This is a genomic window from Cellulomonas sp. P5_C6 (genome assembly GCF_054049635.1).
The window spans coordinates 1-49,496 of sequence record NZ_JBFULZ010000003.1; the positions used below are offsets into that span (position 1 = coordinate 1).

At 73.4% G+C, this 49,496-nt stretch carries 55 protein-coding genes and 1 riboswitch; of the genes, 16 read left to right on the forward strand and 39 right to left on the reverse strand.

Annotated features, from left to right (window positions below):
• The 3 genes from ACXJKG_RS00690 to hemL all read left to right on the forward strand — a co-directional run.
• The coding region (locus tag ACXJKG_RS00690; RefSeq protein WP_456843834.1) for a uroporphyrinogen-III synthase at positions 1-783 on the forward strand (783 nt) is incomplete at its 5' end.
• Entirely contained in the window at positions 783-1,769 is a 987-nt protein-coding gene (hemB, locus tag ACXJKG_RS00695; protein ID WP_456843835.1) for a porphobilinogen synthase, read from the forward strand. The genes ACXJKG_RS00690 and hemB, both read left to right, overlap by 1 nt.
• Positions 1,769-3,124, forward strand: a complete 1,356-nt coding sequence (hemL, locus tag ACXJKG_RS00700) for a glutamate-1-semialdehyde 2,1-aminomutase (protein WP_456843836.1) — start codon at positions 1,769-1,771, stop codon at positions 3,122-3,124. The genes hemB and hemL overlap by 1 nt, the downstream gene beginning before the upstream one ends.
• A gap of 10 nt (positions 3,125-3,134) precedes the next feature.
• On the opposite strand, the gene ACXJKG_RS00705 is transcribed toward hemL, so the two are convergent.
• Positions 3,135-3,593: an RrF2 family transcriptional regulator gene (locus ACXJKG_RS00705; RefSeq protein ID WP_456843837.1), complete on the reverse strand. Its 459-nt coding sequence runs from the start codon at positions 3,591-3,593 to the stop codon at positions 3,135-3,137.
• A gap of 92 nt (positions 3,594-3,685) precedes the next feature.
• Here ACXJKG_RS00705 and ACXJKG_RS00710 point away from each other — a divergent pair, with 92 nt between their 5' ends.
• From ACXJKG_RS00710 to ACXJKG_RS00720, 3 genes are read left to right on the forward strand one after another with little or no spacing between them, the layout of a single operon-like run.
• On the forward strand, positions 3,686-3,967 hold the full coding sequence (locus ACXJKG_RS00710) for a metal-sensitive transcriptional regulator (protein ID WP_146927746.1): 282 nt from the start codon (positions 3,686-3,688) through the stop codon (positions 3,965-3,967).
• Between the two features lie 12 nt (positions 3,968-3,979).
• Positions 3,980-4,216, forward strand: a complete 237-nt coding sequence (locus ACXJKG_RS00715) for a heavy-metal-associated domain-containing protein (RefSeq protein ID WP_456843838.1) — start codon at positions 3,980-3,982, stop codon at positions 4,214-4,216.
• Between the two features lie 32 nt (positions 4,217-4,248).
• Positions 4,249-6,606 carry a heavy metal translocating P-type ATPase gene (locus tag ACXJKG_RS00720; RefSeq protein WP_456843887.1) on the forward strand — a complete coding sequence of 786 codons (2,358 nt, stop codon included), beginning with the start codon at positions 4,249-4,251 and terminating at the stop codon, positions 6,604-6,606.
• A 30-nt stretch (positions 6,607-6,636) separates the two neighbouring features.
• Here the strand turns inward: ACXJKG_RS00720 and ACXJKG_RS00725 are convergent, their stop codons facing one another.
• The 4 genes from ACXJKG_RS00725 to ACXJKG_RS00740 are packed head-to-tail and all read right to left on the reverse strand — an operon-like array spanning position 6,637 to position 9,296.
• The gene (locus tag ACXJKG_RS00725; RefSeq protein WP_456843839.1) at positions 6,637-7,413 is read right to left on the reverse strand and encodes an ABC transporter permease; all 777 of its coding nucleotides are present in this window, start codon (positions 7,411-7,413) and stop codon (positions 6,637-6,639) included.
• Positions 7,410-8,318, reverse strand: a complete 909-nt coding sequence (locus ACXJKG_RS00730; protein WP_456843840.1) for an ABC transporter ATP-binding protein — start codon at positions 8,316-8,318, stop codon at positions 7,410-7,412. The genes ACXJKG_RS00725 and ACXJKG_RS00730 overlap by 4 nt, the downstream gene beginning before the upstream one ends.
• Positions 8,315-8,617, reverse strand: coding sequence for a transcriptional regulator (locus ACXJKG_RS00735; protein WP_456843841.1), 303 nt, complete (start codon positions 8,615-8,617; stop codon positions 8,315-8,317). The genes ACXJKG_RS00730 and ACXJKG_RS00735 overlap by 4 nt, the downstream gene beginning before the upstream one ends.
• On the reverse strand, positions 8,610-9,296 hold the full coding sequence (locus tag ACXJKG_RS00740; RefSeq protein WP_456843842.1) for a hypothetical protein: 687 nt from the start codon (positions 9,294-9,296) through the stop codon (positions 8,610-8,612). Before ACXJKG_RS00740 ends, ACXJKG_RS00735 begins: the two co-directional genes overlap by 8 nt.
• A gap of 308 nt (positions 9,297-9,604) precedes the next feature.
• On the opposite strand from ACXJKG_RS00740, the gene ACXJKG_RS00745 reads away from it, so the two are divergent.
• Positions 9,605-10,480 (forward strand): CPBP family intramembrane glutamic endopeptidase, encoded by an 876-nt coding sequence (locus ACXJKG_RS00745; protein WP_456843843.1) that lies wholly within the window; start codon positions 9,605-9,607, stop codon positions 10,478-10,480.
• Here the strand turns inward: ACXJKG_RS00745 and ACXJKG_RS00750 are convergent, their stop codons facing one another.
• Positions 10,481-11,071: an HdeD family acid-resistance protein gene (locus tag ACXJKG_RS00750; RefSeq protein WP_456843844.1), complete on the reverse strand. Its 591-nt coding sequence runs from the start codon at positions 11,069-11,071 to the stop codon at positions 10,481-10,483. It abuts the gene before it with no gap.
• Between the two features lie 188 nt (positions 11,072-11,259).
• Here ACXJKG_RS00750 and ACXJKG_RS00755 point away from each other — a divergent pair, with 188 nt between their 5' ends.
• A complete protein-coding gene (locus tag ACXJKG_RS00755; RefSeq protein WP_456843845.1) occupies positions 11,260-13,770 on the forward strand; it encodes a flippase-like domain-containing protein in 2,511 nt (836 codons plus the stop codon).
• Between the two features lie 55 nt (positions 13,771-13,825).
• Here ACXJKG_RS00755 and ACXJKG_RS00760 read toward each other — a convergent pair whose 3' ends face one another.
• The 3 genes from ACXJKG_RS00760 to ACXJKG_RS00770 all read right to left on the reverse strand — a co-directional run bounded on the left by ACXJKG_RS00760 (position 13,826) and on the right by ACXJKG_RS00770 (position 16,602).
• A complete protein-coding gene (locus ACXJKG_RS00760) occupies positions 13,826-14,206 on the reverse strand; it encodes a hypothetical protein (RefSeq protein WP_456843846.1) in 381 nt (126 codons plus the stop codon).
• Between the two features lie 162 nt (positions 14,207-14,368).
• The gene (locus ACXJKG_RS00765; RefSeq protein ID WP_456843847.1) at positions 14,369-14,524 is read right to left on the reverse strand and encodes a hypothetical protein; all 156 of its coding nucleotides are present in this window, start codon (positions 14,522-14,524) and stop codon (positions 14,369-14,371) included.
• Positions 14,525-14,540: 16 nt separating this feature from the next.
• Positions 14,541-14,615: riboswitch (cyclic di-GMP riboswitch) on the reverse strand.
• Positions 14,616-14,739: 124 nt separating this feature from the next.
• Entirely contained in the window at positions 14,740-16,602 is a 1,863-nt protein-coding gene (locus tag ACXJKG_RS00770; protein WP_456843848.1) for a cytochrome c biogenesis protein DipZ, read from the reverse strand.
• A 147-nt stretch (positions 16,603-16,749) separates the two neighbouring features.
• Between ACXJKG_RS00770 and ACXJKG_RS00775 the strand changes: the two genes are divergently transcribed.
• On the forward strand, positions 16,750-17,427 hold the full coding sequence (locus tag ACXJKG_RS00775) for a fasciclin domain-containing protein (RefSeq protein ID WP_456843849.1): 678 nt from the start codon (positions 16,750-16,752) through the stop codon (positions 17,425-17,427).
• Positions 17,428-17,719: 292 nt separating this feature from the next.
• Here ACXJKG_RS00775 and ACXJKG_RS00780 read toward each other — a convergent pair whose 3' ends face one another.
• The 21 genes from ACXJKG_RS00780 to ACXJKG_RS00880 form a co-directional block, all read right to left on the reverse strand.
• Positions 17,720-18,496 carry an anti-sigma factor gene (locus ACXJKG_RS00780; RefSeq protein ID WP_456843850.1) on the reverse strand — a complete coding sequence of 259 codons (777 nt, stop codon included), beginning with the start codon at positions 18,494-18,496 and terminating at the stop codon, positions 17,720-17,722.
• The gene (sigK, locus tag ACXJKG_RS00785) at positions 18,493-19,068 is read right to left on the reverse strand and encodes an ECF RNA polymerase sigma factor SigK (RefSeq protein ID WP_456843851.1); all 576 of its coding nucleotides are present in this window, start codon (positions 19,066-19,068) and stop codon (positions 18,493-18,495) included. Before sigK ends, ACXJKG_RS00780 begins: the two co-directional genes overlap by 4 nt.
• Positions 19,069-19,183: 115 nt before the next feature.
• On the reverse strand, positions 19,184-19,741 hold the full coding sequence (locus tag ACXJKG_RS00790; protein ID WP_456843852.1) for a GyrI-like domain-containing protein: 558 nt from the start codon (positions 19,739-19,741) through the stop codon (positions 19,184-19,186).
• A gap of 88 nt (positions 19,742-19,829) precedes the next feature.
• Complete coding sequence (locus ACXJKG_RS00795; RefSeq protein ID WP_456843853.1) at positions 19,830-20,018, reverse strand: hypothetical protein; 189 nt, start codon at positions 20,016-20,018, stop codon at positions 19,830-19,832.
• Positions 20,019-20,088: 70 nt separating this feature from the next.
• The gene (locus ACXJKG_RS00800) at positions 20,089-20,712 is read right to left on the reverse strand and encodes an ArsR/SmtB family transcription factor (protein ID WP_456843854.1); all 624 of its coding nucleotides are present in this window, start codon (positions 20,710-20,712) and stop codon (positions 20,089-20,091) included.
• A 134-nt stretch (positions 20,713-20,846) separates the two neighbouring features.
• Entirely contained in the window at positions 20,847-21,017 is a 171-nt protein-coding gene (locus ACXJKG_RS00805; protein ID WP_456843855.1) for a CsbD family protein, read from the reverse strand.
• A gap of 36 nt (positions 21,018-21,053) precedes the next feature.
• Positions 21,054-21,500: an SRPBCC family protein gene (locus ACXJKG_RS00810; RefSeq protein WP_456843856.1), complete on the reverse strand. Its 447-nt coding sequence runs from the start codon at positions 21,498-21,500 to the stop codon at positions 21,054-21,056.
• Positions 21,493-22,086 (reverse strand): DinB family protein, encoded by a 594-nt coding sequence (locus ACXJKG_RS00815; protein ID WP_456843857.1) that lies wholly within the window; start codon positions 22,084-22,086, stop codon positions 21,493-21,495. The genes ACXJKG_RS00810 and ACXJKG_RS00815 overlap by 8 nt, the downstream gene beginning before the upstream one ends.
• Positions 22,087-22,153: 67 nt before the next feature.
• Positions 22,154-22,747 (reverse strand): 1-acyl-sn-glycerol-3-phosphate acyltransferase, encoded by a 594-nt coding sequence (locus ACXJKG_RS00820; protein WP_456843858.1) that lies wholly within the window; start codon positions 22,745-22,747, stop codon positions 22,154-22,156.
• Complete coding sequence (locus ACXJKG_RS00825; RefSeq protein WP_456843859.1) at positions 22,744-25,035, reverse strand: SpoIIE family protein phosphatase; 2,292 nt, start codon at positions 25,033-25,035, stop codon at positions 22,744-22,746. Before ACXJKG_RS00825 ends, ACXJKG_RS00820 begins: the two co-directional genes overlap by 4 nt.
• A gap of 80 nt (positions 25,036-25,115) precedes the next feature.
• Complete coding sequence (locus ACXJKG_RS00830; RefSeq protein WP_456843860.1) at positions 25,116-26,285, reverse strand: NAD(P)/FAD-dependent oxidoreductase; 1,170 nt, start codon at positions 26,283-26,285, stop codon at positions 25,116-25,118.
• Positions 26,282-27,322 carry a semialdehyde dehydrogenase gene (locus tag ACXJKG_RS00835; protein ID WP_456843861.1) on the reverse strand — a complete coding sequence of 347 codons (1,041 nt, stop codon included), beginning with the start codon at positions 27,320-27,322 and terminating at the stop codon, positions 26,282-26,284. The genes ACXJKG_RS00830 and ACXJKG_RS00835 overlap by 4 nt, the downstream gene beginning before the upstream one ends.
• An 82-nt stretch (positions 27,323-27,404) precedes the next feature.
• On the reverse strand, positions 27,405-28,262 hold the full coding sequence (locus ACXJKG_RS00840; protein ID WP_456843862.1) for an NAD-dependent epimerase/dehydratase family protein: 858 nt from the start codon (positions 28,260-28,262) through the stop codon (positions 27,405-27,407).
• A gap of 10 nt (positions 28,263-28,272) precedes the next feature.
• Positions 28,273-29,244 (reverse strand): aldo/keto reductase, encoded by a 972-nt coding sequence (locus ACXJKG_RS00845; RefSeq protein ID WP_456843863.1) that lies wholly within the window; start codon positions 29,242-29,244, stop codon positions 28,273-28,275.
• 39 nt (positions 29,245-29,283) lie between these two features.
• Positions 29,284-30,789, reverse strand: a complete 1,506-nt coding sequence (locus ACXJKG_RS00850; protein ID WP_456843864.1) for an outer membrane protein assembly factor BamB family protein — start codon at positions 30,787-30,789, stop codon at positions 29,284-29,286.
• 38 nt (positions 30,790-30,827) lie between these two features.
• Positions 30,828-31,778: an LLM class flavin-dependent oxidoreductase gene (locus tag ACXJKG_RS00855; RefSeq protein ID WP_456843865.1), complete on the reverse strand. Its 951-nt coding sequence runs from the start codon at positions 31,776-31,778 to the stop codon at positions 30,828-30,830.
• On the reverse strand, positions 31,778-32,344 hold the full coding sequence (locus ACXJKG_RS00860; protein ID WP_456843866.1) for a sugar O-acetyltransferase: 567 nt from the start codon (positions 32,342-32,344) through the stop codon (positions 31,778-31,780). Before ACXJKG_RS00860 ends, ACXJKG_RS00855 begins: the two co-directional genes overlap by 1 nt.
• A 21-nt stretch (positions 32,345-32,365) precedes the next feature.
• On the reverse strand, positions 32,366-34,339 hold the full coding sequence (locus ACXJKG_RS00865; RefSeq protein ID WP_456843867.1) for a penicillin-binding transpeptidase domain-containing protein: 1,974 nt from the start codon (positions 34,337-34,339) through the stop codon (positions 32,366-32,368).
• A 125-nt stretch (positions 34,340-34,464) separates the two neighbouring features.
• Positions 34,465-35,781 (reverse strand): FAD-binding oxidoreductase, encoded by a 1,317-nt coding sequence (locus ACXJKG_RS00870; RefSeq protein WP_456843868.1) that lies wholly within the window; start codon positions 35,779-35,781, stop codon positions 34,465-34,467.
• 87 nt (positions 35,782-35,868) lie between these two features.
• Entirely contained in the window at positions 35,869-36,390 is a 522-nt protein-coding gene (locus ACXJKG_RS00875; protein WP_456843869.1) for a TetR/AcrR family transcriptional regulator, read from the reverse strand.
• Positions 36,387-37,304 carry an SDR family oxidoreductase gene (locus ACXJKG_RS00880; RefSeq protein WP_456843870.1) on the reverse strand — a complete coding sequence of 306 codons (918 nt, stop codon included), beginning with the start codon at positions 37,302-37,304 and terminating at the stop codon, positions 36,387-36,389. Before ACXJKG_RS00880 ends, ACXJKG_RS00875 begins: the two co-directional genes overlap by 4 nt.
• Before the next feature lie 106 nt (positions 37,305-37,410).
• Between ACXJKG_RS00880 and ACXJKG_RS00885 the strand changes: the two genes are divergently transcribed.
• The 3 genes from ACXJKG_RS00885 (at position 37,411) to ACXJKG_RS00895 (ending at position 39,907) form a co-directional block, all read left to right on the forward strand.
• On the forward strand, positions 37,411-38,250 hold the full coding sequence (locus ACXJKG_RS00885; RefSeq protein WP_456843871.1) for an aldo/keto reductase: 840 nt from the start codon (positions 37,411-37,413) through the stop codon (positions 38,248-38,250).
• 92 nt (positions 38,251-38,342) lie between these two features.
• Positions 38,343-38,687, forward strand: coding sequence for a YciI family protein (locus ACXJKG_RS00890; protein WP_456843872.1), 345 nt, complete (start codon positions 38,343-38,345; stop codon positions 38,685-38,687).
• Positions 38,684-39,907 carry an RNA polymerase sigma factor gene (locus ACXJKG_RS00895; RefSeq protein ID WP_456843873.1) on the forward strand — a complete coding sequence of 408 codons (1,224 nt, stop codon included), beginning with the start codon at positions 38,684-38,686 and terminating at the stop codon, positions 39,905-39,907. Before ACXJKG_RS00890 ends, ACXJKG_RS00895 begins: the two co-directional genes overlap by 4 nt.
• On the opposite strand, the gene ACXJKG_RS00900 is transcribed toward ACXJKG_RS00895, so the two are convergent.
• Positions 39,870-40,511 carry a GNAT family N-acetyltransferase gene (locus ACXJKG_RS00900; protein WP_456843874.1) on the reverse strand — a complete coding sequence of 214 codons (642 nt, stop codon included), beginning with the start codon at positions 40,509-40,511 and terminating at the stop codon, positions 39,870-39,872. The two genes, ACXJKG_RS00895 and ACXJKG_RS00900, sit on opposite strands and share 38 nt — an antisense overlap.
• Before the next feature lie 28 nt (positions 40,512-40,539).
• On the opposite strand from ACXJKG_RS00900, the gene ACXJKG_RS00905 reads away from it, so the two are divergent.
• The gene (locus ACXJKG_RS00905) at positions 40,540-40,914 is read left to right on the forward strand and encodes a DUF5655 domain-containing protein (protein ID WP_456843875.1); all 375 of its coding nucleotides are present in this window, start codon (positions 40,540-40,542) and stop codon (positions 40,912-40,914) included.
• Between the two features lie 2 nt (positions 40,915-40,916).
• On the opposite strand, the gene ACXJKG_RS00910 is transcribed toward ACXJKG_RS00905, so the two are convergent.
• Both ACXJKG_RS00910 and ACXJKG_RS00915 read right to left on the reverse strand, forming a co-directional pair.
• Positions 40,917-42,152, reverse strand: coding sequence for an RNA polymerase sigma factor (locus ACXJKG_RS00910; RefSeq protein ID WP_456843876.1), 1,236 nt, complete (start codon positions 42,150-42,152; stop codon positions 40,917-40,919).
• Between the two features lie 14 nt (positions 42,153-42,166).
• A complete protein-coding gene (locus ACXJKG_RS00915) occupies positions 42,167-42,592 on the reverse strand; it encodes a YciI family protein (protein ID WP_456843877.1) in 426 nt (141 codons plus the stop codon).
• A gap of 149 nt (positions 42,593-42,741) precedes the next feature.
• On the opposite strand from ACXJKG_RS00915, the gene ACXJKG_RS00920 reads away from it, so the two are divergent.
• Entirely contained in the window at positions 42,742-43,389 is a 648-nt protein-coding gene (locus ACXJKG_RS00920) for a class I SAM-dependent methyltransferase (protein WP_456843878.1), read from the forward strand.
• Between the two features lie 47 nt (positions 43,390-43,436).
• Here the strand turns inward: ACXJKG_RS00920 and ACXJKG_RS00925 are convergent, their stop codons facing one another.
• The 4 genes from ACXJKG_RS00925 to ACXJKG_RS00940 all read right to left on the reverse strand — a co-directional run bounded on the left by ACXJKG_RS00925 (position 43,437) and on the right by ACXJKG_RS00940 (position 46,996).
• Positions 43,437-45,254, reverse strand: coding sequence for an adenylyl cyclase (locus ACXJKG_RS00925; RefSeq protein WP_456843879.1), 1,818 nt, complete (start codon positions 45,252-45,254; stop codon positions 43,437-43,439).
• Positions 45,255-45,504: 250 nt separating this feature from the next.
• Positions 45,505-46,020 carry a hypothetical protein gene (locus ACXJKG_RS00930; protein WP_456843880.1) on the reverse strand — a complete coding sequence of 172 codons (516 nt, stop codon included), beginning with the start codon at positions 46,018-46,020 and terminating at the stop codon, positions 45,505-45,507.
• Between the two features lie 90 nt (positions 46,021-46,110).
• Positions 46,111-46,602, reverse strand: coding sequence for an SRPBCC family protein (locus tag ACXJKG_RS00935; protein WP_456843881.1), 492 nt, complete (start codon positions 46,600-46,602; stop codon positions 46,111-46,113).
• Positions 46,595-46,996: an ArsR/SmtB family transcription factor gene (locus ACXJKG_RS00940; protein ID WP_456843882.1), complete on the reverse strand. Its 402-nt coding sequence runs from the start codon at positions 46,994-46,996 to the stop codon at positions 46,595-46,597. The genes ACXJKG_RS00935 and ACXJKG_RS00940 overlap by 8 nt, the downstream gene beginning before the upstream one ends.
• A gap of 139 nt (positions 46,997-47,135) precedes the next feature.
• On the opposite strand from ACXJKG_RS00940, the gene ACXJKG_RS00945 reads away from it, so the two are divergent.
• Together ACXJKG_RS00945 and ACXJKG_RS00950 are read left to right on the forward strand one after the other, a co-directional pair.
• Complete coding sequence (locus tag ACXJKG_RS00945) at positions 47,136-47,546, forward strand: DUF6855 family protein (RefSeq protein WP_456843883.1); 411 nt, start codon at positions 47,136-47,138, stop codon at positions 47,544-47,546.
• Positions 47,547-47,617: 71 nt separating this feature from the next.
• Positions 47,618-48,175, forward strand: a complete 558-nt coding sequence (locus ACXJKG_RS00950; protein ID WP_456843884.1) for an SRPBCC family protein — start codon at positions 47,618-47,620, stop codon at positions 48,173-48,175.
• On the opposite strand, the gene ACXJKG_RS00955 is transcribed toward ACXJKG_RS00950, so the two are convergent.
• Both ACXJKG_RS00955 and ACXJKG_RS00960 read right to left on the reverse strand, forming a co-directional pair.
• Positions 48,172-48,579 (reverse strand): DUF3224 domain-containing protein, encoded by a 408-nt coding sequence (locus ACXJKG_RS00955; RefSeq protein ID WP_456843885.1) that lies wholly within the window; start codon positions 48,577-48,579, stop codon positions 48,172-48,174. The two genes, ACXJKG_RS00950 and ACXJKG_RS00955, sit on opposite strands and share 4 nt — an antisense overlap.
• 63 nt (positions 48,580-48,642) lie before the next feature.
• Positions 48,643-49,496 (reverse strand): DUF222 domain-containing protein (locus ACXJKG_RS00960; RefSeq protein ID WP_456843886.1); only part of this gene is annotated, 854 nt, incomplete at its 5' end.

Consider the following 49,496-nt stretch of genomic DNA (forward strand, 5'->3'; position numbering starts at 1 on the left):
GTCCCCCGACCGGTCGCCGGTCGCAGTCCCGCGGTCGTCGCGCTGGCCGCCGCGGGCGCCGAGGCCGTCGTCGTGCCCCTCATCGAGACCGTCCCGCCCGAGGACCCGACCGAGCTGGACGACGCGCTGCTGGCGCTGGAGTCCGGCTGGTACTCCTGGCTCGTCGTCACCAGCGCGGCGGCGGTCCCCGTGCTGGTCGACCGCGCGCAGGAGAGCGCCGGGAGCCTCACCCAGCTGATCGCCGACGGGCACGTGCGGGTCGCCGCCGTCGGCCCGGGCACCGCCCGCGCCCTGCGCGAGGCCGGGGTCGAGCCGGACCTGGTCCCCCGCGGCTCGTCGACCGCCCGGGCGCTGGTCGACTCGTGGCCCGAGCCGACCGAGCCGGCGCGGGTGCTGTTCCCCCGCGGCGACCTGGCCGCGGCCACGGTCACCGACGGCCTGCGGGCGCGCGGGTGGGAGGTCACCGACGTCGTCGCCTACCGCACGGTGCCCGCCGCGCCGCCGCCCGACGACGTCCGCGAGGCCTGGGCCGACGGCACCATCCGTGCGGCCCTGCTCACGTCGGCCAGCACGGTCCGCGAGCTCGCCGCCCGACTGGGCCCGCCGCCCACCAGCACCCTGATGATCGGCATCGGCCCGTCCACCGCCGCCGAGGCCGCCCGCCTGGGCCTCCCGCTCGCCGGCGTCGCGACCGAGCAGACGATGCTCGGCATGGTCGACGCCCTGACCCGCGCGGTCGTCACCGTCCTGCCGGGCCCGATCCCCAGCCCCGAGGAGCTCTGATGTCGGACGCACGCCGCATCCGCCCCCGCCGCCTGCGCGCCACCCCGGCGCTGCGCCGGCTGACCGCGGAGACCCGCCTGGACGCCGCGCAGCTGGTGCTGCCGGTGTTCGTCAAGGAGGGGCTCACCGAGCCGCGGGAGATCAGCTCGATGCCGGGCGTCCTCCAGCACACGCGCGACTCGCTGCGCAAGGCGGTCGCCGAGGCCGCCGGCGCGGGCCTCGGCGGCGTCATGCTCTTCGCCATCCCCACCGTGCGGGACGCGGTCGGCTCGCAGGCCACCGACCCCGACGGGATCCTCAATCTCGCGATCGCGGACACGATCGCCGAGGTGGGCGACGCGCTCGTGGTGCAGGCGGACCTCTGCCTCGACGAGTTCACCGACCACGGGCACTGCGGCGTGCTCAGCGCGTCGGGGGCCGTCGACAACGACGCCACCCTGGTCCGGTACGCGGAGATGGCGCTCGCGCAGGCCTCCGCGGGCGCCCACGTCGTCGGGCTGAGCGGCATGATGGACGGCCAGGTCGGGTACGTACGGGACGCCCTGGACGCCGCGGGTCGCGAGGACGTCGCCGTGCTGGCCTACGCCGCCAAGTACGCGTCCGCGTTCTACGGCCCGTTCCGCGACGCCGTCGAGTCGCAGCTCGAGGGCGACCGCCGCACCTACCAGATGGACCCGGCGAACCGCCGCGAGGCCGTCCGCGAGGTGGAGATCGACCTGGCCGAGGGCGCCGACATCGTCATGGTCAAGCCGGCCCTGGCGTACCTCGACATCCTGTCCGACGTGGCCGCGATGTCCACGGTCCCGGTCGCGGCCTACCAGGTGTCGGGGGAGTACGCGATGATCGAGGCCGCCGCCGCGCGAGGCTGGATCGAGCGCAGACGGGCGATCCTCGAGTCCGTGCTCAGCATCCGGCGCGCCGGTGCCGATCACGTACTCACGTACTCTGCGACAGAGCTGGCCGGTTGGCTGGCAGAGGAGATCTGATGAGTGTCACCACCTCGGCAGCGACCGTGAGCTCCGCGAACAGCGCCACAGCGTTCGCGCACGCGCAGGCCGTCATCCCCGGCGGCGTCAACTCTCCCGTGCGGGCCTATGGCAACGTCGGCGGCACGCCTCGATTCCTCGCGTCCGCGCGGGGCGCGTACGTCACCGACGTCGACGGCAACGAGTACGTCGACCTGGTCGGTTCCTGGGGCCCGGCGCTCCTGGGCCACGCGCACCCCGAGGTGGTCGAGGCGGTCCGCGAGGCGGCCGGGCGCGGCCTGAGCTTCGGCGCCCCGACCACCACCGAGATCGAGCTGGTCGACGAGATCCGCTCCCGGATCCCCCCGGCGGAGAAGGTGCGCCTGGTCTCCACGGGCACCGAGGCGACCATGACCGCGCTCCGGCTGGCGCGGGCCTACACGGGCCGCGACCTCGTCGTGAAGTTCGCCGGCTGCTACCACGGCCACGTCGACGCGTTGCTGGCCTCGGCCGGGTCCGGCGTCGCGACGCTGGGCCTGCCCGACTCCGCCGGCGTCTCCGCCGCGGTGGCCGCCGAGACGATCGTCGTCCCGTACAACGACCTCGAGGCCATCGAGGCCGCGTTCCACGAGCACGGCGAGCGCATCGCCGCCGTCATCACCGAGGCCGCCCCCGCCAACATGGGCGTCGTGCCGCCGCTGCCGGGCTTCAACGCCTCGCTGCGCCGCCTGACGCTCGAGCACGGCGCGCTGCTCATCCAGGACGAGGTGCTCACGGGCTTCCGCGTCGGCTACTCCGGCTGGTGGGGGCTCGAGGGCCTGCGCGAGGGCTGGGCGGCCGACCTCTACACGTTCGGCAAGGTCATCGGCGGCGGCCTGCCGGTCGCCGCGGTCGGTGGGCGCCGGGACGTCATGGCGCTGCTGGCCCCCGTCGGCCCCGTCTACCAGGCGGGCACTCTGTCCGGGAACCCGGTGGCGACGGCCGCGGGCCTGGCCACGCTGCGCCTCGCGGACCAGTCGGTGTACGCGACCGTCGACGCCGTCTCCGCGCAGCTGCGTGCCGAGCTGGGTGCCGCGCTGTCCGCGGAGGGCCTCCCGCACGCGATCCAGTGGGCCGGCAACCTGTTCAGCACGTTCTTCGGTGCCGACGCCGCCCTGCACGGCGCCCGCGACTACGACGCCGTCAAGGCCACCGAGTCGTGGCGGTACGCGCCCTTCTTCCACTCGCTGCTCGAGTCCGGGGTCTACGCGCCGCCGTCGCCGTTCGAGGCGTGGTTCGTGTCCGCCGCCCACGACGACGCCGCGGTGGACCGGATCGTCTCCGCCCTGCCGGCCGCCGTCCGCGCCGCCGCCCAGGCGACGGCTCCGACGGAGTAGCTCCGCCGACCTACGGGTTGACCCACGCGTCGTGCCGGGCGGCCAGCTCGTGCACGGTCGGCGGCAGCTCGCCCGAGACCAGACCGGCGAGGGTGACCTGGTCGAGCACGTCGCGGACGCTCACCCGTAGCGCCACCCACACCTCGAGCAGCGCCTGCGCCGACCCGCCGTACTCGAGCGCGGTCGGCCGCTCGTCGCGCACGGTCACCAGTGGTCCGTCGACCGCGCGGATGATGTCAGCGAGCGTGATCTCGTCGGCGGGCCGTGCCAGGCGGTACCCGCCCGAGCGTCCGCGGATGCTGGCGACGACCCCGCCGCGGCGCAGGTCCCCGAGGATCCTCTCGAGGAACGCGACCGGCAGCTGCTGCCCGACCGCCAGGTCGTCGGCGCGCACCGGGTCGCCGTGCGGGGACGCCGCCAGCTCGGCGCACGCCCGCACCGCATAGTCCGCCTTCGCCGAGACCCGCATGCAGCGATTGTGCCCCCCGGCCGCCCACGGAATACCCCCTAGGGGTATCGTGTTGCGAGAGAAGCACCCGCTCGCCGACGAAAGAGGCCCCCATGCACGGCTACACCGACGCCAAGGACGACTACCTCAAGCGTCTGCGCCGCGTCGAGGGGCAGGTCCGCGGCATCGCCCGCATGGTCGACGAGGACGTGTACTGCATCGACATCCTCACGCAGGTCGCCGCCGTCACCAAGGCGCTGCAGGCCGTGAGCATCGGGCTGGTCGAGGACCACCTCGCCCACTGCGTCGTCGACGCCGCCCGCCAGTCCCCCGAGGAGGGCGCGGCGAAGGTCAAGGAAGCCGCCGACGCCATCGCCCGCCTCGTCCGTAGCTGAAGGAGAACCCTCATGAGCACCACCACCACGACGTTCGGCGTCGACGGCATGACCTGCGGCCACTGCGTCTCCGCGGTCACCTCCGAGCTCTCCGCGCTGCCCGGCGTGCAGGACGTCGCCGTCCAGCTGACGGTCGGCGGGTCGTCCACGGTGTCCGTCGTCTCGCAGGCCCCGCTGGCCGACGCCGCGATCGCCGAGGCGGTCGTCGAGGCCGGCTACGCCGTCACCCCGCGGAGGTCCCTGCTGTGACCTCGCAGACCGTCGACCTCGCGATCGAGGGCATGACCTGCGCCTCCTGCGTGGCGCGCGTCGAGAAGAAGCTGAACCGCCTGCCCGGCGTCGAGGCGACGGTGAACCTGCCCCTGGAGTCGGCGCACGTCACGATGACCGACGGGGTCGCGCCGGACACCGAGGCGCTGGTCGCGGCCGTGCGCTCCGCCGGGTACGACGCCACGGTCGTCGGCGCGCGCCCTCAGACCCAGCCGCCGGCGCCGCACGAGCACCGCGGCTCCTCCGCCGAGTTCATGCACCACGACATGGACCCGTTCGAGCACGCACTCTCCGGCCACACGATGGCCCCGGGCCACGACATGGACGCCGACGAGGACACGTCCGCCCCCACCGACGCCCGCGGCACGGAGCTGCGCTCACGCCTGCGGGTCGCCGTCGTGCTGTCCGTCCCCGTGCTGCTGCTGTCGATGATCCCCGCTCTCCAGTTCACCGGCTGGCAGTGGGTCGTCGCGGCCCTCGCGCTGCCGGTGGCCACCTGGGCCGCCTGGCCGTTCCACCGGGCCGCCTTCCGCGCGGCCCGCCACGGCGCCTCGACCATGGACACGCTCGTCTCGATCGGGATCATCGCGGCCACCGGCTGGTCGCTGTGGGCGCTCCTGTTCGGCGGGGCCGGCGAGCTGGGCCTGACGATGACGCCGTCGCTGTGGCCGCGGGCCGAGTCCGGCATGGACGTCCCCGAGCTGTACTTCGAGGTCGCCGCCGTCGTCACCACGTTCCTGCTGGCCGGCCGGTACGCCGAGCACCGCTCCCGCCGCCGCGCCGGCGACGCCCTGCGCGCGCTGCTCGACCTGGGCGCCAAGGACGTGGCGCTGCTGGTCGGCGGCGTGGAGCAGCGCGTGCCGGTCGACCGCCTGGTCGTCGGCGACGAGTTCGCCGTCCGCCCCGGCGAGAAGGTCGCCACCGACGGAGTGGTCGTGCGCGGCACCTCCGCCCTGGACACCTCGCTGCTCACCGGCGAGCCGGTCCCGGTCGACGTCGGCCCCGGCGACGAGGTCACCGGCGCGACCCTCAACACGTCCGGCGCGCTGGTCGTGCGGGCCACCCGCGTCGGGTCGGAGACGCGCCTGGCGCAGATCGGCCGGCTCGTCGCCACCGCCCAGACCGGCAAGGCCCCCGTGCAGCGCCTGGCCGACCGGATCTCCGCGATCTTCGTGCCGATCGTGCTGGTGCTCGCCGTGGGTACGCTCGCCGGCTGGCTGCTCACCGGGGCGAGCGTCCAGGCCGCGTTCACCGCCGCCGTCGCCGTCCTGATCATCGCGTGCCCCTGCGCCCTCGGGCTGGCGACGCCGACGGCGCTGCTGGTCGGCACCGGCCGCGGGGCTCAGCTGGGCATCCTCATCAAGGGCCCGGAGGTCCTCGAACAGACCCGCACGGTCGACACGGTCGTGCTCGACAAGACGGGCACCGTGACCGAGGGCCGGATGGCGCTGGTCGACGTGATCGGCGTCGACGAGGTCCTGCGCTACGCCGCCGCCGTCGAGCAGCTGGCCGAGCACCCGATCGGTCGGGCCATCGCCGCGGCCGGTGCCGGTGCGGGGGGGCCGACCGGCGCCGACGGCGTGGTCATCGGCGCCGACCAGGTGCACGACTTCCGCGCCGAGGCCGGTCACGGCGTCTCCGGCGTCGTCCGCACCGCCCACTCCGGCGTCGGCCTGGGGCGGCGCGTGCTCGTCGGCCGCCCGGCGTGGCTGCGGGCCCAGGGCATCGACCCGACCTCGTTCGAGGGCCCGTTCGCTGCCGCCGAGGCCGACGGCGCGACCGCTGTCCTGGTCGCGTGGGACGGCTCGTCCCGCGGCGTCCTCGTCCTGCGCGACCCGGTCAAGGCCACCTCCGCGCAGGCGGTCGCCGAGCTGCGCGCCCTGGGCCTGCGCCCGGTGCTCCTCACCGGCGACAACGAGGGCGCCGCCCGCGCGGCCGCGCGGTCGGTGGGCATCCCCGAGGCCGACGTCGTCGCCCACGTCCTGCCCGCCGACAAGGTCGCCGTCGTCGCACGGCTCCAGCAGGACGGCGCGCGCGTCGCGATGGTCGGCGACGGGGTCAACGACGCGGCCGCCCTGGCCACCGCCGACCTCGGCCTCGCCATGGGCACCGGCACCGACGTCGCCATCGAGGCGGCCGACATCACACTGGTACGCGGCGACCTCCGCTCCGCCGGCGACGCCATCCGCCTGTCCCGTCGGACCCTGCGGGTGATCAAGCAGAACCTGTTCTGGGCGTTCGCCTACAACGTCGCCGCGATCCCGCTGGCCGCCCTCGGCCTGCTCAACCCGATGATCGCGGGCGCGGCCATGGCGTTCTCCTCGGTCCTCGTCGTCGGCAACTCGCTGCGCCTGCGCCGCTTCGCCTGACGGTTCGCCTGGCGTCGAGCCCGCCCGGGGTCAGTGGAACCGGCGGCCCTCGTCGCGCCGGTACGCCGTCACCGCCATGGCCGCGAACAGCACCGTCCACGCGAGGATCACCAGCACCGCGTAGCCGTACGCGGGGTAGCCGGTCACGGCCTGCACGGCCAGGTCGCGGGCCGCCCGCGACGGCAGGAGCTTCGAGATCGCGTCGAGCCACGCGGGGAACGCCTCGGGCGGCAGGAAGAGGCCGCCGGCGAACGCGAGCGGGAACAGCGTCGCCTGCACCACGGCGATCGCCGCCTTCGAGCTCAACCGGTACCCGATCGCCAGCCCGAGCAGCAGGAACGGGACGGCCACGGCGGGCACCATGACGATCGCGGCGAGCGCCTGCGACGGTGTCACGGTCGCGGCCGTCGCGACTGCCCCGAGCAGCACGAGCGGGACGAGCGCGAGGTAGGACCAGAGGACGCCGTTGAGCACGCGGCCCACCAGCCGAGGCCCGGCGCCGGCCGGCAGCGTGCGAAGGAACGGGTCGAACGGCAGCGCGCGGTCCTCGGAGACGCCGACGCCGAAGGAGAACAGGCACGTCGACATCACGGCGAACACCCCGAGCTGCGCGATCGCGGCCGTGGCGATCCCGGGGTCGTCGGCCACCGCCCGCTGCGGGATGACGAAGAACAGCAGCGCCAGCGACGGGAACAGCAGGTTGCCGATGACCGCGATGGGGATCCGGATGGTCTCCAGGAACTGGAACCGGGCGTGCACCACGGCCAGCGCCCAGAAGGGCCGCGGGGTCAGCGTGGCGGTGCTCATCGGACGACCTCCTGCTCGCGGGACTCGTGCGTCAGGGCGAGGAACGCCTCCTCGAGCGAGGCGCCACGCATCTCGAGGCCGTGGAACGGCACGTCCTCGACGACGAGCGCGCGCACCAGCCGGTCGGCGTCGCTCGCCAGGACCGTCCACCGCCCGTCCGGACCCTGCTCCGCGCTCTGCGCGCCGGGCAGCCGCGCGAGGTCGACGTCCGACGACGGCGGGAGCGAGAGGATCACGCGGCGCAGGGCCACCAGGCCGAGCACCGACCCCAGGCTGTCGTCGGCAAGCACGCGACCCCCGCCGATGACCACGACGCGGTCGGCCAGCGCCTCGATCTCCTCGAGGTAGTGGCTGGTCAGCAGCACGGTCGCGCCGTCGGCGTGGTAGTCGCGCAGCGCCTGCCACAGGATGTGCCGCGCCTCGACGTCCAGCCCGGTGGTCGGCTCGTCCAGCAGCACCAGCCGTGGTCTTCCGACGAGCGCGAGGGCCACCGCCAGCCGCCGCTTCTGCCCGCCCGACAAGCCGCCGGTCTGCCGCCCGACCAGGTCCTCGAGCCCGAACCGCGCGAGCACCTCGCCCCGCGTCATGGGCGCCGGATAGTGCTTCGCGACGAGGTCGACCACCTCTCCGACCGTCAGCGTCGGCGGCAGGCCCGTCTCCTGGGGTGTGGTCCCGAGCCCGATCCGCGACGACGCCCTGCGCGGGTCGCCGCCGAACAGCCGGACCTCGCCGGAGTCCTGCTTCCGCAGCCCGCTGACCAGGCTGAGCAGCGTGGTCTTGCCGGCGCCGTTGGGCCCGAGCAGCCCGACCAGCTCACCCTCGCCGACCGTCAGCGACACGTCGTCCAGCGCTCTGACCGGCCCGAACGTCCGGGTCACCCCGACCAGCTCCACGACGGCGGTCACGACGCACCGTCCAGCAGCGCGCGCAGCGACCGTGTGTACCTCTCGAACGCCGACCGCCCGGTGAGCGTGAGTGCCACGTAGGTGGCCGGTGTCCGTCCCTCGTGCGTCTTGGTGATCGTCACGTAGTCCGCCTCCTCGAGCCGACGTAGGTGGGTCGACAGGTTCCCTGCCGTCATGTCCAGCAGCTTCTGCAGCCGCGGGAACGCGATGCGGTCGTGGGCGCCCAGCGCCGCCAGGGTCGCCACCACGCGGAGGCGGGCCTGCGCGTGGATGACCGGGTCGAGCTCGACCTCAGGCACGGGCCTTCTCCACCGCCGCGAGGACGAGCATCCCGCCGCCGCCGGCCGCCGCCATCACCAGGTACGAGCCGGGCAGCCCGGCGATCGCCGCCGCGGCCCCGACCAGCGCGATCCACCCGCCGAGCACGTACATGCCCGTCGACCGCCAGAGGATTCCCCCCGCGAGGTACAGCAGGCCGACCACCAGCGCCGCGATCGCGTTGGCCGCCAGCGCGATGACCTCGCCCGACGCCCCGGCCTGCGCCAGCCCGCCGACGATCATGCTCTGTGCGAGGAACCCGATCGCCCAGGCCCACCCGAGCATCGCCCCCTGCCGCGCGCTCGCTCCGGCGATGCCCCGCGTCCGCCGCGTGATGTGCACGATCGTCACGACGAGCGCGAGCACCCCGCCGCCGATCGCGATCGCCCCGGCCAGGACCGACGGGGTGTCGTCGTCGCGCGCGGTGAGCCACATCGCCCCGTACCCGACCAGCCAGACCGCGCCCCACACGCCGAACAGCAGCGCGCTCGACGGCCGCACGTCGCCGGCCCGGGTCCGCTGCGCCGCGATGATCGCGAGCGCATCCGCGAGCGCAGGCGCGTCGTCGACCCCCGCCGCCCCGCCCCCGGACTCCGCCGCGGCGCCGGTCCCGGGCACTCCCGCGGGCTTCTCGGCATCTCGCGGCTCATCGATCGACATCGGACAACCCCCTACTTTGCATCACAAACTAGTTTGCCGACTCCTTCTCCGCAAGACCCACCCGGCCGCCGCACCTCCGTCGCCGAGCGCGGCCCCCGTTGCCGAGCGCGGCCCCCCGTTGCCGAGCGCGGGCCGTCGTCGCCGAGCGCGCCCGCCACGGGTACGCCGTCGGCGACGGGAAGGCGCGCTCGGCAACGGACGAGCGCGCTCGCGGCAGGCCGGGCGCGCTCGCGCGGTCCGACCGTCCGGTCGGGGCGGCCCCAGCCGGCGTCCAGGTGGCGTCCAGCGTTCCGGCCTACGCTGCGCCCATGACAGCGCCGACGCCGACGCCCGACGACGCGAGCCCGGACGGTCCCGCGCGGGGCGGGCTCGTCGCCGAGGCCCCCCGCGACACCGAGCGGACCACCGCCCCACCGCCGGGCGACCGGGCCTACCGCCGCCGGATCACGACCGAGATCTGGATCGTCCTCGGCCTGTCGCTGGGCCGGTCCGGGCTGTATGCGGTGGTCAACATCATCGACCGGCTCACGGCCGGGCCGCCGCTGGGCGACCAGACGACGACGCTCAACCCGAGCCGCTCGCCCCGGCCGTGGCTGGACCTCACCTACCAGCTGCTGCAGGTCGGGTTCGCGCTGGTGCCCGTCGCGCTGGCGCTGTACCTGCTGTCGGCGAACGGGAAGTCGGCGGTCCGGCGCATCGGGCTGACGTTCACGCGGCCGTGGCGTGACCTGGGTGTCGGCGTGGGGCTCGCCGCGCTGATCGGCATCCCCGGGCTCGGGCTGTACGCGATCGCCCGCGCGATGGGCCTGGCGGTCCAGGTGCAGGCGTCGGCGCTCAACGCGGCGTGGTGGACCATCCCCGTGCTGATCCTCGCGGCGCTGCAGAACGCGCTGCTGGAGGAGGTCATCGTCGTCGGATACCTGATGGAGCGGCTGCGCGAGCTGCGCTGGAGCGCACCGGCGATCGTCGTCGCCAGTGCGCTCCTGCGCGGCTCGTACCACCTGTACCAGGGCTGGGGCGCGTTCGCGGGGAACGCGATCATGGGCCTGGTGTTCGCCGAGTACTACCGCCGTCGGCGACGGGTCATGCCGCTGGTGGTCGCGCACACGATCATGGACATGGTCGTGTTCATCGGCTACGCCCTGGTCCCCGCCGCCTGGATCGCGGCGCTGGGCCTCAACTAGCTAGACGGTCGAGGAGCTGGTCCCGAGGTCCTTGGCCAGCTGCTTGGTGGCGAACCCGCTCACCACCAGCACGACGCCGGCGACGAAGGCGAAGAGCCCCAGCACCACGACGACGACCTTGACGATGGTCTGCGGGTGCGTGAAGAGCAGCAGGCTGAACAGGAACGACAGCAGCCCGAACGTGAGCACCCAGTACCAGCCGATGTCCCGCGCCCGGTACAGCACGACCGACGCGATGATGGCGAGCACGCCGATCAGGAGGATCCAGGCCGCGATCAGGTAGTAGAGGATCTGCGCGGTCTCCGGGGTCCAGACCACGACGACGATGCCGAGCACGAGCCCGACGATGCCGGACAGCAGGAACCAGCCGGCGCCGGGTTCGCTGCGGTTGCCGAACCACTGGGCGATGGTGATCAGGCCGTCCAGGATCACGAAGATCCCGAAGATCCACACGAGCGCGGTCACCGACCACAGCGGCTGCACGAGCATCAGCAGGCCGAGGATCAGCAGCACCACGCCACGCAGGACCGGCAGCCACCAGACACGGCGGAGCGCGGTGGAGACGTCGGCGGCGGTCAGGTCGTCGGACATCGGGGCCTCCACGGGTAGGTCGGGTCGAGGGAACGCCCCCTCGCGCGCTCACGGTAGTGGACGATCCCGACACAGCGCTCGAACGCGCGCATGTGCGTCGGACCAGGTCAGAGAACCGTGACGAGCGCAACGAGACGGGCGGCTCGCCCTGCCGGGTCCGGACAGCCACGCTGCCTAGACTCGCCCCTATGTCCGCGACGCCCGCCAGTCGCGCGGCGGCCGTCGCCGCTGCGCCCGCGGACGACGACGCGCCCGTCGAGCCCCGGCCGACGGAGGCGTCCGTCGCGATCGACGACGTCCCGACCGTCCGGGTGCACCACCCGAGCGACCTGCTGGGCACCATCCTGTCGGCGCTCGGCATCGCGCTCGTGCTGGTGCTCGCGACCTACGCGCACAACACGACGACGGGCGTCGCCGAGGACGTCCAGGGGTTCGCCAACCTCCTGCAGCAGATCCTGTTCGTGCCCGTCCGGGTGCTCGAGGGGTTCGTCATCCTCGCGGTCCCCCTCGCCGTCGTCACCGAGCTCGCGTTCCGGAGGCTCGGCCGCCAGATCATCGACGGCCTGCTCGCGGCGTTCGCGGCGCTGGTCCTCAACGAGGCGGCGCTGTGGGCCATCGAGACGTTCGGCTCCGACGAGCTGGTGATCGGCATGTCGATCCGCTCCGGCGGCGAGTGGGTGGTCACCCTGCCCGCGTACGTCGCGCTGCTGGTCGGGCTGCTCACCGTCGTCGGGCCCCGCGGGCGCCGGCGCACCGTCAAGTGGTCGTGGAACCTGCTGTGGATCGCGATCGGCGTGCTGCTCATCACCGCCGGCGTCTCGCTGCCGGGCCTCGTGGTGTCGTTCCTGGTCGGGCGCGTGACCGGCCTGGGCGTGCGGTACCTGTCCGGCGTGCAGTCCGAGCGGGCGTACGGCTCGAGCCTGGTCGCCGGTGTCCGCCGAGCGGGCTTCGAGCCGGCCCGCCTCAGCCGGGTCGCCGACGAGACCACCGGCACGTCCCAGCTGGACGGCGACTCCGCGGCCCGGGCGCTGACCCGCTCCACCGACCACCGCGTGTACGAGCTCACGACCGACTCCGGTGACGAGCTCGACCTGGTCGTCATCGACGGCGACCGGCAGGTGGTCGGCATGCTCTCGCGTCTGTGGCGGTCGCTGCGGATGCGCGGGATCGAGGGCCGGTCCGTGGTGTCGCTGCGTCAGGCCGCCGAGCGCTCCGCCCTGCTGGCCTACGCGGCCCGCGCGGCCGGCGTCCGCACGCCGAAGCTGCTCAGCATCGCCGAGGCCGACGACTCCATGCTCCTGGTGCAGGAACGCCCCGGCCACGCCGTGCCGCTGGGGGACCTCGACCCGGAGGCGCTCACCGACGAGGTGCTCCGGGAGATCTGGGCGCAGCTGCAGCTCGCGCACGACGCCGGCATCGCCCACCGCTCCCTGACCAGCGACGTCCTGCTCGTCGAGACCGCTGTCGGCAGCCCCTTCGTCTGGCTGACCAGCTGGGAGCAGGGCGACGTCGCCTCGTCCGAGCTGGCCCGCCGCATGGACGTCACGCAGCTCGTCGCGCTGCTCGCCTTGCGGGTCGGCGCCACCCGTGCGCTCGACTCCGCGGTCGCCGTGCTGCCCGGCACGCACATCGCGGAGATCGGCCCGCTCCTGCAGACCATCACGCTCCCGCGCCTGACCCGCGACGAGATGCGCGCGAACAAGAAGGTGCTCGCGGAGCTGCGGTCGGCCCTCGTCGACCGGCTGCCCGAGGCCGACGTCGAGCCGCAGCAGCTGGTCCGGTTCGGCGCCCGCATGGTGCTGACCATCGTCGTGCCGATCATCGCCATCGTCTTCGTCATCACGAGCATCAACGTCGAGGAGATCACCTCGGCGCTCGCGGCCGGCGACTGGCGCTGGACCGTCGTCGCCTTCGTGCTCGGGCTGATCACGCTCGTCGGCGCAGCCCTGTCGTTCGTCGCGTTCTCCCCGGTCAAGCTGCCGCTCTGGCGGGCCACACTGGTGCAGACCGCCGCCACGTTCGTCGGTCTCGCCGCCCCGGCCGGCATCGGCCCGGCCGCCCTGAACCTGCGGATGCTCCAGCGGCGCGGGGTGTCGACGACCCTGTCGGCCGCGACGGTCGCCCTGGTCCAGGTCAGCCAGTTCGTCGTGACCCTGGGCCTGCTTCTGGTGCTGACCATCGCGTCGGGGAACTCGGAGTCCGCGCTGCCGATCTCGCCGGCCGTCCTGCTGGTCATCGGCATCGTCGCCGCGCTGGTCGCCTCCGGGCTGCTGGTGCCCAAGGTCCGCCAGTGGGTGCTCGCCAAGACGATGCCGACCCTGCGTCAGACGTGGCCGCGGCTCATCGAGGTGCTCGGCCAGCCGTGGCGCCTGGCGCTGGCGTTCGGTGGCAACCTGCTCATGACGCTCGGCTTCATCTTCGCGTTCGACGCCAGCCTTGCCGCGTTCGGGCAGTCCGCCAGCCTGATCCAGGTGGCGCTGGTCTACCTGGCCGGCAACACGGCCGGCGCGCTGGTGCCGACGCCCGGCGGCATGGGCACGATCGAGCTGGCCCTGGCCGGCACGCTCACCAGCATCACCGGCATCAACCCCGGTATCGCCACGTCGATCGCGGTGCTCTTCCGTGTGGCCACGTACTGGTTGCGGATCCCGCTCGGCTGGGCGGCGATGCGCTACCTGCAGAAGACCGGCGAGCTGTAGAGACACCTCCGGGCCGGCACCTGTGCGGTACCGGCCCGGAGGGTGTCGCCGTCGGTCAGGCGAGCGCCTTGGCCTTGAGGGCCGCGTACTCGTCTGCGTCGATCGCGCCAGAGTCCAGGAGCTGCTTCGCGTCGGAGATGTGCTCGGCGGGGGACTTCGCCGCTGCCACGTCGCGGATGTAGGCGTCCGTCTCCGACTTCGCCTGCTGGACCGCCGCCACCTGCCGCTCGGCCATGCCCCTGCCGCGAGCGATCACGTAGATCAGTGCCACCAGGAACGGCACGGCGATCAACCCGATGATCCACAGGGCCTTCCACCACCCGCTGAGCGCGTGGTCGCGGAAGAGGTCCCCGATGATCTGGAAGAGGATGACGAGGTAGGCGAAGAACAGGAACCACCAGATCAGCAGCCAGAACCACTGCGCAAAGCTGTTCATGCGACCTTCTCTCGACTGCGGCCGACCCCAGTGGCAGGCCCGCTTGTGGTGAGGTTAACGGACAATCCGTGCATCGCGAACACAGGTCTCGCCGCTGACCTGCAGAATCACAGAACCCCCCGGACCGTGGAGGTCAGAGGGGTTCTGTGAAGTACGACGTTCTCAGGCGGCAGCGTTCTCACGCTGCGCCGGCACCGACTCGATCATGCTGCGGCGAGCAGCAAGTCCCGCCCACGCCTGCAGGCGCGGAGCCGGGAAAGCCGGGGTGAGGTTGATGGCGGTCTCGGACGGGTCTACTGAGTACCCACGCTGGTCCATGACACTGTCCTGTCTGTTCGGTAGCCCGGCTGACCCTGTAGGTCCCGTGGCTTTGCGTCCCCTCCTTGCAGAGGGTTTGCCGTTTTCGCTGACAAGTCAGACATTAGAGCAACATGAGAGGTCGTGGAAGCGTGTCAACGGCACCAAAATCGGACATTCGTCCATTTCACCCACATGGCCGTATCTGACGGCGCACGCCCCGCTCATCTTCGTGCTCACCCGAACGTGAACGAGAAGACCTGGAGCCCCTCCGAGGCGGTCAGCTCGACCGAGCCCTTCTGCAGCGACTGGCTGCTGACCAGCCGATACGCCTTCGGGGAGCCGTCGACGGTGACATCGACCTGGTCCACGACCGTCCCGTCGCCGTCGCGCACCGTCGCCGTGACCGTCCCCGTGCCACCGATGACTGCCTGGACCACCGTGGCGTGATATCGCAGGCGCAGGGTCGCGTCCGGCCCCGCCGTGGCCCCCTGGTAGTCGGTGGTCCACGTCCCGCCGAACGCGACGGTGTCGGGCGCCTGCCTCGCCGGGACCGCGTACGTCGCCATGCCCTCCCGGTAGTCGCCCGCCACGTTGGTGTGCTTGCTCACCGAGAGGAACGTCTCCGGCGTGACGTCACCGGAGGGCGTGGTGTCGTCCACCTGCGTCCGCGCCGGGAGCCGCACGCTGGGATCCGCCGCCGTCAGCAGGTCGCGGATCAGCGTCTCGGTCTGCGCGTACCCGCCCTCCCCCTGCGAGACCTGCCGGATCCGGCCGTCGGCGTCGATCAGGTAGTGCGCCGGCCAGAACCGGTTCCGGTACGCGGTCCACGTGGCGTAGGAGTTGTCCTGCGCCACCGGGTACGTGATGCCGAGCCGCTGCGCACCGTCCTGGACGTTGCGGGTCTCGCGCTCGAACGCGTACTCGGGCGTGTGCACGCCGATCACCACGAGGCCGTCGTCCTTGTAGGCCTGGTCCCAGGCGGTCACGTGCGGGACCGAGCGCTGGCAGTTGATGCAGGAGTACGCCCAGAAGTCGAGCAGCACCACCTTGCCCTTGAGGTCGGCGAGGTCGACCGGGGCGCCGTCCGGGGTGTTGAACCATGTGTCGATGCCGCGGATCGCCGGCGCCGGCCCGCAGTCCTCCAGCGTCGCCGAGTTGTTGGTGCAGGCGGCCAGCTGCCGGTTCTCGTCGGTCACCAGCCCGCCGAGGCTGAGCTGCTCCTGGACCGTCTCGTTCGCGGCGACCTGGGACTGCAGCGCGTCCGTGTACCCGGGCAGCGCGCGCTGGATCGCGTCCGTCAGGTTGAACGCCAGCGCCAGGGCCAGCGCGATCATGAGCGCGCCGCCCGCCGCACGGATGCCGCGCTGGTGGGTGCGGAACGCGGCGATGCGCTCGGCGACCCGGCGACCCGCGAGCGCGAGGACCAGCAACGGGATCGCGGCACCCAGCGCGAACGCCACGGTCAGGACGATCGTGCTGACGCCGACGGCCCCCGTCGCGCCCGCCACCGTGATCGCAGCGAGCACGGGGCCCGCGCACGGCACGTAGACGGCACCCAGCCCCAGGCCCAGCACGAAGCCGCCGCGTCCGGCGCCGGGGGCGCGCGTGGGGGTCAGCCGCTGGAACGGCCGCTCGAGGATCTCCTCGAACCTCGGCACCAGCAGCCCGAGGCCCAGCAGCGCCAGCACCACGATGCCCGCCCAGCGCAGCAGGTCCTGCGGCAGGCCGAGCAGGTTGAGCAGCACCGTGCCGACGAGCGTGACCATCGTGAAGCTGGTGACCAGCCCGAGGATCACGAGGTACGGCCGACGTGCCGACGCGCGGTCGCGGGTGGGTGCCGGAGCCTCCAGGGTCGCGACGCCGCCGGGCACCCACGCGGTCGGTCCCGAGAGGAACGCCGGCTGGGCCATCGCCCCCACCGCGCGTGCCGCCCCCTTGGTGACCGGACTCGAGGCGACCTTGACGGACTTCGGGGTGCGGGCCGCCTCGACGCCGCCCGCGAAGAACACGACGGGCAGCACCGGCAGGATGCACGGCGAGATGCCGGTGATGAGGCCACCGACGAGGCCGATGAGCGCGAGCGTGAGCAGGTCCATGCCGGAGGTTCGACGCGGTGACCTCGGCGGATGGGTGGCCGGAACTCCCCGGCGATCCGACCCATCCGCTCCCCCGGCCGTCCCGAACCCCACCCGAGAGACGACCGGGCGGGCACCCGCCCGGACCACGTTCAAGGGAGAGTCACCATGCGCACCACGCACCGCACCCGCATCGCCGCCGTCCTGCTGGCCGGCGTCACCGGCCTCGCCCTGACGGCCTGCAGCAGCTCGGGCTCGAACGACGACACGGCCGGCTCGGACTCCTCGGCCGCCATGGAGACGCCGATGGACACGCCCATGGCCACCGACGACGCCATGACCGCCGACCCGGCAGCCGACCTCGTCGGCCCCGGCTGTGCCGACTACGCCGCGGCGGTCCCGGACGGCCCCGGCTCGGTCACCGGCATGTCGACCGACCCGGTCGCCGTCGCCGCGTCGAACAACCCCCTGCTGACCACCCTCGTCTCGGCCGTCTCCGGCGAGCTCAACCCGGACGTCAACCTGGTCGACACGCTCGACGGCGGCGAGTTCACGGTGTTCGCGCCCGTCGACGACGCCTTCGCCAAGGTCGACCCGGCCACCATCGAGTCCCTGAAGACGGACAGCGCCACCCTCACCAAGGTCCTCACGTACCACGTGGTGCCCGGCCAGCTGTCGCCCGACATGGTCGTCGGCACCCAGACCACCGTCGAGGGCGGCACGGTCGAGGTGACCGGCTCCGGCGACGACCTGATGGTGAACGGCGCCAAGGTCATCTGCGGTGGCGTCCACACGGCGAACGCCACCGTCTACCTCATCGACTCGGTGCTGATGCCGACGATGTGACGGTCCGGCGGACCGGTCGCTCCGGCGGCCGGCCCGTCTGCGCGCTCCCGGTCGCCCCTGACGGCCGGTGGAGGTGCGGAGCCCCCTCGCAGGGTACGGCGAGGGGGCTCCGTCGCGTCCGGCGACGATGCCCCGGCACGCCCGATCCCACGCGCCCGCCCCCCGCCCGCGCCCGTGAGAACGTCACTTCGCCGTGAGAACGGCAGTTCATAGTGACGTTCTCGCTCCGACGTGACGTTCTCGGGGGGATCACGAGGTACCGCGCGCGGGTCGGTGTCGCGGCGGCGAGGGGTCAGGTGGCGGAGAGGACGACCAGCGGGGTCGTCGTCGGCTGGTCGGAGCCGCCGGCCGGTTCGACCGTGACCGCCAGGGCGTCGCCGGACGAGAAGTCGTCGGCGAGCTGGCGGGCGGTCCCGGCGTCGTCGGCGAGCACGCCGGCCGAGGCCGCCTGGTCGCCGCTGACCACCCAGAGCTGGTAGACGTGGTCGGCGCCCGGGTCGGGCAGGCCGGCCGCGCTGAACAGCGCCGCCTCGTCGGTGAGGATCGCGGTCGCGACGCCACCGCCCGTCATGTCGCCGTGGACGACGACGGCAGACGGGTCGGTGAGCAGGTCCGCGAGCGCCTGCTGCTGCTGCTCGAGCTGGTCCGCCCGGTGGGCCTGCTGGATCGCGAGCGCGGTGGGCACGGCGGCGCCGATCACGACGGCCGCGGCGACGGCGAGCCATCGCACGGGAGCACGGCGCCGGCGGTCCGCGAGGTCCGGGACCTCCGGACGCGTCTCGTCGGCGGCAGCGGGGACCCCGTCCGTCGTCGCGACGTGCCGCGGGCCGCTGAGGGGGCCGAGCTGGGGCGTGCCGACGACCGCGGCGAGGACCGATGCGCGCAGCGCGGCCGGGGGGTCGCCGGCGACGGCCTCGCCGAGGGTGGCCGCGACCTCCACCAGCTGGGCGAGCTCGGCGGCCGCCGACGGGTCGCTGGCGACGAGCTGCTCGACGAGCTCGCGCTCGTCCGGGTCGACCGCGTCCAGGGCGTAGGCGCCGAGCAGGGAGCGGACCTCGTCGTCGGTCATGCGGCCACCCCCAGGCAGTCGCGCAGGCGGATCAGACCGTCCCGGATCCGCGTCTTCACGGTGGGCAGCGGCGCCGCGAGCTCGTCGGCGACCTCACGGTAGGTCCGGCCGCCGTAGTACGCGAGCACCACCGCCTGCTTCTGGGTGGGCGTCAGCGAGCCGAGGCAGTCACGCACCCGGACCTGCTCGAGGGCGGACTCGACCTCGTCGACCACGACGTCGTGCTCCCGCTCGGTGCTCTGGTCGAGGACCCGCTGGTCGCGGTCGCGCTGGGCCTGCACGGAGCGCACACGGTCGACGGCCCGCCGGTGGGCGAGCGTCAGGGCCCAGGTGCGGGCCGAGCCGCGCGCGGAGTCGTACCGCGCGGCGGTGCGCCAGACCTCGACCCAGACCTCCTGCGCGACCTCCGCGGCGTGGTCGGGGTCCCGCAGGACGCCGAGGCAGGTGCCGAAGACCCCGCGGCCGAGGGCGTCGTACAACGCGGCGAACGCGACGTCGTCGCCCTGCGCCACGTCCGAGAGCAGGGCCTCGGCCGAGCGGGGCGCGTCAGCCTCGTCCGGTCCGCGGTCCACGCGGGCCAGTGTGCCCCAGCACGCAGCGGCCCGCCGCTCGGCAGGTGCGAGCTGCCGCGATGGAGCGAAGAGCTGAGGCTGGGACATCGGATCCGTCGTCCGTCGTGCGAGTGGGTCACCGAGGGTTCGGTGCGGACGTGTCCCCGGATGGCTCTCGGGCCGGACCGGTGTCGGCGAGCCTGAACAGCAGCTGCGTCTCCCAGCCGGTCATGTCGGGCTCGACCCGCGGGTCCGACAGCTGCAGCTCGAGCCGGCAGCCCCAGGCGTCGCCCTCCGGGGTGCTCCATCGGTCGAGCTCGAGCCCTTCGGCCTCGGCCCAGGCGAGCACCGAGGCGGTGACCTGGACCAGCTCCTCGGGCGGCCCGACGTGGCTGGTGAGCACGTACCGGCCGGCCGGGAGGACGCCCGGCACGACGTCGCCGTCGGCCCAGTGGACGGACTCCGCCAGCGGCACCCCGGCCTCGACGACCATGCCGCGGTCCATGTCGATGACGTCGTACCGGAAGAACGGCGGCCCCGCGGGCGTCAGGCTGTGGTCCGCAAGCCAGGCGAACAGGTCGGCGAACCGACCCGCCACCTGCGAGAACGTGCCCGGGGTGACGGTCCGGCTGATGCCCACGTACGGCACCGCCGGTCGGTCCACCAGCACGGGGACCACGGCCGAGCGCTCCATCCGACCCGCCTCCTGCGCCTGAGGCTACGTCCGCCGGATGTGCGGCGCACGGCGTTCAGTGCCGGGAGGTGGGGTCAGGAGGGAGGGGTCAGGAGTGCAGCGCGAGCGCGGCCGCTCGGTGGGCCTCGCGACGACGCTCGTCGGTCTCGTGCTCCAGGCGCTGCCAGTGCTCGACGACGACCACGGGGCGGTCGGTCCGGCGGGGCGTCCTGGTGCGGAGCGCCAGCCGGGGGACAGGGATGCGCACGATGCGCACGTCGTACGTCAGCGCGACCATGTCACGCCTCCTCGGATGCGATGGGCTGCGGTGCGGGTGCGATCGCTCGGGGCGACCGGATCAGGTGCGTCTACCTGGTTGACGAAGCCGGTGGCGTGGGTTCGACACGCAGGTCCGGGTGGCTCGTGGCGAACCACCGCATGAGGCGGGCTCCGGCGGGCCGCGCCGCGACGGCGCGGGAGCGGTCCACGTACGGCTTGAGCAGGGCTCCGATGGCGTCGAGCAGCTGCTCCGACTCCTCCGGCGTGGCCCAGAACGTGTCCTTGGTCATCGAGGCCGGCAAGGGGGTCCCCGCCAGCTCGTCGGCACGGTCGGCCCGCTCGCGCAGGAAGCTGACGAAGCTCTCCGCCTCCTGCTGGACGGTCACCTCCGCCAGCTCGACGACGGCGCGGACCGAGCCGGGGACGGACTCGTCGGGCACGAACTGGGCGCGGACGGCGCTCGGCCGCCACGGGCGCTCGCGCCCCCGCTGCGGCGCAGGCTCGATGAACCCGTACCGGGCGAGGAGCCGCAGGTGGAACGAGCAGTTGGCCACCGACTCGCCGGTGTGCCTGGCGCACTGGGTGGCCGTAGCCTCGCCGACGTCGTCCAGGTACTCGAGGAGCGCGAGCCGCAGCGGGTGGGCCAGCGCGCGGATGCGCTCGGGGTCGCTCCGGCTGGTCCGGGTGTCTGCGCTGCTCTCGTCCTGCGTCATGGCTCGACCCTACGGCGCGCAATGGTCGTTGCGCAAGAGTCATTGCGAAAGAGATGTTGAGGAACATGCCCCGTGGACGACGAAGGCCCCCACCGTCATGGTGGGGGCCTTCGTCGGATCGGGCGGGAGCTAGATCACTTGAACGCGTCCTTCACGTTCTCGCCGGCCTGCTTGATGTTCGCGCTGGCCTGATCCGCCTTGCCTTCTGCTTCGAGACGCTCGTCGTCGGAAACCTTGCCGGCCGCTTCCTTGACCTTGCCCTTGGTTTCTTCCGCAGCGTTGCTGATCTTGTCGTCGAGACCCATCAGAATCACTCCTCTCGGGTTGGCAACACCTCGACGTTAGGACGCGTCCGCCGGCTTCGCATCCGGAGCGACCGCGTCGCGCAGCGCGCCCAGCACCTGCTCCCAGAGCCCGGTCGCGTGCTCCACCTCGTCCTGCGAGCCGTTGCCGTCCTGCTCGAGCGCGACCGTGGTCGAGCCGTCGGCCTCGTCCAGCGTGAACGTCAGGTGGTGGTAGTTCTCGGGCACGTCGGGCTGCCCGCCGAGCGGCGAGTAGTGGGTGTACCGCAGCAGCCGTGGGGGGTCGATCTCGACGATCTCGCCGTGGTCCTGGAACGGCTTGCCGTCCCACTCGCCGTCGAACGTGATGGGGTCGCCGACGACATACGTGCTGGTCACACGCGCGCCGACCATCCAGGTGGCGGTCGGGTCCACGAGCACGGACCAGACCTCCCCGGCGGGAGCGGGGATCTCGACCGTGGCGCGGGCCACGAGGTTCTCAGACATGCGTACCTCCTCGGACGCGGTACAGGTCGGTGAGCGTGAAGATCTCCGACCCGTGGTGGATGAGCTCCCGGTTGACGTGCGCCACCAGGTGGGCGAACGGCGCCTGCCGGTCGATCTCGGTGGCCTGACTGAGGCCGACCGTGAAGATGTCGTCGTCGGACATGGTCGCGATCCGGGCCCGCCAGAGGTCGGCCGTGCGCGTCAGCTCCGCGACCGCCGGCCCGACCTCGCCGGAGTACACGAGCGTGGGCCGACGCGCCGCGTGGGCGCCGAACGTCCAGTCGTACCGTTCCGTGAGCACCTCGGTCAGGTGCGCCACGAGCCACGCGACCGTCCGCGGCCCTGGGTGCTCGACGCCCGGCGCGGGCCACTCGACCACCCAGTCCCCGACCCCGAACGTCCGCGCCGCGGTCGACTCGCCACGGCGTCGCACGCTCAGTGCCCCCGGCGCCGGCTCCCACTGGAACTCGTCCTGGGTCACGGTCTCGAGCCGCTGCCCGAGCTCCCACCAGGAGAACTCGAGCTGCCCGCGCACGACCGCGCGAGGCGTGGGATCGCTGAGGATCGACCAGTCGAAGTCGTCCATCGGGTGCGCCTCCTGGGCGGTCGGGCCAACCCGCACGACCGTACCGACGACCTCCGACACCCGCCCGTCAGGCGGCCGGGCGCTCGGCCTCCGGCGTCTCCTCGCGCAGCCGCGGCTCGGTGCGGCGGTAGGGCGCGAACCCGGCCTTGTCGGCGTAGAACGCTCGGACGACGTCCATGTCGGCCGCGACGTCGCCGGTCAGGTGCAGGGTCGGCCCGAGGCCCGTGGTCATCGTCGTCCGGTCGACGTAGCCCAGTGTCACGGGCAGGCCGGTCGCGCGCGCGATCCGGTAGAAGCCCGACTTCCAGCCGGAGCCGCTGCGGGTGCCCTCCGGGGTCACGACGAGGTAGAAGCGGTCGCCGCCCTGGATGCGGGCGACCAGCTCGTCGACCAGGCCGGCCGGGTCGCGGCGGTCGACGGGGATGCCGCCGAGGCCGCGCATGAGCGGGCCGGCGGGGCCCTTGAACAGCTGGTGCTTGCCGAGCCAGCGGACCTTCAGGTCGGCCTCGCCCGAGATGGCGAGCATGAGGATGAAGTCCCAGTTCGACGTGTGCGGGGCGCCGATCAGCAGGCCTGCCCCGTCCGTGGGCACCCGTTCCGTGCGCAGATCCCAGCGGCTGAGCCGCCAGTAGGCGCGGGCGAGGGTGCGTCGGAGGCTCACCTCTGGACCGTACTTGACCCATCCCGGGAACGGCGCAGCAGCAGCACCGTGACGTCGTCGATCGAGGCCGGGTCGCGGCACTCGCGCAGCACCTGGTCGAGGTCGATCTCCCGGTCCGGGTCGTCCGTGCGGTCCACCAGCCGGCGCAACCGGCGCAGGCCGTCCCGCAGCGAGGTCTGGCGGGAATCGACGACGCCGTCGCTGTAGAGCATCAGCCCCGCGCCCGGCTCGAGCCACAGCGTGCTCGTCGGCACCTCGCCGGAGCCGACGCCCAGCGGACGGTCGATCGCGACCTCCAGGAGCACCGCCGACCCGTCGACCTGCAGGTGCAGAGGACGCGGGTGGCCGGCGACCGACAGGGTCACCTCGCCCGTGCCCACGTCGACCAGCGCCACCACGACCGTCGCCATCTCGTACGGCATGGTCCAGCGCACCACGTGGTCGAGGGCCGCCAGCGTCACGGCCGTCGAGTCGCCGCGCAGCAGGTACGCCCGCAGCGCGTTGCGGATCTGGCCCATCGCGGCGGCCGCGGACAGCCCGTGACCGGCCACGTCGCCGACCACCACCGCCAGCCGGCCGTCGGGGAGCACGAGCGCGTCGTACCAGTCGCCGCCCACCCGTCCACCGGCAGCCGGCTCGTAGCGCGCCTCGACCGACCACCCGTCCGGTGCCGGGAGCGACGCGGGCAGCAGGCTGCGCTGCACCATCTCGGCCGCCCGCACCTGCAGCCGGCTGCGCTCCAGCAGCACCTCGAGCAGGTGCCCCCGCAGCTCCTCCGCCGAGCGCACCTCCCGGTCCGACCACGGCTCGCACTGGCCGCGCACGGTCTCCCGCCACAGGTCGAACGACTTGCGGGGGCTCAGGCGCACGTCGTCGCCCTCGCGCTGCGCGATCGCCTTGTTGTGGGGATCGCCGCCCCAGTCGACGTTGTGCACCGCCTCGTGCCGCAGCCAGACCAGCGCCTGACCGTCCGGCAGCCGCAGCGCCAGGAGCCCGGCCACGTCGGGCAGCGCCGCCGCGAGCTCCGGCTCCTCGGACGCCAGCGCGCCCCGGACCACCACCTCGGCCTGCTGCTCGGCCACCCACGCCAGCAGCGCCGTCGGGTCGGCACGCACGCGCCCGACCGAGTCGACGACCCCGTCGGCCGAGACGACCGCGCCCTGCGCGGGCACCAGATCGAGCAGCGACCCGCCCGTGACCAGCGTCGTCGCGAGGGAGCGGTCCTCGTCGCGGGCGGCGAGCAGGATGCGCGCCTGGGTGCGTCCGGCGCGGATCCGGTCCTCGAGCTCGTCCTCCTCGACGCGCGCGACCAGCCGCAGCGAGAGCGTCGACCCGAGGAACTCCGCCGCGGCGCGCACGCCGTAGGGGGGCTCGTGGGGGCCGGAGTAGTGGTGGCACGCGATGAGCCCCCACAGCCGACCGTTGCGCAGCAGCGAGATCGACATCGAGGCGGCGACGCGCATGTTGCGCAGGTACTCGAGGTGGATGGGGGACACGCTGCGCAGGATCGAGTGCGTGAGGTCCAGCGGCTCGCCCGAGCGCTCGTCGAGACCCGGCACGATCCGTGCGGGCGCGTAGCCGACGTCCGAGATGAGCCGGATCCAGTTCTTCTCGTACAGGGCCCTGGCCTGCGGCGGGATGTCGGTCGCGGGATAGTGCAGGCCGAGGAACGGGTTGAGGTCGGGCCGCATGGCCTCCGCGACGACCTCGCCGTTGTACTCGGGGTCGAAGCGGTAGATCATCACGCGGTCGAAGCCGGTGAGCGCCCGCACCTCGCGCGCGGTGATGTCGTACAGCTGAGCGAGCTCGTGGGTGTGGTTGAGCTGCTCGACCGCGCCGCGCACCGCCTGGTACGTGTTCGGGAACGAGAACGGCCGGGGGCCCGACGCCAGCTCCAGCTCCACGATCAGCAGGGTGTCGTCGTCGACCGCGATGCGGTGCAGCACCGCGTCGAGCTCGAGGTCGCCCTGCGGCGTGGCGCCCGTGACCAGGATCGGGTTGCGCGCCCGCAGGTTGCCCCAGGTGCGGACGTGCAGCTCGATGACGTCGGCCCCCTGCGGCCCCAGCACGTCCGCCAGGGTTCCGCCGAGCACGTCCTCGACCGGGCGACCCAGCACGGCCCCGACGTTCTCCGACGCGTGCCGCACGACGAGGTCCGGCTCCGTCACGGCGAGCAGCACGCCCCGGGGCTGGATGCTGCCCGGGACGTGGATGGGCTCGCGCGCGCAGTTGTCGAGGTCGACCGGCTCGTCGTTCGCCAGGAAGGTCGGCCCGTCCGCCTCCGCCATGCCACCTCCGCCTCGTCGCGAGATCGCCGTGGCGACCACACTCGCACGATCGAGGGCTCCGGTGGGACCTTCCGCACGGATCAGCGGCGCGCAGCGACCGCCGGCAGCGCCGGGGCGATGCGGGACCGGCGGACCAGCTCCCCGGGGACCCGCACCGCGCGGGCCCGGGACGGCATGAACCGCAGGAAGAACCCCACCCGCATGAGCCACGCGACCCAGCCGGTCAGCGGGATCCCGTACAGGTCGGCGACGCCCCGGCCGACCCCGAACGACGCCGCCTGGCCCAGCCCGAGGTAGCGGAAGCGCCGACCGGGCCGGCCCGTCAGCGCGCGGGCCACGTTGCGACCGACGTGGTCGCCGGCCTTGATCGCCCACAGCGCGTTGGCCGTGACGGGCAGGCCGCTGCGCGGGTGCGCGACCGATGCGGCGTCGCCCGCGGCCCACACATCGGGCGCGACGAGCAGCTCCCGGGTCGTCACCAGGCGGCCGCGGTCGTCGCGCGGGAGCGACTCCAGGCCGGGCAGAGCGACCGGTCGCTGGCCGGTGGTCGCCAGGACCACGCGCGTGCCGACGATCGACCCGTCCGACAGGGTCACCGACTCGTCGTCGGCGGCCACCACCCGCACGCCGGTCCGCACGTCGACCCCGAGCCGCGCGAGCTCCGCGGCGCAGCGGGCGGCGAGCCGCGGCTGCTCGTCGTGCAGCGCGGGGACCAGGCGGTCGGCCGACTGCACCAGGACCACGTCCGCGGCGCGGGCCGTCAGGGCGGCGGCGAGCTCGACCCCCGCGAGCCCGCCGCCGACCACGACCACCGGCCCGTCCAGGACGCGCACGTGCTGCAGCAGGTCGGCCAGGTCCCCGGGCCGGCGCAGCGTGAGCGCCTCCCCGTGCAGGCCGTCGAGGGGTTCGCGGCCGCCGGTGCCGACGACGAGCACGTCGTAGCCCAGGCTCTGCTCGGCGTCGCCCGACTCGAACAGCACGCGCCGCGCGACCAGGTCGACCCGCGTGACCCGGGCGTGCAGGACGCGAGCGGCTGGCATGGCCTCGGTCAGCGGCGTCTGCGTGAGCTCGATCGGCAGCAGGCCGGAGACGACCTCGCCGGTGAACCCGTGGAAGTTGTGCACCGTGTCCGCGCTGAGCACGACGATCTCCACGTCGCCGCGCCGCAGCTCGCCGCGCAGCCGCCGCACCAGGGCGGCGTAGGCGTGCAGCGTCACGTACCCGCCGCCGAGCAAGACGACGCGCTTCACCGCGCACCCGCCTCGACGAGCAGCGGCCGACCGAAGCTGGTCGGGGTGGCGGCCGCGAACCCGTGGTGCGCGAACCGCCGCGCGAGGCCGCGGACGTGGGACACGTGGTCGAGGGTCGGGACCCCGGTGGAGAAGTGCCCGCGGTGGCCGGCCAGCCCGAGCAGGAACGTCTCCGCGAAGCACGCGTACGCCTGGCCGCGCGGCAGGCCGATGTTGCCGCCCTTGAGCTCCATGCCGGGGATCGCGACGACCCCGCCGTCCACCACCGTGACGTCGGGCCGGGCGGCGGCGAGGTCCGGCGAGGTGTTGCGGGGCTGGGTCGCGTCGAGCACGAGGGCGCCGGGCGCGAGGTGCTCGGCGCCGAGCAGCGCGTCCGCCGACGCCGTGAGCAGCACCACCGCGTCGCAGGCGCGGACGTCGCGCAGGTCGGTCGACGTCGTCGTCGGCACCCGCGCCCCCACCTCCGCCGCCAGGTTCTCGAGCTTGACCGTGCCGCGTGCCACCAGCAGCAGGGAGTCCACCGACCCGCCCCGGGCCAGCAGCCGGACGAGGGTGGTGCCGACCGACCCCGTCGCCCCGACGACCGCGACGCGACGGTCCGTGGCGCCGGCGAGCAGGTCGAGCAGCTGGTCCTCGACGATCGCCGCCGTGTACGCGTTGCCGTTGGTGACGCCGATGTCGGTCCGGCCCCGCAGCGTCGCGCCGCCCGCCGTGACCGTCGCCGTGAGCGCGCCGAGCCCGACCACCTCCGCGCCGAGGCGGGCGGCGTGGTCGATCGCCCGACCCACGCGCGCCCGTCCCTCGTGCGGGTTGTCCAGCAGGTGCCTCGCGCCGAACGGCACGACCACCACGTGCCCGACCGGCGCCTGGTCCAGCGTCACGCGGGCCAGCGTGTGCGGCGGCAGCGGGAGCGAGCGGACGGCCGTGTCGAGCAGCCCCTCCGGCACGTGGCCGAGCGGGCGCCAGATGCGGGCCAGGTCCTCGCCGAGCCGGGCACGCGGGTGGACCAGGAAGGCGAAGCGTGCGGCGGTGCTCATCGGTGGCTCCCGTGGCTCGAGGTGTGCCCCGAAGGGGCGCCGCGAGAGCTCTCTGATACCGCCGGTACTGGAGCGGGGTCCGTCAGACCTCGTCGCGCCAGGTGTGCTGCGGGTCGTAACCGAGCAGGCGGCGGGCCTTGTCGATGGACAGCAACGTCTCGCGGCCCTCGATCTTTCGGGTGACCGGCACGTCGGGGAAGTACTCGGCGACCAGCTCGGCCGACGGGCGCTCCAGCACGATGTCCGGCGACGCCACGATGAACGCCTCGAACCCGGTGAGGTCGCTCTCGAGCGCGAGCCGGACCGCCAGGGCGCCGTCGCGGGCGTCGATGTAGCCCCAGAGGTTCCAGATGCGGCTGCGGGGGTCGTCGGCGAAGCCCGGGAACGCGGCGTAGTCGGCGACCTCCATGACGTTGGAGAACCGCAGCCCGATCAGCTTGAGCTCGGGGTCCCAGCGCGTGAAGTGCCGCGCCATCTCCTCCTCGACGGCCTTGCCCAGCGAGTACGTGCTCTCGGGGCGGACCGGGTACTCCTCGTCGACAGGGACGTACGGCGGCGGCGTCTCGAACGGCAGCCCGAGGACCGTCTCGCTGGAGGCCCAGACCACGTTCTTGATCCCGGCCCGGCGCGCGGCGCTGAACACGTGGTGGGTGGCGACGACGTTGTTGGCGAAGGTCGCGCCGCTGGGGAGCAGGCCCGGCGCGGGGATCGCGGCGAGGTGCACCACCGCGTCGACGCCGTCGTAACGGTCGTCGATGCCGGTCAGCGCCTCGGTCACCTGCCCCAGGTCCGTGAGGTCCACGCGCGTGAACAGCGCCCTCTGACCGGCCGGCGGGAGGGCGGAGTCGACGTTGACCACGTCGTACCCGTGCTCCGCCAGGTGCTCCACGACCGCACGCCCGAGCTTGCCTGACCCACCGGTGACCACGACGCGACTCATGGCCCCGACGCTATCCCGCGTCGACCCAGGCGTGCTCCGGCGGGAGCAGCGCCTCGAGCGCCGGCCAGATCGCGTCGGGCAGAGGCTCCGAGGCCAGGTCGAGCGTGCGGGCGACGCGTCCGGGGCGGCTCATCCCGACGATCGTCGACGCGATCCGGGGGTCCCGCATCGAGAACTGCAGCGCCGCGGTGCCGAGATCGGTGTGGAAGTCGGAGCACACCCGCCGCATCGCCTCGACGGCGGCCAGCGTCTCGGGCGGCGCAGGACGGTAGCCGTACGTCGTCGGCCCCCCGGCCTGGAACGCCAGGATCCCGCCGCCGTAGATCGCCGCGTTGAGGATGCCCATCCCCTGCCGGACCGCCTCGTCGAGCAGCGGGCCGGCGCTGCGGTCCACCAGGGTCCAGCGGTTGTGCACCAGCAGGACGTCGAAGACGCCCAGGTCCAGGTACTTGGCGATCTCCTGGACCCGCCCGCCCGCCAGGCCGATCGCGCCGACCTCGCCGGCCTCCTTCAGCTGCACCAGCGCCTCGACCGGTCCGCCCGGCGCGGACATCTCCGCGAAGTCGAACGACTCCGGGTCGTGCAGGTGGACCAGGGGCAGGTGGTCCAGGCCCAGGCGCTCGCGGCTCTCCGCGACGGACGCGCGCACGCGGTCGGCGGAGTAGTCGCGGCCGGCCGGGTCGACCTTGGTGGCGATGACGACGCCCTCGGGCACGCCGCCGGCCTCCACCAGCGCCGCGCCGATGCGTCGCTCGCTCTCGCCGTCGCTGTACGCGTTCGAGGTGTCGATGAACCGGATCGGGCTGTCGAGGGCCGCCAGCACCGTCGCGACTCCTTCGTCGGCGGAGACGTCGCGGCCGAACAGAGCGGGCATGCTGCCGAGCGGGCCACCGCCGAGACAGACCGCCGAGACCTGGAGGCCCGTGGGGCCGAGATCGCGGATCCAACCGGGCTGACCGGGTGCGTAGTCGGGCTGCTTCATCCCGCCATCCCACCACGGCGCGGTCCGGGATGTCGGCAGTCAGCCACCGGGCGTGAACGCCACGATCCCGGCGGAGCTCACCCCGAACAGCCGGTGGTCGACCACGGCGATCGTCTCGAGCCCGGACGGCGCCTCCGTGGTCCAGGCGCGCCGGCCGTCGCGCAGGTCGTAGGCCGCGAGGGTCGTGCGTTGCGGGTCGCCGCCGAGGACGATCGCATGGCGGCCGTCGGTGACCAGGTTCCGGCTCCCCTGGCCGGCCGCCCGGACGTGCCAGGCCTCGACCCCGCTCCGCAGGTCGTGCACCTGCAGCGTGCCGTCGATGAGCACGGCGATCCTGCCGTCGGCGAGGACGGTCGTCGTCGTCGCACTCGTCGTCCGCATGGGGATGGTCCACGCGGTCGTGCTCGTCGTGGCGTCGAGGGCGCGCAGGCCGTCGTCGGTCTGGAGCAGCAGCAGGTCGGGCTCCGAGCCGTCGTCGGTGGCGATCCACGCGAGGTAGGACTCGCCGGTCCGCAGGCGCCGACCGGTGTCGAGGTCGAGCAGGACCGCGGAGCCGTCGGCACCCGGCGTCAGGTTGTGCCCGCGCTGCCGCCACACCTCGTCGGTGTCGTAGTCGCCCGATGCCGTCCCGTCGGCTGTGAACAGGTGAGTCGCACCGAGCCAGCCGACGGCGACCCGGTCCCCGAGCAGCCGGACGCCCGCGAAGGCCGACCCGGTCGAGCCGGGTCCGCGCGGGACGGTGGCGCTCCAGCGTTCCGCCCCGGTGGCCGGGTCGAGGCGCGAGACGCGCGACGTGTCGGCATCCGCGGACGTCGTCGAGGCGATCACGACGTCGCCGCCGAGCGCCACGACCGAGGTGTGGTCGGCGACCTGCTCGTCCCGGACGACCGCGCCTGTCGCGACGTCGAAGGTTCGCAGGCGCAGGGCCGTCGGCTCCACCATCGAGGCGCCCCCCGCGTCGTCCTGGCCGGAGCCGAGCGTCCACGACTCCGGCACCAGGCACACGACCACGCTGTCCCCCGGCGCCGAGCAGCTCGTCGGGTCGTCGACGGAGAGGTACGGCGGGTCCCCCAGGTCCGGGGCCGTGGTCAGCGACGCCCTCCAGAGCTGGTCCCCGGTGTCGCCGTCGACCGCCCGCAGCGACTGGCGCAGGTTGGCCGACTGGTCCCACAGGACGAGGACGTCGTCGCGGACCCACGCCCGGCCGGGGATCCCCAGCATGTAGTCGCCCGGGGCCGACCGTGACGCCCACGCCACGGCCGGCGGCCCCGGCATCGGCGCGACCACCGTGGGGAGGGCCGCGAGAGCCGTCGCACGCTCGCGCCCGGCCTGTACCGAGCGGGCGACAGGGAGCGCGATCGCGACGACGAGCGCGACGACCACCGCCCCGGCGAGGACGCGGTGGCGCCGGACCCACCCCAGCCCCCCGCGGACCGCGCCGCGGACGGCGGAGCGGGCACGATCGACGTCGTCGGCGGTCGAGGCCAGGGCGTGGTCGCCGGGCTCGACGAGCTCGACCTGCGCCATGTCGCCGCGGTGCGCCATGCACGGACGCTACCCGCAGCGGCCCGAGGCGACCGTGATCAGAGCACCCGCGCGAGGTCCTCCAACGCCGCCATCGGGTCCGCGCCCACGGGGATCAGCACGGTCGTGGCGACCCCCGCGTCGTGCAGCTCGCCGATCCGCTTCCTCGCCCCGGCCACGGTCCCGACGACCGCGAGCTGGTCGACCCACTCGTCGGGCATCGCGGCCGCGAAGGCCGGGCGGTCGGCCGCCCCGGCGCGCAGGGCGCGGAACTCGTCGGCGAACGGCAGCGGGGCGATGTGCACGTCCCAGTCGGGCTCGCCGATCCACTCCAGAGCGGGCCGGACGGCGTCGCGGGCGGCGGTGGCGGAGTCGTCGACCGCCGCAACGCAGTACGCCACGATGCGGTGCTCCCGCGTGGGGGCGATGTGCCGGAGCGCCTCCGCGACGTACTCGGGGGTCACCGGCTCGGCGAGGATCGTGCCGTCCGCGGACCGGCCCGCGAGCGCGAGCGACTTGGGGCCGCGGACGCCTGCCAGGACCCGCGGCACGGCGTGCGGCGGCGTGTTCAGGTCCACCCCGTGCAGCGTCACGTACCGCCCGTCGGCGTCGACGGATCCCCCGCGCAGCACCGCGCGGACGGCGTCGAGGTGCTCGCCGAGCATGGTCAGCGGGCTCTGCGGCCAGGCGTCCACCTGCCGCATCCAGCCGGGCATCCCGTGCCCGATGCCGATGTCGACCCGGCCCGGGAAGAGGTCCGCGAGCGTCGCGGCCTCCATCGCGGTGAACGCCGCGTTGCGCACGGCGGCGGGCAGGATGCCGATGCCCACCCCGATGTGCTCGGTCATCGCGAGCGCCGCGGCGGCCTGGGCGACGCCACCGCGGAAGAAGCAGTCCTCGACCACCCAGAGCTCGTCGAACCCGAGCGCCTCGGCCCGCTGCGCGAAGGGCTTGAACCGGTCGGCGGGCAGGTCCCGCGGGAGCATGACGCCGACGGCGCGCTCGGTCATCAGATCTCCTTGATCACGCGCGCGGGGTTGCCCACCGCGACGACATTCGCGGGCAGGTCCTTGGTGACGACGGCACCCGCGCCGACGACGGTGTTGTCGCCGATGGTCACGCCCGGGCAGACGATGACGCCGCCGCCGAGCCACACGTTGTTGCCGATGGTGATGGGCTTGGCGGCCTCGAGCTTCGCGCGGCGGGGCTCCGGGTCGACCGGGTGGATCGGGGTGAGCAGCTGGACGTTCGGGCCGATCTTGGTGTCGTCGCCGATGCGGATGTACGCGACGTCGAGCGCGACCAGCCCGAAGTTCACGAACGACCGCGCGCCCAGGTGCAGGTGCACGCCGAGGTCCACGAACAGCGGCGGCCGGATCCAGGAGCCGTCGCCCAGCGAGCCGAGCAGCTCGCGGAGCCGGTCGACGGCGTCGTCGTCCCCGTCCCTGACCGCCTGCGCGAACCGCTCCGCGCGGGCCTGCGCGGCGCTGGTCAGCGCATGGATCTCGGCGTCGGCCTCGTACCAGTCGCCGGCGACCATGCGTGCGTACTGCGTGCGGGTGTCCTCGTCACTCATGCGCCCGACGCTCTCACAGCGTCACCCCTGAGCCGAGCGAAGGAACTGCTCGAGCAGCGGCCCGGCCGTGGTCGAGCCGTACTCGCCGACGTCGACGAAGACGGCCACGGCCAGGTCGCCCTGGATCGCGATCATCCACACGTGGTTCTGCAGGCTGCCGGCGTCGCCGAACTGGGCGGTGCCGGTCTTGGCGGCGACGGGGTCACCGGGCACGTCCTGCAGGAACGCGGCCCCGCCCTCGGTCACGACGGAGCGCATGAGGTCCTGCAGGGTGGCGGCCTCGGCGGCCGTCAGCGGGACGGTGGGCCGAGGGGTCTCGGTCGGCGTGGCGGTCCCGGAGTCGGACGGCTCCGGGCTCGCCGCCCCCTCGACCGGGACCACGAGCCGCGGCACCACGGTCGACCCGTGCGCGACGGACGCGGCGACGGTCGCCATGCCCAGCGGGGAGGCGAGCACCCGGCCCTGGCCGATCATCGACGCGGCGTGGTCCGTGCCGTCCGAGTCGCCGGGGACGTCGCCGAGGAACGCGGGGAACCCCAGCGCCGCGTGCGAGTCCAGGCCCAGCGAGCCCGCGGCGTCGATCAGCGCGTCCTGGTTCGCGGAGTCGCGCGCCGAGATGAAGGCCGTGTTGCACGAGTTGGCGAAGGCGGTCCGCAGCGGGACGGTGCCCAGCTTGTCGGTGGGGTACTCCGGGAAGTTGGAGAAGGTCCGGCCGTCCACGGACACGGTCGCGGGGCAGGTGGTGTCGCTGTCCGGCGTCAGCCCCGACCGCAGCAGGGCCAGGGCGCTGATCACCTTGAACGTGGAGCCCGGCGCGAACTGCCCGAGCGTCGCGGTGGACATCCCCTCGCCGCCGGCGCCGCTGGCCGCGGCGAGCACGTCGCCGGTGGACGGCCTGATCGCCACGATCGCGCTGGCCGGGGTGACCCCGGCGAGCACGTCCTCGGCCGCGTTCTGCAGGCGGACGTCGAGCGTCGTCGTCAGCGGCGTGCCCGGCGTCGGGGGGACGTCGTACAGCTGGCGCGGCGTGGAGCCGTCGGCCTGCGCGGCCGTGATGGTCAGGCCAGGGAGCCCCCGCAGCTGGGCGTCGTACTGGCGCTGCAGGCCGGACAGGCCCGCCAGGTCCCCGGCGGCCACGGCGCCGTCGGACTTCTCGACGATCTCGGCCGTCGCCTCGCCGACCGACCCGAGGATCGGCCGCGCGAACCGGCGGCTGGGCGCGAGCGGCAGCGTGCCGACGACGTCGTTGACCCCCGGCATCGCGGCGAGTGTGAGCACGTCGTAGCCGGGATCGCCGTCCCGGATGGTGATGGCCTCGACGAACGCCTTCTCGCCGGCAGCGGCGACCTTCGCCGCGTACGCGTCGGGGTCCTGCCCGAGCTCGTGGGCGAGGGCCCGGGCTGCCGCGTCCTGGTCGGGCGCGGCGACCCGGGTCTTGTCGATGCCGAGGTGGTGCACGGTGCGCGGCTCGACGATCACTGCGCCGTCGGCGCCGAGGACGTTCGCCCGGTCCGCGCGCGTCCGCTGCACCGTCAGGACCTCGCCCGCCGTGAGGTCGGGGGCCAGCAGGGTCGGCGCCCAGGTGACGTGCCAGACGTCCTTGTCGTCGCGGGTCATCCGCGCGTGCGTCTGGTACGTCCAGTCGGCGTCGCTCTCGTCGACGTCCCACGTGAAGCCGAGCGTCGCCGTCGCGGCGTCCTCGTCCGTCTCGTCCACCGTCGTCGAGACGACGGTGACGGTGGGCTCCCACGGCGCCAGGCCCTCGTACGCGGCAGTGCGCTCGGCGGTCGCGGCGGTGCTGTCGGTCTGGCCGCCGGCGAGCGGCGCCTTGGCGAAGTTGCCGGAGGCGAGCGCGGCCGCCAGGGCCTTCGCGGCCCCCTGCGGTCCGGGCGGGTCGGCCGAGCAGGCCGTGAGCCCCGCGACCACCAGCAGCACGGCCACCCCGCCGCCCGCGAGCCGTCGCCGCGCCACTGCCCGTTCACCTGCGAACGTCATGCTGTCCCCTCGTCGTGCGGCACCGCCGCCGCCCTCTGCTCGAGCAACGCTCCGAGAGCGTGTCATCACCCGGTCGCCTCGCGTGGGCGAACGGTGCAGCCTTCACCTTTCCTCCCCAGAGGACCTCAGCCGAACAGCCCCGCGGGGTCGTACGCCTGCCTCACCCCGGCCAGCCGCTCGGCCGTCGCGGCGTCCCACACCGCCTCGACCCTGCCGCCGAAGTTCGCGTTGAGCTCCACGGCCGTCCACGGCTGCACCGCGTCCGCGAGCGCCTGCGCCGCCACGGGCACGGTCGTCCCGAACTGCGTGGGGTCACCGGCGACCACGCCGAGGGTGAAGGCGGCCTGCCGCCCCGCGACGGCCGAGCCACCGGGGACGTCGACGTTCGCGGGGCCCGCCACGTGCCGCAGCTCGGAGGCGACGAACGGGTGGTGCGTCCCGGGCCCCACCTGACCGAGCACCGCCGTCGCCAGGTCGTCGTCGGCGTGGGTGAGCATGAATCCCCGCACCCAGCTGGGCCCGGGGTCGGTGGGGTCGTTGTGGATCTCCCTCGCGCGGGCGACCGGCAGCACGGCCACGGTGTCGGCCAGCGTCGGCGCGAGCGCCCTCAGGGGTGCCGCCACCGACTCGCCGACAGAGGCGTCCCCGGGCCGGGCGAACCGCAGCACCAGCACGGTCCGGCCCCGCAGGAACGGGGGCACCGCCTCGAACGGCGGGAAGCCGATGATCGCCGCGCTCGTCGTGGTCTCCGGGTCGGCGGTCTGCGTCCACGCCAGCCAGCCGCGCAGCGCGGTCTCGATGTGCTCGGCGTCGAAGAAGAGGGAGCCGGCGTACAGCGACGGCATCGCGACGAGCCGGACCCGGACCTCGGTCACCACGCCGAGCCCGGACTTGCCGCCGCGGAGCGCCCAGAACAGGTCGGGGTGCTGGTCGAGCGACGCCTCGACGAGCTCACCGGTCCCGGTGACCACGGTGAACGACTCGACGCGGTCCGAGCTGAACCCGTGGCTGCGCGCGAACGGCCCGAGACCGCCGCCGAGCAGGTAGCCGACCACGCCGACGCCGGCCGACGACCCGGCGATCGGCGCGAGCCCGTGGGCGTCGGCGACCGGCACGACGTCGCTCCAGAGGGCGCCCGCGCCGATGGTGGCGACCTGCGTCGCCGGGTCGACCGCGACGCCGTCGATCCGGTGCGTGGTGAGCAGGACGCCCGACGTCACGGGGGTGACGGCCCCGTGCCCGGTGGCGAGCACCGAGACCGGGACCCCCTGCTCGGCGGCCCAGCGGACCGTCGCGACGACGTCCTGCGCGGACGCGGCCCCCACCGCCACGTCCGGCGTGTGCACCACGGCGCGGTTGTGGGCGGCGACCTCGTCGGCGAACCCCTCGTCGTCCGGGAGGAGCACGGGACCGGTGGTGCGGGAAGCGAGGGGATGAGACATGCCGACGGCTCCTTGCAGATCGGGTTCACGGGCAGGCTGCCACGCGGACAGCCCCGGAAGCACGACCTTTCCACCGACCTCCGACAGTCAGCCGACCAGCAGACCGACCGCGCGGTGCAGGTCGTCCCGGACGTGCTCGGGGTCCGCCCCCGGCGTCAGGGTCACGCCGTGCACCAGCCCGAGCACCTGGTCGAGCAGCCGGTCCGCGGGCCACTCGTCGTCGCCGCGCGCGTCACGCAGGGCGGCCACCTTGCGCGCGTGGGACGACACCGACTGCGGGAGCTGCGCCAGCACCCCGGGACGCTCCAGGTTGTGCCAGAGCAGCAGCCGCACCAGCGACGGGTGCGCCCAGTTGAAGTCGAGCACCCGGACGGCGTACCCGGGCAGGTCCGCGGCGTCGAACGGCACGGCGTCGAGCAGCTGCTCGATCCGGTCCTCGATCACCGCGTCGAACAGCTGGTCCTTGCTGCCGAAGTAGGCGTAGATCCGCTGCTTGTTCGCCCCGGCACGCTCCGCGACGCGGTCGACGCGCGCGCCGGCCAGCCCGCGCTCGGCGAACTCGTCGGCGGCCGCGTCGAGGATCCGGCGCGGGGTGTCGGCGGCCATCATGCGGGCAGGGCCGTCCCGGTCAGGTCCTGGGAGACGGCCCACAGGCGTGCGGCGGTGTCCTCGTCGCGCATCCGGCGGTTGAGCTTGGCGGGGCCCGTGGGGCCGACGAGCCCGAAGCGTCCCGACGGGCCGTAGTAGCCGCCCTCGGCCGCCAGCGGGTCCGTGGCCGCGAACAGCATCGGCTCGGCGCCCTCGGGCGGCAGCTGCGACGGGACGAACGGCATGCTGCCGATGGGCGAGCGGTGCGACCCGTCGCGGCCCAGCGACGCCCCGGCGGTCTGGAGGTTGGTCTGCGTGAACCCGGGGTGGGCCGCGTTGCTCATCAGCGGCCAGCCGCGCTGCGCGCTGACGCGGGACAGGTGGCGGGCCAGCATCAGGTCCGCCAGCTTCGACTGCGCGTACGAGCGGGTGGGGCTGTACCGGCGCCGGGTCCACTGCAGGTCGTCGAACCGGATCCGCCCCACGTTCGCCATGCCGCTGCTCATGGTGGTGACCCGCCCGGCGGGCCCCGCCAGCAGCAGCGGCAGGAGCCGGTTGGTCAGCGCGAACGGGCCGAGGTAGTTGGTGCCCAGTTGCAGCTCGAACCCGTCCTCGGTCTCGAACCGCGTCGGCGGGGCCATCACGCCGGCGTTGTTGACCAGGGTGTCGAGGTGGTCGAGCTCGCTGCCCAGGGCGTCGGCGAACGCCTGCACCGACGCCAGCGACGCGAGGTCGACGATCCGCACCTCGGCTGACGCGTCGGGGTGCGCGGCCCGGATCTCCGCGAGGGCCTTCTCGCCCTTCCCCGCGGTGCGCACCGCGAGCACCACGTGGGCCCCGGCGGCGGCCAGTCGCTCCGCCGCCTCCCGGCCCGTGCCGCTGTTGGCACCGGTGACGACGACGGTGCGCCCGGTCTGGTCGGGGACTGCGTACATCTGAGGCTCCTCGCCAAGAACAACCAACTAGTTAGTTGGCAATCTGTCACGCATCTCTGCCACCGTCAAGAGGCAGCCGCGACCGCGAGAGGGTCGAATAGGAGGCATGAACACCACCGTTCCGACCATCCGCCTGAACAACGGCGTCGAGATCCCGCAGCTGGGCTTCGGCGTCTTCCAGATCGACCCGGCAGAGACCAAGGACGCGGTCCTGCAGGCCTTCGAGGTGGGCTACCGCCACATCGACACCGCGCAGATGTACAAGAACGAGCAGGGCGTCGGCGAGGCCGTCGCCGCGTCCGGCCTGTCCCGCGACGAGGTCTTCATCACCAGCAAGCTGAACAACGACGCGCACGACCCCGAGGACGCCGCGATCGCGTTCGACCTGACGCTCGACACGCTCGGCCTCGACCACGTCGACCTGTTCCTCATCCACTGGCCGATCGCCATGGTCAGCGACTTCGTCGAGACGTGGAAGGCGATGGAGGACTTCTACCGGTCCGGCCGCGCCAAGGCGATCGGCGTCTCCAACTTCCAGCCGCACCACCTGCGCCGCCTGAACGCCGAGACCACGATCACGCCGGCCGTCAACCAGGTCGAGGTGCACCCCTACCTGACGCAGGAGGAGGTGCGGGCGTTCGACACCGAGCACGGCATCGCCACCGAGGCGTGGAGCCCGATCGCGCAGGGCAAGGTGCTCGACGACCCGATCATCGTGCGGATCGCCGAGTCGCTGGGGAAGACCCCCGCGCAGGTCACGCTGCGCTGGCACCTGCAGCGCGGCGACATCGTGTTCCCCAAGTCGGTGACCCGCAGCCGCATCGAGGAGAACTTCGCGCTCTTCGACTTCGAGCTGAGCGACGTCGACCTGGCGGACATCTCCAGCCTCAACCGGGACGAGCGCACGGGCCCGGACCCGGACACGTTCGACTACGTGCCTCGGTAGATTTCGAGGACCCTGTCGATCCGGCTGATCACCGTTCGTACAGACGGTGAGCAGCCGGACCGACGCCGGCGCCGAACACCGAGGAGGACGCCATGAGCCACTACCTGCTGAGCGTGATGGAGCCCGCCGGACCCATGCCGGACGCCGAGTTCCTCGACCCGATCATCAGGGCGGTCGGCAAGGTCGACCAGGCGATGAAGGACGCCGGCATCTGGGTCTACGCCGGTGGCCTGCACGACCCGAGCACCGCGACCGTGCTGCGTGCCAAGGACGGCGACGTCATCCCCACCGACGGCCCGTTCGTCGAGGCCAAGGAGCACCTGGGCGGCTTCACGATCATCGACGTGGGGGACCTCGACGCCGCGCTCGACTGGGGCGGGCAGCTGGCCGTCGCGACGACCCTGCCCATCGAGGTGCGGCCGTTCCGCTACCAGTGACGCAGGTCGACGACGGCGCAGTCGCGAGCGTCTTCCGCGCCGAGCACGGCCGCGCGGTCGCCGTCCTGACCCGGACCTTCGGCGACCTCGACGTCGCCGAGGAGGCCGTGCAGGAGGCGTTCGTCGCGGCCGTGCAGCACTGGCCGGTCGACGGTCTCCCGCCGAGCCCGGCCGGCTGGATCATCACCACGGCCAAGCGCAAGGCCATCGACCGGCTGCGCCGGGAGGCCTCGCGCGACGACCGGCACGCCCAGGCGGCGCTGCTGCACGAGCGCGAGGAGCCGGTGGAGGTGGGACCCGTGCGGGACGACCGGCTCCGGCTGCTGTTCACCTGCTGCCACCCGGCGCTGTCCCTCGAGGCGCAGGTGGCGCTGACGCTGCGGCTGCTGGGCGGCCTGACCACCGAGGAGATCGCGCGGGCGTTCCTGGTGCCGGCGCCTACCATGGCGCAGCGGCTGGTGCGCGCCAAGGGCAAGATCCGCGACGCCCGCATCCCGTACCGGGTCCCCCGGGACGCCGACCTCCCCGACCGCCTGCGCGCGGTGCTCGCCGTGGTCTACCTCGTGTTCACGACGGGTTCGGGGGCGCTCACCCGGCAGGACCTCTGCGCGGAGGCGATCCGGCTGGGCCGCGTGCTGGTCGAGCTCATGCCCGACGAACCCGAGGCCATGGGCCTGCTGGCACTCATGGTGCTCACCGACGCCCGCAGGGACGCCCGGGTCGCGGCCGACGGGTCGCTCGTCCTGCTGAAGGACCAGGACCGCTCGCGCTGGGACGACGCCTCGTTGGAGGAGGGTCGCGAGCTCGTCCGGCGCTGCCTGCGGCGCGACCACCTCGGTCCGTACCAGCTGCAGGCCGCGATGCAGGCGGTGCACAGCGAGCCGGCGGGGACCGACTGGCGGCAGATCGTGATCCTCTACGACCAGCTGATGTCGATCGCGCCGAGCGCCGTCGTGGAGCTCAACCGGGCCGTCGCGGTGGCCGAGCTCGAGGGTCCGACCGCGGGGCTCGCGCTGGTGGACGACCTGCCGCTCGACCACTTCTACCTGTTCCACGCGGTCCGCGCGGACCTCTTGAGGCGTCTCGACCGACCCGCCGACGCCATGACCGCGTACGACGACGCGCTCGCCCTCACGCCCACCGAGGCGGAGAGCGCGTTCCTGCAGCGCAGCCGCGACGCGCTCAGCGCAGCCGGGCCACCAGCGCCGCCCGCACCGTGAACCACTCCGCGGCGACGATCGAGAAGTAGGCCGTGTCCCGCAGGCCACCGTCCGTCGCGACGGTGTGCACGCGCCGCACGCCCTCGAACCGGCCCCCGATCCGCTCGATGGCCGCGCGCGACGCCGCGTTGCGGGCATCGGTCTTCAGGGTCACCCGCAGGGTCCGCCACGTCTCGAACGCGTGGGTGAGCAGCAGCAGCTTGGCCTCGGTGTTGACCGCGGTCCGCTGCGCCGACGCCGCGTACCAGGTGCTGCCGATCTCGGCGACGGACGGCGGGAGCTGGTCGCTCGGCGCGCCTCCGACCCCGATCCCGGGCGGCCAGGGCGCCGGGTCCTGGAACACCTCGAGGTCGAGGAACCGCGTGCTGCCGACGAGCGCGTCGTCGGCCAGGCGTCGCACCGCGAACGGCACCGCGCGTCCCCCCGCGGCGTGCTCGAGGGCGGCGGCGACGTACGCCGCGGTGTCGTCGCGACCCTCCGGCACCCACGTGTACCCGTAGCTCCCGCGCTCCTCGGCGGCGGCGCGGGCCAGGCCCTCGACGTGCGAGAGGTCCAGCGGCTCGAGCCGCACGTGCTGCCCGGTCAGGGTGAAGGGCTCGATCATGCGGTCATCCTGGCGCAGCATGGTGGCCATGGACGAGCGTGTCTGGACCGTGGACGACCACCTGCGTGATGCCGACCCCGCCCACGTGGAGCTGTGGCGGGCGTTCGCGGCGCTGGTCGAGTCGACGGGACCGGTCACCTACGCCGTGGCGAAGACGACGATCACGTTCAAGGGTCCGCGGCGCGGGTTCGCCGGCGCCCGCCCCACCCGCCGGGGCGTCGACGGCTACCTCGACACGATGCGCCCGCTCGACGGCGACCCCCGGATCCTGCGGTCGTCGCCCTACCTCACGCGCCTCTACGTCAACCACTTCCGGATCAGCACGCTCGCGGACCTCGACGACACGTTCGCCGGCTGGGTCCGGGAGGCGTCCGCCGTCGGAGCCGGCGCCCACCTGGCCTGACGTCAGCCATCACCCGCGACCGTCGCGGAACGCGCCATGAGCAGGTTGCGCTCCCGCTGGGTGGGTGCCAGGGCCGCGGCGCGCTCGAGCTGGTCGGCGGCCTCGTCGGTGCGACCGAGCCGGATCAGCACGTCCGCACGGACCGCGCCGTACAGGTGGTAGCGGACCAGCCGGTGGTCGTCGGCGACGGCGTCGAGGGCCGCGAGCGCCGCCTCCGGCCCGTCCGCGTACAGGACCGCCACGGCCCGGTTGAGCTCGACGACCGGCGACGGTGCCAGCTGGGCGAGGGCGTCGTACAGCGCGACGATCGCCTCCCAGTCGGTCTCCTCGAAGCTCCGGGCGCGGCTGTGGCACGCCGCGATCGCCGCCTGCACGGTGTACGGGCCGAGCGGCCGGCCCAGCGTCGTCGACCGGGCCAGCGCCGCGAGCCCGTGTTCGATCAGCGCGCTGTCCCACCGCTTGCGGTCCTGGTCCTGCAGCAGCACCCCGTCGCCGCGGGCGTCGAACCGGGAGGCCTGCAGCTCCATGAGCGCCACCAGCCCGTGCACCTCGGGCTCGCGCGGCAGCAGCCCCGCGAGCACCCGGCCCAGCCGCATCGCCTCGTCGGCCAGGTCCCGGCGGACCCACGTGGGACCCGTCGTCGCCGAGTGCCCCTCGGTGAAGATCAGGTAGACCACCTCGAGCACGGAGCTGAGCCGGGCCGGCATCTGGTCGGCCTGCGGCACCTCGAACGGCACGTGCGCCTCGGCCAGCGTCCGCTTGGCGCGCGAGACGCGCTGACCGATCGTCGGGGACGGCACCAGGTAGGCGCGCGCGATCTCGTCCGTGGTCAGGCCGCCGAACAGCCGCAGCGTCAGCGCGATCCGCGACTCGCGGGGCAGCACCGGGTGGCACGTCAGGAACACGAGCGAGAGCAGGTCGTCGCCGATCGGCTCGTCGACGATCCGGTCCGCCGGCGGTTCGTCGGCGAGCCCGTGCGCCACGATCGCGTACTTGGTGCCGCGATTCTGCTCGCGCCGGATGAGGTCGATCGCGCGGTGCCGGGCCGTGACCATCAGCCACGCGCCCGGCTGGTCGGGCACGCCCGTCGTCGGCCACTGCTCGAGGGCCGCGACGAACGCGTCCTGGGCCAGCTCCTCCGCCAGCCCGACGTCCCGGACCAGGCGGGTGAGCGAGGCGATGAGCCGCGGCGACTCGATCCGCCAGATGACCTCGACCGTGCGCCGCGCGTCGGTCATCGCCCCGCTCCTCGTCAGGCTTGCGCCTTCAGGCGGTCGACGATCGCCTGCTCCCGCTCGAGCACCTCCGGCGAGACCACCTTGGCGAAGTCCTCCATCTCGAAGAACGGCCGGATCTCGAGCACGGAGACCATGCCCTCGGTGGTCGGACACCGCTTGGCCCACTCGACGGCCTCGTCGAGCGAGCTGACCTGCCAGATCCAGTAGCCGGCGACGATCTCCTTGGCCTCGGCGAACGGCCCGTCGACCACCGAGCTCTCGTGCCCGTCGAACACCAGCTTCACGCCGGCGCTGCTGGGCTGGAGACCCTCGCCGCCGAGCATGATCCCGGCGTTCACCAGCTGCTCGTTGTAGACGTTCATCACCCGGAACATCTCGTCCGTGGGCGCGACCTTGCCCTCGTCCGCGCCGGAACCCTTGATCATGACCAGGACCTTCATGGCTGTCTCCTCACGGTGGGTGCCCGCTCGACGCTAGTGCCGGGCCGGGGCCTTCACCAGGTCGTCGAACGGGGACCGGCGTTCTTCGACCGGGTGTGCCGACGAGTTTTCACCGGGCACCCCGCGCGGCCCGCTCCTAGCGTGGACGGATGACTGCTCCCGACGACCTCGAGGGCATCGCCCGCTTCTGGGACGGTGCGGCCGCCGCGTTCGACGACGAACCGGACCACGGCCTCCGCGACGCCGGGACCCGCGCCGCCTGGGCGGCCCGGCTCGCAGGCTGGCTGCCCGCCGGCCCCTGGGACGTGCTCGACCTCGGGTGCGGCACCGGGTCGCTGACGGCGCTCCTCTCCCAGGCAGGTCACCGGGTCACGGGCGTCGACGTCGCGCCGCAGATGATCGAGCGGGCCCGGGCCAAGCTCGACGCCGCCGGGCTGCCGGCGACGTTCGTCGTCGGCGACGCCGCGCGCCCGCCCGGTGGTGAGGTCGACGTGGTGCTCGCCCGCCACGTTCTCTGGACGCTGCCGGACCCGCCGGCGGCGCTCGCCCGATGGGTGTCGCTGGTCCGACCCGGTGGCACCCTCGTCCTGGTCGAGGGCCGCTGGTCGAGCGTCGGCGCCCCGTACCCCTCGGACACCCCGCCCCTGCCCTGGGACGGGGGCGTCACCGCGACGGACCTCGTCGACGCCGTCCGCCCGCTCGTCTCCGCGCTGAGGGTCGAGAACCTCAGCGACGACGACGTCCTGTGGGGCGGACCGGTCACCGACGAGCGGTACGCCGTCGTCGGCAAGGTCTGAGACGCGACGAGGGGCCCGACCGGCGGCCGGGCCCCTCGTCCGTCAGATCACGGCGCCGGGTACTCCAGCACCACGCTCGGACCCTGGATGGTCGGGGTCACGGGGTCGCCCACGTCGTTGACCACGTGGTCGATCGTGCCCGCCGCGTTCAGCGAGACGGTCAGGATGTCGTGCAGCCGCACGCCCGGCGTGACCGGCACCTCGTACGCCCGGGTGGCGTGCAGGGTCGGGTTCACGTTGGTGTAGATGTAGCTGCCCATGCCCCAGGCCTCGTGGGTCTTGACCTTGTCGCCCACCTTGTAGGCGGCCCAGCCGTTCACCCCGTCGTGCTGCCAGGACGCCTGGTCGGGGGCGTCGTACGGCAGCTCGTTCTGGAACATGATCGTCTTGCCCCGCTCGCCGTTCCAGACGACGTTGTACTTCTGGAAGTGCTCGGAGAACAGGCCGGTCGCGGTCACGTCGTTGCCGTTGACCAGCACGCCGGTGTCGGCGGTGTTGATCGTCCAGCCGACGCCCGTGCCGTGGTCGGCCCGCCAGGCCCACGTGTGGTCGATGATCGTCTGGTTGGTGTTGACGACGAGGCTGTTGGTGGCCTTGCCCACGTGCTCCCCGCCGATCCGGAAGAACACGTCCTGCACCGCGGTCGGGTTGCTCGCGCTGCTCAGCAGGGGCTTCTTGAGCCTGGCGTCGAGCGCCGAGATCTTGGTGCCCAGCTGCAGCAGCGCCGGCGAGTTCGTCGGGCCCGCGTCGAACATGAGGCCGGCGATGTCGATGCCGGGGACGTCCAGCGTCTGCATGGCCACCACGCCGTTGTCGGGGACGATCGTCGCCAGGCCGAGGCCCAGCACGACGGCGTTGGGCCACAGCACGTTGAGCGTCTTGCTGACGTGGTAGACGCCCGGTGTGAACAGCAGGTTCTTGCCGACGGCGAGAGCCGCGTTGATCTTCGCCGCGCTGTCGCCGGGCTTGGCGACGAAGAAGCTGCTGATCGGCAGCGACCGGCCCGGCGTGCTGCCGTTGGCCCACGTGGTCCCCGTGGTGTTCGTCTGCGCCGACGGCACGAACACGTTGTACTTCCCGGCGGCGTCGACATAGAGGTACGGCTTCTCGCGCGAGGCCGGGTTGGTGTCGAGCGTCGTGTACTTGTTCCCGCCCGCGAAGTCGGTGGCCGGAGCGCCCTGGACCCCGGCGAAGACCTGGTTCCACACGCTGTTGGTCCAGGTGGCCACCGAGCTGTTGCGGACCAGGAACTGCTGCTGGCTCCCGTTGATGACCAGCGGCAGGGCCGAGTCCGCGATGAAGCCGCCCGACGCGTACTGCGGACCGTCGGTGCAGTAGTCCATGAGGCTGACGTTGGCGCCGGTCACGCTCACGCGCCGCATCGGAGCGGCCTGCGAGACGGCCCAGAAGTTGGCCGAGCCGCGGCAGCCGTCGGCGTTGCCCACCTGGTAGTGGATGCTCAGGTTGGACAACGAGCGCCAGAAGTTCACCAGCGCGGTGCAGTCCGACGGGGCTCCGGGTGCCGTCGGGAAGCACTGGTTGTAGACCTCGATCGCGCCGTTGATCACGACGTCGCCGGGGTTCTGGCCCAGGCCGGCGACCTCGGTGAAGTAGCCCACCTGGAAGCGCAGCGGCTGTTCCGGGGTGCCGTACGTGCCCGGCTTGAAGAGCAGCGCGTAGCGGCCGTCACCGAACTGCGCCGGGACCTGCTGCGCCGCGATCGCGTCGACCGTCGCCTGGATGTCCGCGATCGGCTGGCTGGGGTCGAAGACGATCACGTTCGGGCCGAGGTCGGTGGGTGCCGACGCCTCCGCCGGGGCCGCGACCAGCGGCACGAGCGCGAGGCTCAGCGCCGCGACGACCACGGCGGTCGTCCGCCGGCGGTGGGGAGCCGCTGTCGCTGGTCGGTTCTGAGCATGCTGACGCCTACGAAGGAGCATGGGGGTTGGACCTTTCTCCGCACACAGGGCACGTCCGAGGACGGGCCCTCGCACGCGAGGGGGCACCGTCGTTGGCGCCGTGCACCGGACTTTTTGTTGCCGGCCAGGACAAAAGGTACTAGTCAGGTGACTCGTGTCAACCCTGACAGGTCAGTAAGTGTTTGGCCCTCGCGCCTCAGCCGCGGGCGGCGGTCGTCCCGGCGAGCCGCCGGATCCACGGCGGCGTCCCCCGGCCGCGGACGGCGTCCGTCGCGAGCCGCAGGCGGGCCGCGGCCACCTCGGACCGACTCACCTCGACCACCGCGCGCGCCGCCGACGGGCGGACCGGCGCGGCGGCGTCGGCGGCCACGAAGTCGACGTCGTCGCCGCCCCCACGGTCCTCCAGGGCCTGGAGCACGTCGAGCGACAGACCGGCGAGGAACGCGTCGTCGTCGGCCGTGGCCAGGGGCGACGTCGCCAGCAGCGCGAGCGCGTCGAGCCCGACCGAGCGCCGGCTGTCGTCGTCGGCGAACGCCAGGTCCACGGCCCACTGCACACGTGCCCACCACTGGGCCCGGGCGTCGGCCGCGCTGCGCTGCCGGACGGTGAGGATGCCGACGATGAGGGCGCCGATCGCGCCGATCGCGGCCACCAGCGGCCCGAGGGTCGCGACGATGACGTACCAGGGCTCCTCGGACAGCGTCGCGCTCATCAGGCCTGACATCCCACCTCTTCCGTCTTCCGTCTTCCGTCGACGACGCTGGCGAGCGTATCGGGCACCCCCGACGGCCACCCGCCGGCGTCACTCGGAGGCGTCGAGGACCTCCGCGAGCCGGCGCAGGATCATGCTGCGCCAGCCGCCGCCCATGATCCGGCGGGACAGCTGGGCGACCTGGTCGTCCGGGTCGAAGCCGGCGTGCTCGAGGAACAGCCGCGTCCCGCGCCCTTCGGCCTCGAGGGTCCAGGTGACCGTCGTCGGGACCAGGTCGGGGTCGGCCGCGTCGGTCCACGTGACCTGGAGCATGCGCGGCGGCTCGATCGCGAGGACCGTGCTCGCGACCGTGCCGGAGAACCCGGTCGCCTCGACCCGCCGGCCCGCCATGGTGAAGCGGTGGCCCACCTCCGGCACGAAGTCGTTCGTCATCAGCCACCGCGACATCAGATCCGGCGTCGTGAGGGCCCGCCACACCTTCTCGGGCGGGTGCGGGAAGAACTGGTCGACGCGGATGGTCGTCGGATCGGTCGCCTCGTCCTCCGCCGGGAGCTCCCCGCCCGTCGTCCCCTGGTCAGTCATGGTCCTCACCCTTCGTCGCTGGTGTCGCTGGTGTCGCTGGTGTCGCTGTTGCCGCTGGTTCGTCGTCCATCTGGTCGAGCACGGCTCCGAGGGCGGTCAGCCGCCCGCGCCAGAAGCGCTCGTACGGCGTCAGCCAGCCGGCGAGGTCCCCCAGCGGCTCGGCGGTCACCGAGTAGATCCGGTTCCGGCCCGCCGGCCGCTCCCTCACGAGGCCGCCCTCGCGGAGCGCGGCCAGGTGCTCCGACACGCTCGGCCGTGACATCTCGAACGCCGCCGCCAGCTCCGTGACGGTCTTGTCGCCGGTCAGCAGCGCGTCGAGGATGTCGCGCCGCGTGGGGTTGGCCAGCGCGCCGAACAGCCGGTCGAGCGCCGAGTCCTTGAGCCGACGCGGCATCAGCCGCGCCCTCGCACCTGCTGCTCGATCATGCGGCGATAATAGGTAGGTATTTTCCTACCCGTCAACTTCCGTTCCCTCCGGGCCCGCCAGGACGGATAGTGGGGACGAACCGCCGCGACGCTCGAGGGAGAGACCGATGGCCGGCACGGGAACCAAGGACGACCCCTGGCAGCTGACGACGGCGCCCGGCTCGTCCGCGTACACGATGTACCGCGACGAGTCCGCCGACCCGCCCGCCCTCGTCTGCCAGGTCGGCTCGACCACGCTGAAGTACCACCTGAGCGCGATCGCGGACCTGCACGCGTGGCTGCTCGCTCAGGGCGACGCGGTTCCGCTCGGCGCGGCCGACGAGCAGAAGCCGGCCGCCGCGGGGACCGTCGAGGCGTGGGGTCGCGACGAGAGCAACCCCGTCGGCGGCTGGTACGGGCTCCGCAAGGGGTACCGCGGCCGGTTCGGCATGTACCTGCCGCCGCTGCTCGAGGCGCTCGGCCTGGTCGAGCTGACGCACGACGCGCGCAACAACACCGTCCGCGCGATCCCCTCCTGAGGAGCGCCTGAGGGCCCACGCCGCTCGAGCTGCTCGCCGCCCTAGCGTGGGGTCCCGACGACGGGGGACCCATGAGCATCGCGGTGGCCTGGGGCGTGAACGCGGCCGAGCAGCGGCGCGAGTACCCCTGCGACGCCCTCGTGCCGGCTCCGGCCCGGCGGCTCTTCCGCGGCGTCGACGTCCTCGCCCCGCCCGAGGTCGTCTACCGGTGGCTGTGCCAGTTCCGCGTCGCGCCGTACAGCTACGACTGGATCGACAACGGGGGCCGACGGAGCCCCCGGACCGCGCTGCCCTGGACGTGGGAGCTGGAGGTCGGGCAGCGGTTCTCGCGGATCTTCACGCTCGACTCGTTCGTCGCCGACCAGCACCTGACGGTCCGGATGGCACCGGGGGCGGGCCGGCGACTGTTCGGCGACGTCGCCCTCACCTATGCCCTCACCCCGGGTCCGACGCACACCCGGCTCGTCGCGGTCCTCCGCGTGCCCGAGCCGCGCACCCGGACCCGAGCCGTGCGGACCTGGCTCCTGGCCTGGGGCGACCTGGTGATGATGCGCAAACAGCTCCGCACCTTCGCCGGCCTGGCGGAGGCCGAGCACGCCCGCACCACCGGCCGCGGGACCGCGAGCTAGTCGAGCGTGTACTCGAGCCGCAGCCGGTGCGTGCCGTCCGCGTCGACCGAGATCACGCCGGTGCCCGCGATGCCGAGGAGTTCCCCGGTGCCGCTCGACGGGACGACGACCAGGTGCTCGTCGAACCGGTCCATCCCGTGCGTCGATGCGGCATGGACGTAGTTGAAGCTCCCGCTCCGACCGTCCAGGGACCCCTCGAACGACTCCATCGCCACGTACGTCCCCACCCCGCGGGCCGGGTCGAAGGCGGACGTGAACAGCGTGGTCGACCGACCGTCGATCCCGCCGGAGTACTGCTTGGCCATCGTGGCCACGCCGACTGCCAGCGCGGTCACCACCGGATCCTCCTCGGCGATCGGCACGCCGACGAAGCCGCTGACGGTGAAGGTCCCCTCGGTGATCATCCGTGCACGCTAGCGACGGCCTCCGACATCCGGATCGCGGCCGGGGGCGACCGCACCCGCTCCCTAGAAGGGTGGGTCGCCGAGGTCGATCGGGCGTGGGGGTGGTTGGTGGGTGAGGAGGTCGGGGGTGGTGTGGATGAGGGCGGGGTGGCGGGCGTAGGTCAGGCCGTGTCGGTCGGTCCAGGTGGAGACGCCGGTGGCGGGGTTGTAGGTGACGTTCCACCAGCCTTCGGTCTTGGCTTGGTGGTGGTGCTTGCACAGGGCGTGCAGGTTCGCCTCGCACGTCTGCAGGTCGTGCACTTGCCCCTGGCCCGGTTCGTGGCCCGGGTGCGGCCGGTCCTGCGCGGCGCGGTCGTGGTCATACGGGGTGCGGTGGTCGATCTCGCAGCGGGTGGCGGGTTGTCGGCAGCCTGGGAAGGTGCAGGTCACGTCCCGGGCTTGCACGGTGCGGGTCAGGTCGGCCCCGGGGCGGTACGACGTCGTGCCGACGGCGCAGACCTGCCCGGTGTCCGGGTCGGTCAGGACGCGTCGCCAGGTGCCGTCCTGGGCGAGCTCGCGGGCGACCTGCGCCGGGACCGGCCCGTAGGACCCGAGGAACCCGGGCGCGTCATCCAGGCCGAGCAGCGTGGTGGCGGCCACGGACAGCTGCACGGCGACCCGTTGCCCGTGCTTGCGGGGCAGCGGGGTGCCGTCGGGGGTGGCTTGCCGGTCGAGGATGGCGGTGAACACGTCGCTGAAGGCGTCCGCCCGCCGCTGGTCCACGGTGCGCTGGTCCCCGTCGAGGGTGGCGTGTCCGGCCAGGGCGTCGATCGCGGTGAACGCCGCCGTGGCTTCGGCGGCGGGTAGGTAGGCGACCAGTCGGGCCATCGCGTCGGGGGCCAGGATGAGGTCGATGCCGCGGCGGTCGCGTTCGGCGA

Bases quoted from the DNA above. Each gene is read 5' to 3' on its own strand.
- hemB (WP_456843835.1), top strand. From the start codon at position 783: ATGTCGGACGCACGCCGCATCCGCCCCCGCCGCCTGCGCGCCACCCCG.
- hemL (WP_456843836.1), top strand. From the start codon at position 1,769: ATGAGTGTCACCACCTCGGCAGCGACCGTGAGCTCCGCGAACAGCGCC.
- ACXJKG_RS00705 (WP_456843837.1), bottom strand. From the start codon at position 3,593: ATGCGGGTCTCGGCGAAGGCGGACTATGCGGTGCGGGCGTGCGCCGAG.
- ACXJKG_RS00710 (WP_146927746.1), top strand. From the start codon at position 3,686: ATGCACGGCTACACCGACGCCAAGGACGACTACCTCAAGCGTCTGCGC.
- ACXJKG_RS00715 (WP_456843838.1), top strand. From the start codon at position 3,980: ATGAGCACCACCACCACGACGTTCGGCGTCGACGGCATGACCTGCGGC.
- ACXJKG_RS00720 (WP_456843887.1), top strand. From the start codon at position 4,249: ATGACCTGCGCCTCCTGCGTGGCGCGCGTCGAGAAGAAGCTGAACCGC.
- ACXJKG_RS00725 (WP_456843839.1), bottom strand. From the start codon at position 7,413: ATGAGCACCGCCACGCTGACCCCGCGGCCCTTCTGGGCGCTGGCCGTG.
- ACXJKG_RS00740 (WP_456843842.1), bottom strand. From the start codon at position 9,296: ATGTCGATCGATGAGCCGCGAGATGCCGAGAAGCCCGCGGGAGTGCCC.
- ACXJKG_RS00745 (WP_456843843.1), top strand. From the start codon at position 9,605: ATGACAGCGCCGACGCCGACGCCCGACGACGCGAGCCCGGACGGTCCC.
- ACXJKG_RS00750 (WP_456843844.1), bottom strand. From the start codon at position 11,071: ATGTCCGACGACCTGACCGCCGCCGACGTCTCCACCGCGCTCCGCCGT.
- ACXJKG_RS00755 (WP_456843845.1), top strand. From the start codon at position 11,260: ATGTCCGCGACGCCCGCCAGTCGCGCGGCGGCCGTCGCCGCTGCGCCC.
- ACXJKG_RS00760 (WP_456843846.1), bottom strand. From the start codon at position 14,206: ATGAACAGCTTTGCGCAGTGGTTCTGGCTGCTGATCTGGTGGTTCCTG.
- ACXJKG_RS00765 (WP_456843847.1), bottom strand. From the start codon at position 14,524: ATGGACCAGCGTGGGTACTCAGTAGACCCGTCCGAGACCGCCATCAAC.
- ACXJKG_RS00770 (WP_456843848.1), bottom strand. From the start codon at position 16,602: ATGGACCTGCTCACGCTCGCGCTCATCGGCCTCGTCGGTGGCCTCATC.
- ACXJKG_RS00775 (WP_456843849.1), top strand. From the start codon at position 16,750: ATGCGCACCACGCACCGCACCCGCATCGCCGCCGTCCTGCTGGCCGGC.
- ACXJKG_RS00780 (WP_456843850.1), bottom strand. From the start codon at position 18,496: ATGACCGACGACGAGGTCCGCTCCCTGCTCGGCGCCTACGCCCTGGAC.
- ACXJKG_RS00790 (WP_456843852.1), bottom strand. From the start codon at position 19,741: ATGGAGCGCTCGGCCGTGGTCCCCGTGCTGGTGGACCGACCGGCGGTG.
- ACXJKG_RS00795 (WP_456843853.1), bottom strand. From the start codon at position 20,018: ATGGTCGCGCTGACGTACGACGTGCGCATCGTGCGCATCCCTGTCCCC.
- ACXJKG_RS00800 (WP_456843854.1), bottom strand. From the start codon at position 20,712: ATGACGCAGGACGAGAGCAGCGCAGACACCCGGACCAGCCGGAGCGAC.
- ACXJKG_RS00805 (WP_456843855.1), bottom strand. From the start codon at position 21,017: ATGGGTCTCGACGACAAGATCAGCAACGCTGCGGAAGAAACCAAGGGC.
- ACXJKG_RS00810 (WP_456843856.1), bottom strand. From the start codon at position 21,500: ATGTCTGAGAACCTCGTGGCCCGCGCCACGGTCGAGATCCCCGCTCCC.
- ACXJKG_RS00815 (WP_456843857.1), bottom strand. From the start codon at position 22,086: ATGGACGACTTCGACTGGTCGATCCTCAGCGATCCCACGCCTCGCGCG.
- ACXJKG_RS00825 (WP_456843859.1), bottom strand. From the start codon at position 25,035: ATGGCGGAGGCGGACGGGCCGACCTTCCTGGCGAACGACGAGCCGGTC.
- ACXJKG_RS00835 (WP_456843861.1), bottom strand. From the start codon at position 27,322: ATGAGCACCGCCGCACGCTTCGCCTTCCTGGTCCACCCGCGTGCCCGG.
- ACXJKG_RS00840 (WP_456843862.1), bottom strand. From the start codon at position 28,262: ATGAGTCGCGTCGTGGTCACCGGTGGGTCAGGCAAGCTCGGGCGTGCG.
- ACXJKG_RS00845 (WP_456843863.1), bottom strand. From the start codon at position 29,244: ATGAAGCAGCCCGACTACGCACCCGGTCAGCCCGGTTGGATCCGCGAT.
- ACXJKG_RS00850 (WP_456843864.1), bottom strand. From the start codon at position 30,789: ATGGCGCACCGCGGCGACATGGCGCAGGTCGAGCTCGTCGAGCCCGGC.
- ACXJKG_RS00855 (WP_456843865.1), bottom strand. From the start codon at position 31,778: ATGACCGAGCGCGCCGTCGGCGTCATGCTCCCGCGGGACCTGCCCGCC.
- ACXJKG_RS00860 (WP_456843866.1), bottom strand. From the start codon at position 32,344: ATGAGTGACGAGGACACCCGCACGCAGTACGCACGCATGGTCGCCGGC.
- ACXJKG_RS00865 (WP_456843867.1), bottom strand. From the start codon at position 34,339: ATGACGTTCGCAGGTGAACGGGCAGTGGCGCGGCGACGGCTCGCGGGC.
- ACXJKG_RS00870 (WP_456843868.1), bottom strand. From the start codon at position 35,781: ATGTCTCATCCCCTCGCTTCCCGCACCACCGGTCCCGTGCTCCTCCCG.
- ACXJKG_RS00875 (WP_456843869.1), bottom strand. From the start codon at position 36,390: ATGATGGCCGCCGACACCCCGCGCCGGATCCTCGACGCGGCCGCCGAC.
- ACXJKG_RS00880 (WP_456843870.1), bottom strand. From the start codon at position 37,304: ATGTACGCAGTCCCCGACCAGACCGGGCGCACCGTCGTCGTCACCGGT.
- ACXJKG_RS00885 (WP_456843871.1), top strand. From the start codon at position 37,411: ATGAACACCACCGTTCCGACCATCCGCCTGAACAACGGCGTCGAGATC.
- ACXJKG_RS00890 (WP_456843872.1), top strand. From the start codon at position 38,343: ATGAGCCACTACCTGCTGAGCGTGATGGAGCCCGCCGGACCCATGCCG.
- ACXJKG_RS00900 (WP_456843874.1), bottom strand. From the start codon at position 40,511: ATGATCGAGCCCTTCACCCTGACCGGGCAGCACGTGCGGCTCGAGCCG.
- ACXJKG_RS00905 (WP_456843875.1), top strand. From the start codon at position 40,540: ATGGACGAGCGTGTCTGGACCGTGGACGACCACCTGCGTGATGCCGAC.
- ACXJKG_RS00910 (WP_456843876.1), bottom strand. From the start codon at position 42,152: ATGACCGACGCGCGGCGCACGGTCGAGGTCATCTGGCGGATCGAGTCG.
- ACXJKG_RS00915 (WP_456843877.1), bottom strand. From the start codon at position 42,592: ATGAAGGTCCTGGTCATGATCAAGGGTTCCGGCGCGGACGAGGGCAAG.
- ACXJKG_RS00920 (WP_456843878.1), top strand. From the start codon at position 42,742: ATGACTGCTCCCGACGACCTCGAGGGCATCGCCCGCTTCTGGGACGGT.
- ACXJKG_RS00930 (WP_456843880.1), bottom strand. From the start codon at position 46,020: ATGAGCGCGACGCTGTCCGAGGAGCCCTGGTACGTCATCGTCGCGACC.
- ACXJKG_RS00935 (WP_456843881.1), bottom strand. From the start codon at position 46,602: ATGACTGACCAGGGGACGACGGGCGGGGAGCTCCCGGCGGAGGACGAG.
- ACXJKG_RS00940 (WP_456843882.1), bottom strand. From the start codon at position 46,996: ATGCCGCGTCGGCTCAAGGACTCGGCGCTCGACCGGCTGTTCGGCGCG.
- ACXJKG_RS00945 (WP_456843883.1), top strand. From the start codon at position 47,136: ATGGCCGGCACGGGAACCAAGGACGACCCCTGGCAGCTGACGACGGCG.
- ACXJKG_RS00950 (WP_456843884.1), top strand. From the start codon at position 47,618: ATGAGCATCGCGGTGGCCTGGGGCGTGAACGCGGCCGAGCAGCGGCGC.
- ACXJKG_RS00955 (WP_456843885.1), bottom strand. From the start codon at position 48,579: ATGATCACCGAGGGGACCTTCACCGTCAGCGGCTTCGTCGGCGTGCCG.